59 protein-coding genes and 1 tRNA gene (1 of these 60 only partly in view) are annotated in these 54843 nt (G+C 69.7%); 28 read left to right on the top strand and 32 right to left on the bottom strand.

The features are described from left to right. Nucleotides 1–250: 250 nt before the first annotated feature. Nucleotides 251–1462, bottom strand: coding sequence for a tyrosine--tRNA ligase (gene tyrS, locus PCA_RS16345; protein WP_181303681.1), 1212 nt, complete (start codon nt 1460–1462; stop codon nt 251–253). A 186-nt stretch (nt 1463–1648) separates the two neighbouring features. Here tyrS and PCA_RS16350 point away from each other — a divergent pair, with 186 nt between their 5' ends. Both PCA_RS16350 and PCA_RS16355 read left to right on the top strand, forming a co-directional pair. Next, the gene (locus tag PCA_RS16350) at nt 1649–3091 is read left to right on the top strand and encodes a peptidoglycan DD-metalloendopeptidase family protein (RefSeq protein ID WP_181303682.1); all 1443 of its coding nucleotides are present in this window, start codon (nt 1649–1651) and stop codon (nt 3089–3091) included. A gap of 13 nt (nt 3092–3104) precedes the next feature. Next, nucleotides 3105–4223 carry an anhydro-N-acetylmuramic acid kinase gene (locus PCA_RS16355; protein ID WP_181303683.1) on the top strand — a complete coding sequence of 373 codons (1119 nt, stop codon included), beginning with the start codon at nt 3105–3107 and terminating at the stop codon, nt 4221–4223. A 6-nt stretch (nt 4224–4229) separates the two neighbouring features. Here the strand turns inward: PCA_RS16355 and PCA_RS16360 are convergent, their stop codons facing one another. The 3 genes from PCA_RS16360 to PCA_RS16370 form a co-directional block, all read right to left on the bottom strand. After that, nucleotides 4230–4529 (bottom strand): hypothetical protein, encoded by a 300-nt coding sequence (locus PCA_RS16360; RefSeq protein ID WP_181303684.1) that lies wholly within the window; start codon nt 4527–4529, stop codon nt 4230–4232. A 118-nt stretch (nt 4530–4647) separates the two neighbouring features. Beyond that, the gene (locus PCA_RS16365) at nt 4648–5901 is read right to left on the bottom strand and encodes an MFS transporter (protein WP_181303685.1); all 1254 of its coding nucleotides are present in this window, start codon (nt 5899–5901) and stop codon (nt 4648–4650) included. Further along, on the bottom strand, nt 5891–6658 hold the full coding sequence (locus tag PCA_RS16370) for an exodeoxyribonuclease III (RefSeq protein WP_181303686.1): 768 nt from the start codon (nt 6656–6658) through the stop codon (nt 5891–5893). The genes PCA_RS16365 and PCA_RS16370 overlap by 11 nt, the downstream gene beginning before the upstream one ends. A 38-nt stretch (nt 6659–6696) precedes the next feature. Here PCA_RS16370 and PCA_RS16375 point away from each other — a divergent pair, with 38 nt between their 5' ends. The 3 genes from PCA_RS16375 (at nt 6697) to PCA_RS16385 (ending at nt 8605) form a co-directional block, all read left to right on the top strand. Beyond that, on the top strand, nt 6697–7191 hold the full coding sequence (locus tag PCA_RS16375) for a GNAT family N-acetyltransferase (RefSeq protein WP_181303687.1): 495 nt from the start codon (nt 6697–6699) through the stop codon (nt 7189–7191). 11 nt (nt 7192–7202) lie between these two features. Further along, a complete protein-coding gene (pyrE, locus tag PCA_RS16380; protein WP_181303688.1) occupies nt 7203–7850 on the top strand; it encodes an orotate phosphoribosyltransferase in 648 nt (215 codons plus the stop codon). A 107-nt stretch (nt 7851–7957) separates the two neighbouring features. Further along, nucleotides 7958–8605 (top strand): DUF4124 domain-containing protein, encoded by a 648-nt coding sequence (locus PCA_RS16385; protein ID WP_181303689.1) that lies wholly within the window; start codon nt 7958–7960, stop codon nt 8603–8605. Nucleotides 8606–8650: 45 nt separating this feature from the next. Here PCA_RS16385 and PCA_RS16390 read toward each other — a convergent pair whose 3' ends face one another. The 3 genes from PCA_RS16390 to coaBC are packed head-to-tail and all read right to left on the bottom strand — an operon-like array spanning nt 8651 to nt 12712. Further along, nucleotides 8651–10987, bottom strand: coding sequence for a phosphomannomutase/phosphoglucomutase (locus PCA_RS16390; protein WP_181303690.1), 2337 nt, complete (start codon nt 10985–10987; stop codon nt 8651–8653). A 55-nt stretch (nt 10988–11042) separates the two neighbouring features. Further along, complete coding sequence (dut, locus tag PCA_RS16395; protein WP_181303740.1) at nt 11043–11498, bottom strand: dUTP diphosphatase; 456 nt, start codon at nt 11496–11498, stop codon at nt 11043–11045. Nucleotides 11499–11506: 8 nt separating this feature from the next. After that, on the bottom strand, nt 11507–12712 hold the full coding sequence (gene coaBC / locus PCA_RS16400; RefSeq protein ID WP_181303691.1) for a bifunctional phosphopantothenoylcysteine decarboxylase/phosphopantothenate--cysteine ligase CoaBC: 1206 nt from the start codon (nt 12710–12712) through the stop codon (nt 11507–11509). A gap of 99 nt (nt 12713–12811) precedes the next feature. Between coaBC and radC the strand changes: the two genes are divergently transcribed. From radC to PCA_RS16420, 4 genes are all read left to right on the top strand, one after another. Continuing rightward, a complete protein-coding gene (radC, locus tag PCA_RS16405) occupies nt 12812–13483 on the top strand; it encodes a DNA repair protein RadC (RefSeq protein WP_181303692.1) in 672 nt (223 codons plus the stop codon). A 539-nt stretch (nt 13484–14022) separates the two neighbouring features. Continuing rightward, nucleotides 14023–15735, top strand: a complete 1713-nt coding sequence (argS, locus tag PCA_RS16410; protein WP_181303693.1) for an arginine--tRNA ligase — start codon at nt 14023–14025, stop codon at nt 15733–15735. Beyond that, the gene (locus PCA_RS16415) at nt 15735–16439 is read left to right on the top strand and encodes an SPOR domain-containing protein (RefSeq protein ID WP_181303694.1); all 705 of its coding nucleotides are present in this window, start codon (nt 15735–15737) and stop codon (nt 16437–16439) included. Before argS ends, PCA_RS16415 begins: the two co-directional genes overlap by 1 nt. A gap of 25 nt (nt 16440–16464) precedes the next feature. Next, the gene (locus PCA_RS16420) at nt 16465–17217 is read left to right on the top strand and encodes an SDR family NAD(P)-dependent oxidoreductase (protein ID WP_181303695.1); all 753 of its coding nucleotides are present in this window, start codon (nt 16465–16467) and stop codon (nt 17215–17217) included. Between the two features lie 42 nt (nt 17218–17259). Here PCA_RS16420 and PCA_RS16425 read toward each other — a convergent pair whose 3' ends face one another. From PCA_RS16425 to speA, 4 genes are all read right to left on the bottom strand, one after another. After that, nucleotides 17260–18453 carry a patatin-like phospholipase family protein gene (locus PCA_RS16425; protein ID WP_181303696.1) on the bottom strand — a complete coding sequence of 398 codons (1194 nt, stop codon included), beginning with the start codon at nt 18451–18453 and terminating at the stop codon, nt 17260–17262. Nucleotides 18454–18457: 4 nt separating this feature from the next. Beyond that, nucleotides 18458–19201, bottom strand: coding sequence for an acetoacetate decarboxylase (locus tag PCA_RS16430; protein ID WP_181303697.1), 744 nt, complete (start codon nt 19199–19201; stop codon nt 18458–18460). Between the two features lie 76 nt (nt 19202–19277). Beyond that, the gene (locus PCA_RS16435; RefSeq protein WP_181303698.1) at nt 19278–20063 is read right to left on the bottom strand and encodes a 3-hydroxybutyrate dehydrogenase; all 786 of its coding nucleotides are present in this window, start codon (nt 20061–20063) and stop codon (nt 19278–19280) included. A 114-nt stretch (nt 20064–20177) separates the two neighbouring features. Next, the gene (speA, locus tag PCA_RS16440) at nt 20178–22064 is read right to left on the bottom strand and encodes an arginine decarboxylase (RefSeq protein WP_181303699.1); all 1887 of its coding nucleotides are present in this window, start codon (nt 22062–22064) and stop codon (nt 20178–20180) included. A 206-nt stretch (nt 22065–22270) separates the two neighbouring features. On the opposite strand from speA, the gene speE reads away from it, so the two are divergent. Beyond that, on the top strand, nt 22271–23125 hold the full coding sequence (gene speE, locus PCA_RS16445; RefSeq protein WP_181303700.1) for a polyamine aminopropyltransferase: 855 nt from the start codon (nt 22271–22273) through the stop codon (nt 23123–23125). Between the two features lie 45 nt (nt 23126–23170). On the opposite strand, the gene PCA_RS17725 is transcribed toward speE, so the two are convergent. Next, the gene (locus PCA_RS17725) at nt 23171–23365 is read right to left on the bottom strand and encodes an antitermination protein NusB (protein WP_181303701.1); all 195 of its coding nucleotides are present in this window, start codon (nt 23363–23365) and stop codon (nt 23171–23173) included. 163 nt (nt 23366–23528) lie between these two features. On the opposite strand from PCA_RS17725, the gene PCA_RS16455 reads away from it, so the two are divergent. From PCA_RS16455 to PCA_RS16470, 4 genes are all read left to right on the top strand, one after another. After that, nucleotides 23529–24566, top strand: a complete 1038-nt coding sequence (locus PCA_RS16455; protein ID WP_181303702.1) for a hypothetical protein — start codon at nt 23529–23531, stop codon at nt 24564–24566. 49 nt (nt 24567–24615) lie between these two features. After that, nucleotides 24616–25251: a ParA family protein gene (locus tag PCA_RS16460; RefSeq protein ID WP_181303703.1), complete on the top strand. Its 636-nt coding sequence runs from the start codon at nt 24616–24618 to the stop codon at nt 25249–25251. Nucleotides 25252–25288: 37 nt separating this feature from the next. Then, complete coding sequence (locus tag PCA_RS16465) at nt 25289–25762, top strand: histidine phosphatase family protein (protein ID WP_181303704.1); 474 nt, start codon at nt 25289–25291, stop codon at nt 25760–25762. Between the two features lie 107 nt (nt 25763–25869). Further along, a complete protein-coding gene (locus PCA_RS16470; protein WP_181303741.1) occupies nt 25870–27759 on the top strand; it encodes a phospholipase D family protein in 1890 nt (629 codons plus the stop codon). 18 nt (nt 27760–27777) lie between these two features. On the opposite strand, the gene hemF is transcribed toward PCA_RS16470, so the two are convergent. Continuing rightward, the gene (gene hemF / locus PCA_RS16475; RefSeq protein WP_181303705.1) at nt 27778–28680 is read right to left on the bottom strand and encodes an oxygen-dependent coproporphyrinogen oxidase; all 903 of its coding nucleotides are present in this window, start codon (nt 28678–28680) and stop codon (nt 27778–27780) included. A 184-nt stretch (nt 28681–28864) separates the two neighbouring features. Between hemF and PCA_RS16480 the strand changes: the two genes are divergently transcribed. From PCA_RS16480 to PCA_RS16490, 3 genes are all read left to right on the top strand, one after another. Further along, complete coding sequence (locus PCA_RS16480; RefSeq protein ID WP_219918896.1) at nt 28865–30049, top strand: beta-ketoacyl-ACP synthase; 1185 nt, start codon at nt 28865–28867, stop codon at nt 30047–30049. 157 nt (nt 30050–30206) lie between these two features. Beyond that, nucleotides 30207–30686, top strand: a complete 480-nt coding sequence (locus PCA_RS16485) for a beta-ketoacyl synthase chain length factor (RefSeq protein ID WP_255436926.1) — start codon at nt 30207–30209, stop codon at nt 30684–30686. After that, a complete protein-coding gene (locus tag PCA_RS16490; protein WP_181303742.1) occupies nt 30683–31474 on the top strand; it encodes a glycosyltransferase family 2 protein in 792 nt (263 codons plus the stop codon). The genes PCA_RS16485 and PCA_RS16490 overlap by 4 nt, the downstream gene beginning before the upstream one ends. A 10-nt stretch (nt 31475–31484) precedes the next feature. On the opposite strand, the gene PCA_RS16495 is transcribed toward PCA_RS16490, so the two are convergent. Together PCA_RS16495 and PCA_RS16500 are read right to left on the bottom strand one after the other, a co-directional pair. After that, nucleotides 31485–32438, bottom strand: a complete 954-nt coding sequence (locus tag PCA_RS16495; protein WP_181303708.1) for an acyltransferase — start codon at nt 32436–32438, stop codon at nt 31485–31487. Nucleotides 32439–32453: 15 nt separating this feature from the next. Further along, nucleotides 32454–32726 (bottom strand): phosphopantetheine-binding protein, encoded by a 273-nt coding sequence (locus PCA_RS16500; RefSeq protein WP_181303709.1) that lies wholly within the window; start codon nt 32724–32726, stop codon nt 32454–32456. Between the two features lie 89 nt (nt 32727–32815). On the opposite strand from PCA_RS16500, the gene PCA_RS16505 reads away from it, so the two are divergent. After that, a complete protein-coding gene (locus PCA_RS16505) occupies nt 32816–33808 on the top strand; it encodes a pteridine-dependent deoxygenase (protein ID WP_181303710.1) in 993 nt (330 codons plus the stop codon). Between the two features lie 13 nt (nt 33809–33821). Here the strand turns inward: PCA_RS16505 and glmU are convergent, their stop codons facing one another. The 14 genes from glmU to PCA_RS16575 form a co-directional block, all read right to left on the bottom strand. Beyond that, entirely contained in the window at nt 33822–35195 is a 1374-nt protein-coding gene (gene glmU, locus PCA_RS16510; protein WP_181303711.1) for a bifunctional UDP-N-acetylglucosamine diphosphorylase/glucosamine-1-phosphate N-acetyltransferase GlmU, read from the bottom strand. Nucleotides 35196–35294: 99 nt separating this feature from the next. Beyond that, the gene (locus tag PCA_RS16515; RefSeq protein WP_343204527.1) at nt 35295–35834 is read right to left on the bottom strand and encodes a hypothetical protein; all 540 of its coding nucleotides are present in this window, start codon (nt 35832–35834) and stop codon (nt 35295–35297) included. A gap of 216 nt (nt 35835–36050) precedes the next feature. Beyond that, nucleotides 36051–36473 carry a F0F1 ATP synthase subunit epsilon gene (locus PCA_RS16520; RefSeq protein WP_181303712.1) on the bottom strand — a complete coding sequence of 141 codons (423 nt, stop codon included), beginning with the start codon at nt 36471–36473 and terminating at the stop codon, nt 36051–36053. A gap of 101 nt (nt 36474–36574) precedes the next feature. Further along, the gene (atpD, locus tag PCA_RS16525) at nt 36575–38008 is read right to left on the bottom strand and encodes a F0F1 ATP synthase subunit beta (RefSeq protein ID WP_181303713.1); all 1434 of its coding nucleotides are present in this window, start codon (nt 38006–38008) and stop codon (nt 36575–36577) included. An 82-nt stretch (nt 38009–38090) separates the two neighbouring features. Then, nucleotides 38091–39008 (bottom strand): F0F1 ATP synthase subunit gamma, encoded by a 918-nt coding sequence (gene atpG / locus PCA_RS16530; protein WP_181303714.1) that lies wholly within the window; start codon nt 39006–39008, stop codon nt 38091–38093. A gap of 100 nt (nt 39009–39108) precedes the next feature. Continuing rightward, entirely contained in the window at nt 39109–40659 is a 1551-nt protein-coding gene (gene atpA, locus PCA_RS16535) for a F0F1 ATP synthase subunit alpha (protein ID WP_181303715.1), read from the bottom strand. A 209-nt stretch (nt 40660–40868) separates the two neighbouring features. Then, complete coding sequence (locus PCA_RS16540) at nt 40869–41402, bottom strand: F0F1 ATP synthase subunit delta (protein ID WP_181303716.1); 534 nt, start codon at nt 41400–41402, stop codon at nt 40869–40871. A gap of 3 nt (nt 41403–41405) precedes the next feature. After that, nucleotides 41406–41876, bottom strand: coding sequence for a F0F1 ATP synthase subunit B (locus PCA_RS16545; protein WP_181303717.1), 471 nt, complete (start codon nt 41874–41876; stop codon nt 41406–41408). Nucleotides 41877–41972: 96 nt separating this feature from the next. Then, on the bottom strand, nt 41973–42260 hold the full coding sequence (gene atpE, locus PCA_RS16550) for a F0F1 ATP synthase subunit C (RefSeq protein WP_181303718.1): 288 nt from the start codon (nt 42258–42260) through the stop codon (nt 41973–41975). Nucleotides 42261–42323: 63 nt separating this feature from the next. After that, nucleotides 42324–43139, bottom strand: coding sequence for a F0F1 ATP synthase subunit A (gene atpB, locus PCA_RS16555; RefSeq protein WP_181303719.1), 816 nt, complete (start codon nt 43137–43139; stop codon nt 42324–42326). A 3-nt stretch (nt 43140–43142) separates the two neighbouring features. Beyond that, nucleotides 43143–43508 carry a hypothetical protein gene (locus tag PCA_RS16560; protein ID WP_343204532.1) on the bottom strand — a complete coding sequence of 122 codons (366 nt, stop codon included), beginning with the start codon at nt 43506–43508 and terminating at the stop codon, nt 43143–43145. 260 nt (nt 43509–43768) lie between these two features. Then, the gene (locus tag PCA_RS16565; protein ID WP_181303720.1) at nt 43769–44155 is read right to left on the bottom strand and encodes a phasin family protein; all 387 of its coding nucleotides are present in this window, start codon (nt 44153–44155) and stop codon (nt 43769–43771) included. Between the two features lie 153 nt (nt 44156–44308). Then, the gene (queD, locus tag PCA_RS16570) at nt 44309–44671 is read right to left on the bottom strand and encodes a 6-carboxytetrahydropterin synthase QueD (protein ID WP_181303721.1); all 363 of its coding nucleotides are present in this window, start codon (nt 44669–44671) and stop codon (nt 44309–44311) included. Between the two features lie 56 nt (nt 44672–44727). Further along, nucleotides 44728–44804 (bottom strand) — tRNA-Met (locus tag PCA_RS16575). A 192-nt stretch (nt 44805–44996) separates the two neighbouring features. Between PCA_RS16575 and PCA_RS16580 the strand changes: the two genes are divergently transcribed. From PCA_RS16580 to PCA_RS16605, 6 genes are all read left to right on the top strand, one after another. Next, complete coding sequence (locus PCA_RS16580) at nt 44997–45557, top strand: RNA pyrophosphohydrolase (RefSeq protein ID WP_181303722.1); 561 nt, start codon at nt 44997–44999, stop codon at nt 45555–45557. A gap of 57 nt (nt 45558–45614) precedes the next feature. Continuing rightward, nucleotides 45615–45824, top strand: coding sequence for a (2Fe-2S)-binding protein (locus PCA_RS16585; protein WP_219918898.1), 210 nt, complete (start codon nt 45615–45617; stop codon nt 45822–45824). A gap of 110 nt (nt 45825–45934) precedes the next feature. Beyond that, nucleotides 45935–46405 carry a bacterioferritin gene (bfr, locus tag PCA_RS16590; RefSeq protein WP_181303724.1) on the top strand — a complete coding sequence of 157 codons (471 nt, stop codon included), beginning with the start codon at nt 45935–45937 and terminating at the stop codon, nt 46403–46405. Nucleotides 46406–46481: 76 nt separating this feature from the next. Continuing rightward, nucleotides 46482–46859, top strand: coding sequence for an iron-sulfur cluster insertion protein ErpA (gene erpA, locus PCA_RS16595; protein ID WP_181303725.1), 378 nt, complete (start codon nt 46482–46484; stop codon nt 46857–46859). Nucleotides 46860–46861: 2 nt separating this feature from the next. Next, nucleotides 46862–47833, top strand: a complete 972-nt coding sequence (gene nudC / locus PCA_RS16600) for an NAD(+) diphosphatase (protein ID WP_181303726.1) — start codon at nt 46862–46864, stop codon at nt 47831–47833. Between the two features lie 66 nt (nt 47834–47899). Continuing rightward, nucleotides 47900–48769 (top strand): beta-lactamase induction protein, encoded by an 870-nt coding sequence (locus PCA_RS16605; protein ID WP_181303727.1) that lies wholly within the window; start codon nt 47900–47902, stop codon nt 48767–48769. A 22-nt stretch (nt 48770–48791) separates the two neighbouring features. Here the strand turns inward: PCA_RS16605 and PCA_RS16610 are convergent, their stop codons facing one another. Both PCA_RS16610 and PCA_RS16615 read right to left on the bottom strand, forming a co-directional pair. Beyond that, on the bottom strand, nt 48792–50666 hold the full coding sequence (locus PCA_RS16610) for an MFS transporter (protein ID WP_181303728.1): 1875 nt from the start codon (nt 50664–50666) through the stop codon (nt 48792–48794). Nucleotides 50667–50763: 97 nt separating this feature from the next. Then, complete coding sequence (locus tag PCA_RS16615; protein ID WP_181303729.1) at nt 50764–51519, bottom strand: Bax inhibitor-1/YccA family protein; 756 nt, start codon at nt 51517–51519, stop codon at nt 50764–50766. Between the two features lie 123 nt (nt 51520–51642). Between PCA_RS16615 and PCA_RS16620 the strand changes: the two genes are divergently transcribed. Continuing rightward, nucleotides 51643–51855: a DUF2945 domain-containing protein gene (locus PCA_RS16620; RefSeq protein WP_181303730.1), complete on the top strand. Its 213-nt coding sequence runs from the start codon at nt 51643–51645 to the stop codon at nt 51853–51855. Continuing rightward, nucleotides 51852–52400, top strand: a complete 549-nt coding sequence (locus PCA_RS16625; RefSeq protein WP_181303731.1) for a DUF488 domain-containing protein — start codon at nt 51852–51854, stop codon at nt 52398–52400. Before PCA_RS16620 ends, PCA_RS16625 begins: the two co-directional genes overlap by 4 nt. Nucleotides 52401–52404: 4 nt before the next feature. On the opposite strand, the gene PCA_RS16630 is transcribed toward PCA_RS16625, so the two are convergent. Then, on the bottom strand, nt 52405–53388 hold the full coding sequence (locus PCA_RS16630; RefSeq protein ID WP_181303745.1) for a YafY family protein: 984 nt from the start codon (nt 53386–53388) through the stop codon (nt 52405–52407). A 157-nt stretch (nt 53389–53545) separates the two neighbouring features. On the opposite strand from PCA_RS16630, the gene PCA_RS16635 reads away from it, so the two are divergent. Next, the gene (locus tag PCA_RS16635) at nt 53546–54466 is read left to right on the top strand and encodes a hypothetical protein (protein WP_181303732.1); all 921 of its coding nucleotides are present in this window, start codon (nt 53546–53548) and stop codon (nt 54464–54466) included. Nucleotides 54467–54535: 69 nt separating this feature from the next. Next, on the top strand, nt 54536–54843 hold the 5' portion of the coding sequence (locus PCA_RS16640; RefSeq protein WP_181303733.1) for a DUF481 domain-containing protein. Its footprint extends 511 nt past the window's final position; 308 of the gene's 819 nt are visible here — the first part of the coding sequence; the start codon lies at nt 54536–54538; its stop codon lies beyond the right edge, outside the window.

Here is a 54843-nt window from a genome sequence, read left to right on the forward strand (position 1 = left end):
GCGGAGCTTTTCCGCTGTGGGACATTTCGTCCCGGTGAGCCGCCCATTCTACATCGTTTTCTCGGTCCGTCAACAGCGCGCGAAGATTTGTTTCGGCGGGTTGGCGTCCCGTGCTGCCGATGCAGCGGCGGGGCGGCGAATACTAGGGAGGCACCCCCACCTTGGCAAGTATTTTCTTCGAAGAATTTTCACTCTTTCGCGCAAGCCGCTGATCTGGCGCGAAACATTCCCCGAAGATCGCGTGCGTTGCTCAGCCGGCGGTCAACTTCACCCGGGCGAAGTTGCGCTTACCCACCTGCAGCACGCCTTCGAAGCCCGCGCAGAACACGCGCTGCGCGTCCTCCACGACTTCCGCGTCGATGCGCACCGCGCGTTCCTTGAGCTTGCGGTTCGCCTCGGAGTTGCTGGCGGTGAGTCCGGCCGCGGTGAGCAGCGCGGGCAGGCGGAAACCCTCGGCGGGCGCCGCGATCTCGCTGAGCGGCAGCAGCGAGGTGTCGCCCTCGCCGCGCACCACCGCGTGCCAGCCGGCGATGGCCTGCTCGGCGGCGGCGGCATCGTGGAACCGCGTCGCCAGCTCGCGCGCCAGGCGCAGCTTGGCGTCGCGCGGGTTCAGCGCGCCGCTTTCGATCTCGCGCTTCATGCGCGCGAGTTCGTCCATCGACACGTCGAAGCTGAGCAGTTCGAACCAGCGCCACATCAACGCGTCGTCGATCTTCATGGTCTTGGTGACGATGTCGATCGCCGGCTCGTCGATGCCGATGTAGTTGCCCAGCGACTTGGACATCTTGTTGACGCCGTCCAGGCCTTCCAGCAGCGGCATGGTGAGCACGATCTGCGGCTTCTGCCCGAAGTGCTCCTGCAGGCCGCGGCCCATCAGCAGGTTGAACTTCTGGTCGGTGCCGCCGAGCTCGACGTCGGCCTGCAGCGCCACCGAGTCGTAGCCCTGCACCAGCGGATAGAGGAATTCGTGGATGGCGATGGACTGCTGCGCCGCGTAGCGCTTGGCGAAGTCGTCGCGCTCCAGCATGCGCGCCACGGTGTGCTGGCCGGCGAGCTTGATCATCTCCGCCGCGCTCATCTTGCCGAACCACTCGGAGTTGAAGCGGACCTCGGTGCGTTCGCGATCCAGCACCTTGTAGACCTGCGCGGCGTAGGTCTCGGCGTTCTTCAGCACGTCCTCGCGGGTGAGCGGCTTGCGGGTGACGTTCTTGCCGGTGGGGTCGCCGATCATGCCGGTGAAGTCGCCGATCAGGAAGATCACCTGGTGCCCCAGATCCTGGAACTGGCGCATCTTGTTCAGCAGCACGGTGTGGCCGAGGTGCAGGTCCGGCGCGGTGGGGTCGAAGCCGGCCTTGACGCGCAGCGGGCGGCCGCCCTTCAGCCGTTCCAGCAGGTCCTCGCGCTTGATGATTTCGTCGGCGCCGCGCGCGATCGCGGCCAGCGCCTGCTCGGGTTCGTTCATGCATCCCTCGGGGGTCAGGTAGTTGTCATGACAGCCAATCACGGGATGGCAATCACGTTTCTGCGTTAATTGTGCGTTAACCGAAAACCCAACGCAAACCCTTGATGGGAAAGGCATTGACGCACTTGTTACATGACGATTATGGTACGCGGGTTTGTTATTTTGTACGACGAGGCTGGGCGCAGTATGGGTGAGGAAAACCGGGGGGGGCGCCGCGCGCGCAAGCAGGCCATTTGCCGCAAGGCGCAGCGCCAGCATGTGGGCTTCTACGCGCGTTGTGCACATTGGTCGTTCGACCGTTCGGAATCCACCACGCCGTTGCGCTGGCATCGCGAGCGCTGGGTGCTGGCCGGCACCGCGCTCATGGTGACCCTGCTTTCCGGCTTCATCATGCCGGCGTGGGCCACCGCGATGAAGCCGGCGGCCACGGTCGAAGCGCACACGCTGCTGCCGCTGGCGCTGCCGAAGCTGGCGCCCATCGTTCCGGCCGCATCCACGGTGGACGACTGGCAGGTGGTGCGGGTGCAGCCCGGCCAGACGCTGTCGGACATCTTCAGCGGCCGCGGGCTCAGCCTCACCGATCTGCAGAAGGTGATGGATGCCGCCGGCAACGCGAAGTCCGCGCTGCACAACATCCGTCCCGGCCAGGAGTTCGACTTCCTGCTCGGTCCCGGCGGCAGCCTGCGCGGCTTCCGCTTCGACCAGGACCAGGCGAACCGCGCGATCGTGCGCCTCGACGGCGCGCAGCCCACGCTCACCCTGCAGGCGCGCGACATGGACGTGCGCGAACAGGTCGCGCATGGCGTGATCCGCAGCAGCCTGTACGCCGCGGGCGACCAGGCCGGCCTCAGCGCCGCGATGGTCGGCAAGCTGGCCGACCTGTTCAAGTACGACATCGACTTCGTGCAGGACCTGCGCGAAGGCGACAGTTTCACCGTGATCTACGACGACCTCTACCGCGACGGCGCCCGTTTCGGCGAAGGCGACATCGTGGCCGCGGAGTTCGTGAACCAGGGCAAGCGCTACACCGCCTACCGCTTCAGGAAGGCCGACGGCGACTACGGCTGGTTCAGCGAGGACGGCCGCCCGATCCAGAAGGCGTTCCTGCGCATCCCGGTGGACTTCACCCGGATCTCCTCCACCTTCAGCTCCGCCCGCATGCACCCCATCCTCGGCCGCATGCGCGCGCACAAGGGCGTGGACTACGCCGCCCCGTCGGGCACGCCGATCCACGCCGCCGGCGACGGCGTGATCAAGTTCCGCGGCTGGGAACGCGGCTACGGCAACTTCGTGGTGATCCAGCACAACAAGGACATCAGCACCGCCTACGGCCACATGTCGCGCTTCGCCGGCAGCGAGCGCGTGGGCCAGCGCGTGAAGCAGGGCCAGATCATCGGCTACGTCGGCATGACCGGCCTCGCCACCGGCCCGCATCTGCACTACGAATTCCGCGTGGACGGCGTGCAGCGCAATCCGCAGACGGTGACCCTGCCCAGGCCCGAACCGCTGCCGGCGGCCCAGATGGCGCAGTTCAAGGCGACCGTGGTGAAGCCGCAACTCGCGCGGCTGGAACAGATCGACCAGCGCATCAAGCTGGCCCGCAACAACACGCCGCGCACCGACAACTGAGCCCCGTTCCCGCGTGAGTGAAACGCCCGCGCTGTATCTCGGCCTGATTTCCGGCACCAGCGCGGACGCCATCGACGCTGCCCTGGTGTCGTTCGAGCACGAACGACCGCGCCTGCTCGCCGCACGCGCGCATCCCTGGCCGGATGCGCTGCGCGAACGCATCCTTGCCGTGGCGCAAGGCGAAACCGCGCTGGACCTCGACGCATTCGGACGGCTGGACGTGGCGCTGGGCCATGGTTTCGCCGAGGCTGCGCTGACCCTGCTGCGCGACAGCGGCACGCCGGCCTCCGCCGTGCGCGCGATCGGCTCGCACGGCCAGACCGTGCGCCATCGCCCCACGGGCGAGCACCCGTTCACCCTGCAACTGGGCGATCCCGCCACGATCGCCGAACGCTGCGGCATCGACGTGGTGGCGGACTTCCGCCGCGCCGACATGGCCGCCGGCGGCCAAGGCGCCCCCCTGCTGCCGGCCGTGCACGCGATGCTGCTGGCGCGTCCCGGCCACGTTCGTGTGGTGCTCAACCTCGGCGGCATCGCCAACATCACCGCGCTGGGCGCCGACGGCAGCGTCGTCGGCTTCGACACCGGCCCCGCCAACGGCCTGATGGATGCGTGGTGCCTGCGCCAGCGGGGCGAAGCGTTCGACCGCGACGGCATGTTCGCGGCCAGCGGCAAGGTCGACCAGGCACTGCTCGATGCGCTGCTGGCCGATCCCTATTTCGCCTTGACGCCGCCCAAGAGCACCGGCCGCGAGCACTTCCACCTCGACTGGCTGGCCGCGCATCCGCGAATGGATTTGCTGGCACCGGCCGACGTGCAAGCCACGTTGCTGGAATTCACGGCGCGCAGCGTGGCCGAAGCGATCGAACGCCATGCGCCGGCAGCGGAAGACGTGCTGGCCTGCGGCGGCGGCGTGCACAACGCCGCGCTGATGTGCCGGCTCGCCGAACTGCTGGCGCCACGCTCGCTGGCAAGCACGGCGGCGTTCGGCGTCGATCCGGATTTCCTCGAGGCCACCGCGTTCGCATGGCTGGCCCGGCAGCGCCTGCTCGGCCTGCCCGGCAACCTGCCCGCGGTCACCGGCGCACGCGGACTGCGCCAGCTCGGTGCGATCCATCCCGCGCCGCGCTGAACCGGTTCACTCGAACAGACGCATCTCGCCCGCGGTCGGCGCCAGCTGGTCGCTGCGTGCGACCGACAGCGCCAGCGCCGTCTCGCGGAACACTGCCTGTTCGGCCGCGTTCCACGCCCCGGTCTGGGCGGCGAACTCGCCGGCATCGACCTGCGTCTCGGCCTGCGCGCCCAGTTCGGCCGCGCCCAAGCCGCGCCGCAGCGCATGCAGCAACACCTCGTTCACCGTCCACTGCTGGTGCTTCGCGAACGCCTGGATGCGCTCGGCCAGCAGATGATCGACATTGCGTATCGTGAAGTCGGGCATTCGTCGCTCCTTGCGCGGCGTACCCCCTGTGGCGCGATCATCGCCGGCACCGGAACGCCGTACAAGTCCCGTTCTGCCGATTCGTGGCCTGCGCCGCAGCCGCAGCGTGAACGGGCTCTCAGTGCGGGCGCGCCAGCTCGGCGCGGTCGATCGCGCGACGCAGCGCAAAGATCAGCAGCAGCCCGGGCAGCGCCGACAACACGGTGATCACGAAGAAATCCGACCAGCCCACCTTTGGCACCAGCCACGCCGCCAGCGGCCCGAGGAACACCCGGCCCACCGCCGCCAGCGAGGACAGCAGCGCGTACTGGGTGGCCGAATAGCGCACGTTGCACAGTGCCGTCACCAGCACCACGAAGGCGGTGCTGCCCAGGCCGCTGAAGAAATTCTCCGCGCCCACCACGGCCGCCAGCGCCAGCAGGTCGGGGCCGCTGTGCACCAGCCAGATGTAGCCCAGGTTCACCAGCGCCTGCAGCACGCCCAGCAGCAGCAGCGCCGGGAACAACCGCATCCGCGTCACCACCCAGCCGCCGGCCAGCGCGCCCAGCAGGCCGGCGGCGAGGCCGAAGGTCTTGTTGATCGCGCCGAGCTGGGTCAGCGTGAACTGCGGCACGCGCAGCAGGAAGGTGGTGGACAGCGACAGTGCGAACGCGTCGGACAGCTTGTACAGCACCATCAGCGCCAGCCACGCCAGCGCCAGCATGCCGTAGCGGTGGAAGAAATCGGCGAACGGCTCGATCACCGCCTCAGCGAAATTGCGCGCGGGGCGCTCGTCGGGCGCCTCCGGCGAGGTGGCGGTGACCGCCATCGCCGCCAGCATCAGCGCGCCCATCAGCCGGTACACCCAGGCCCAGCCCATGTGGTCGGCGAGGATCAGCGACAGCGCGCCGGACACCAGCATCGCGGCACGATAGCCGCCCTGCGCGGACGCGGTGCCCCAGCCGCGCTCGGCCGGCGGCAGCAGGTCGGTGCGGTGCGCGTCGTAGGCGGTGTCCTGCGTGGCCGAGGCGAACGCCAGCAACACGCCCAGGAACGCCAGCGTGGCGGCGCCGCCCTGCGGCGTGTAGAAGCTCATGCTGATCAGCGCGACGCCGCACAGCAGCTGCATCATGAAGATCCAGCCGCGACGGCGGCCCATGAACGGCAGCGGCAGGCGGTCCAGCAACGGCGCCCACAGGAACTTGAACACGTAGGCCTGGCCGATCAGTGTGATCCAGCCGATGTCGCGCAGGCTCATCCCCGCGGTGGTGAACCAGGCCTGCAGCGCGCTGCCCGACAGCGCCAGCGGCAGGCCGGAGGCGAAGCCCAGCAGGCCGATGCTGAGGATGCGCCAGGAGCGTCCCGGGGCGACGGCCGCGCCCTCAGTCGGCATAGTCGACGGTGTAGGGCGCGTGGTCGGAGAAGCGCTCGTCGCGGTAGATCGCGCAGCGCTTCAGGCGCCCGGCCAGCGCGGGCGTGACGAGTTGGTAGTCGATGCGCCAGCCGACGTCGTTCTCGCGGGCGCGGCCGCGGTTCGACCACCAGGTGTAGTCCTCGCCCTCGGGGTGCAGCGTGCGGTAGCTGTCCACCCAGCCGCCCTCGACCAGGCCGTTGAGCCAGGCGCGCTCCTCCGGCAGGCAGCCGGAGTTCTTCTGGTTGGATTTCCAGTTCTTGATGTCCTTCTCGCTGCGCACGATGTTCCAGTCGCCGCACAGCACGTAGTCGCGGCCGCTCCTGAGCCATTCGTCGAGGGTCGGCGCGAGCCAGTCCATCGCCTTGAACTTGAACTGCTGGCGCTCGTCGCCCGACGAACCCGACGGCACGTACAGCGACACCACGCTGAGCTTGCCGAAGCGCGCCTCGACGTAGCGGCCCTCGTTGTCGAAGGCGTCCCAGCCCAGCGCGGTGCGCACTTCGTCCGGCTCGCGCTTCGCGTAGATCGCCACGCCCGAATAGCCCTTCTTGCTGCTGGCGTCGCGGTAGAAGCAGTGGTGGCCGTCGGGGCGGAACATCGGATCGGCGAGCTGGTCTTCCTGCGCCTTGGTTTCCTGCAGGCAGACCACGTCGGCCCGCTGCTGGCGCAGCCACTCGAACACGCCCTTGGTCGCGGCCGAGCGGATGCCGTTGGCGTTCAAGCTGATGATGCGCATGCGCGACTCCCGGAACGATCGTGGGCATCATAGCAACCATGCCCGCAGCGCCCATCATCCGCGTTTCCCCGGTCACCGCAGCCCTGCGCGATGCCGTGCTGCGCGTCCGCGTGCGCCCGGAGCAGGACCGCTTCGTGAGCCCGCCCGCGCACACGCTGCCCGATGCCGAGCAATGCCCCGGCAGCGAGCCGATGGCGATACTGCTGGACGCCGCCGTGGTGGGCTACTACCGCATCGAACGCAGCGCGCGCAGCCTCGCCGGCCGCGACGAGGATGCCGATGCGCTGGGGCTGCGTTCGTTCCAGCTCGATGCCGCCTGCCAGGGACGCGGCCTCGGCGTGACTGTGATGGAGGCCTTGCTGGCCGACCTGACACAACGTCATCCGCAGGCGCGCCGCATCGTGCTCATGGTGAACAGCGCCAACGCCGCCGCGCTGGCGCTGTACCGGCGCGCGGGCTTTGCGGACAGCGGCACGCTGTACCATGGCGGCCGCTCCGGCCCGCAGCACCTGCTGTGGCGTGCCCTTCCCTGAAGAGAATCCCCATGCACGACTACCAGCGCGACTTCATCGAACTCACCCTGCAGCGCGAAGTGTTGCGCTTCGGCGAGTTCACGCTGAAGTCCGGGCGGCAGAGTCCGTACTTCTTCAACATGGGCCGCATCGATTCCGGCGCCGCGCTGGGCCGCCTCGGCCGCGCCTACGCCGCGGCGGTGGTGAACGCGGGTATCGACGTGGACATGCTGTTCGGCCCCGCCTACAAGGGCATCGCACTGGCCGCGGCCACCGCGATCGCGCTGGCCGACCAGCACGCCCGCGACCTGCCCTGGGCCTACAACCGCAAGGAGGCCAAGGACCACGGCGAAGGCGGCGTGCTGGTGGGTGCACCGCTCAAGGGCCGCGTGCTGATCGTGGACGACGTGATGACCGCCGGCACCGCGGTGCGCGAGTCGCTGGCGCTGATCCGCGCCCACGGCGCCGAACCGGCCGGCGTGCTGATCGCGCTGGACCGGCAGGAACGCGGCCAGGGCGAACTCTCCGCCGCGCAGGAAGTGGCGCGCGACTACGGCATCCCGGTGATCGCGATCACCAGCCTTGCCGACGTGCTGGCGTACGCGGGCGAACGCCCGGAGCTGGCGGCCGAGCACGCGCGCCTGCTGGCCTATCGGGAACGCTACGGCGTCGACGGCTGAACGCCCGGCCGCGATTGGGCGAAGCCGGTCACGCCCGGCGATGGCCGCCACCCTGGCCGCCGGCTGCAGCGCGGCTGCGGCGTCTATACTTCCGCGAGGGGGTACTCATGCGAAAGTCACTGTCCATCCTGCTCGTCGCCGCGCTGACCGCCAGCACGGCGGTCTGCGCCCAGCAACACGCGAACACCAGCGGCCTGCGCTACAAGTGGGTGGACGGCCAGGGCCACCTGCATTTCAGCGACGGCCTCACCCAGGACGCGCTCAAGTACGGCTACGACGTGGTCAACGACCAGGGCGTGGCCGTGCAGCACGTGCAGCGCCAGCTCAGCCCGGAGGAACGCGCCGCGGCGCAGAAACTCGCCGCGGAGCAGGCCGCCGCCCAGCGTGCCGCCCGGGACCGCGTCCGCGCCGACGAGCAGATGCTGGCCGCCTATCCCGACGAAGCCTCGTACAAGGCTTCGCTGCAGCAGACGCTGGCGGGCCTGGACCAGCAAATCCACACCAGCAAGGTCAACCTGCGCAGCCAGGAGCAGGCGCTGACCGATCTGCTGGGCCGCGCCGCCGAACTCGAACATGACAAGCAGCCGCTGCCGAAGTACCTGCAGGACGGCATCGCCAAGCAGCGCGGCGTGGTGAGCGAACTGCAGGCGGTGCTGCAGCGCCAGCAGGCGCAGCGCGACCAGGCCGCCCAGGCGCAGACGCAGCAGCTCGCGCATTACCGCGCCGTGCAAGCCGCGCAGCAGAACCAGCCCTGACAGCCGCGCCACGAAGGCCCGGCCATGCCAGGCCTTCGCATGCGATCAGAACGGCAGCTTCAGCGCCGGATCGACGGCGCGCAATTGCACGCGGAACGCCTGCTGGATGCGCTCCAGCGCCGCCGCGTTGTCGGCATCGAAGCGCAGCACCAGCACCGGCGTGGTGTTCGACGCGCGCACCAGGCCCCAGCCGTCCGGCCAGTCGGCGCGCACGCCGTCGATGGTGATCAGAGTGGCGTCGCCGAAGCTCGCCTGCGCGCGGAATTTCTCCATGAAGCGGTAGTGCTCGCCCTCGGCCAGCTCGATCTTCAGCTCCGGCGTGGAGACGCCCTTGGGCAGGGTGGCGAAGATCTCTTCCGGCGTGCGCTCCTCCAGGTCGCCGGCAAGGATCTCCATCAGCCGCGCGCCGGCGTAGATGCCGTCGTCGAAGCCGTACCAGCGCTCCTTGAAGAAGAAGTGCCCGCTCATCTCGCCGGCCAGCTCCGCGCCGGTCTCGCGCATCTTGCCCTTGATCAGCGAGTGGCCGGTGCGCCACATCAGCGGACTGCCGCCGGCCGCCAGGACCTGGCCCTTGAGGTGGCCGGTGCACTTCACGTCGTAGATGATGGTGGCGCCCGGCTGGCGCGCCAGCACGTCGCGCGCGAACAGCATCAGCAGGCGGTCCGGGTAGATGATCTCGCCCGCCTTCGTCACCACGCCGAGGCGGTCGCCGTCGCCGTCGAACGCCACGCCCAGATCGGCGCCGGTCTGCTTCACCGCGAGGATCAGGTCCTCGAGGTTGTGCGGGTCGGACGGGTCCGGATGGTGGTTCGGGAAGGTACCGTCCACCTCGCAGTACAGCGGCACCACGTCGCAGCCGATGCCCGAAAGCACCTGCGGCGCCACCGCGCCGGGAATGCCGTTGCCGCAGTCCACCACCACCTTCAGCCGGCGCTCGGCCTGCACGTCGGAGACGATGCGCTCCAGGTAGTCCGGCAGCACGTCGACCTGGCGCAGGCCACCTTCGCCGCCATGCTCCAGCGCGTTGCCGGCGATGCGCCGGTACAGGTCCTGGATCGCGTCCTCCGACAGCGTCTGGCCGCCGACCACGATCTTGAAGCCGTTGTAGTCGGGCGGGTTGTGGCTGCCGGTCACCGCCACGCCGCAGCCGGTGCCGTAGTGGTAGGTGGCGAAGTACACCACCGGCGTGGGCACGGCGCCGAGATCGATCACGTCGATCCCCGCGGCGCGCAGGCCGTCGGCCAGCGCGCCGGCCAGTTCCGGCCCGGACAGGCGGCCGTCGCGGCCCACCACGATCTCGGTGAGCGCCTGCTCGCGCATCAGCGTGCCGATGGACTGCCCCAGCAGGCGCGCCACCTCGGCGGTCAGCGTGCTGCCCACCACGCCGCGGATGTCGTAGGCGCGGAAGATCACGGGATCGACCGCGACCGTGGAGGTGAGCCGGGCCGCGGGTGCCGGCGGCGCGGCGGCGGGCCTGGCGGGCGGCGCGGCGGCGCGGGTGGCTTGCCGGGACGACTGGAACTCCTCGATATCGATATCCGGTTCGGCCGGGACGACATCGCGACGCCGCAGCCGCCACCACAGCAGGTACAGCCCGCCGCCGATGCCGGCCAGCGCGAGCAGCGCCGCCAGCGGCCACGAGCGCGGCAGCACGATGAACGCCACCGGCAGCGCCGCGGCGACGCTGAAGCCGCTGCCCGGCACCGCCCTGGCCTCGACCTCCGCCTCTGCTCCGGGGCTGCCGTTCGAAAGGATGCGCATGTCGCTGCGGGCGTCGCCCTGGCGCAGGTCCAGCCGGCCGGCGGCGGGCGATACCGCTTCGAATGCCTGCCGCACCGGGGCGAACGGCAGCTCCACCCACAGCCACGCCTGCGCCCGCTGCGGCGGTCCCAGCGGCAGCACCAGGCTCAGCCGCCGGTCGCCCGCGCCGTGCGACACGCTCTGCATCGGCGGCAAGCCGTCCTCCGCCTGCGCACCCATCAGCTGGGCCGCCTTGGCGTAGCCGAACTCGCGGAAATTCGCGTGCAGCACCTCGTCGAGGTTGCCGCTGTAGACGTCCAGTTGCAGGGCCTGCGGCAGCTGCGCGTGCAGCGCCGCCAGCAAGGCGGCGCGATCGCCCTGCAGCAGGGTCGGATCCAGCGCCGACGCGGCCTTCGCCACCGTGGCGTGCTGCGCGGCGACCACTTGCGCGAGCTGCTGCGCGGCCTGGTCCCGCGCCTGCTGCACGCGGGCCGCCGCGGCATTCTCGTCCGCGATCAGCCAGGTTTGCCAGGCGCAGAACGCACCCAGCAGCACCAGCAGCGTGCCGGCGGCCAGAGGCCCCAGGCGCCGCCAGTCGGGCTGCGCCCGCCATCGCGATCCGTTTGCGTCGTTCATCGCCATTCCCCTGCCCCCACAGGTGCCCATTCCACCCGGCCCGACCGCACGGCGGACCGGCTCACTTGATGCCCGTGGAACCGAACCCGCCGGCGCCACGCGCGCTGGGCGCGAACTCGTCCACCACGCGCAACCGCGCCTGCGCCACCGGCACCAGCAGCAACTGGGCGATGCGGTCGCCCACGCCCACGGTCACCGGCTCGCGGCCGCGGTTCCAGCAGGAAATCATCAGCGGACCCTGGTAGTCGGCGTCGATCACGCCGACCAGGTTGCCCATCACCAGCCCTTGCTTGTGGCCCAGGCCCGAGCGCGGAACGATCAGCGCGCACCAGCCCGGATCGCCGATGTGGATCGCGATGCCGCTGGGCACCAGTGCGCTGTCGCCCGGCGCCAGCGTCAGCGGGGCATCGAGCGCGGCCCGCAGGTCCATGCCGGCGCTGCCCGGGGTGGCGGGTTCCGGCAACGGGATGCTCGCGCCCAGGCGCGGATCGAGGATCTTCAGCTCCACGTCCAGCAACGCCGCGCTCATCCGCGCACCGCGCGGTAGCGTTCGGCCACGCAGGCGACGAGCTGGCGCGCCAGCTCGGTCTTGCCGGCCCGGGTCAGCGCCAGCATGCCGTCGGTCCAGTACACGTCCAGCGCGTTGTCGGCGGCCTCGAAGCCCAGCCCTTCGCCGACGCGGTTCGCGGCGATCATGTCCAGATGCTTGCGCTGCAGCTTGTCCAGCGCGTAGTGCGCCACGTCGTGCGTCTCCGCCGCGAAGCCGACCAGGAACGGATGCACCGGCTGCGCCGCGAGGCCGCCGAGGATGTCGGGGTTTTCGGCCAGCTTCAGCACGAGGTCGGCGCCGGCCTGCTTCTTGAGCTTGCGTTCGGCCACTTCGTCGGGCCGGTAATCGCCCACCGCGGCCGCGCCCACGTAGATCTGCGCGGCCACGCAGGCCTCGAACACCGCCGCCTGCATCTGCGCCGCGCTGCGCACGTCGATGCGGCGCGCCACGCCGGGCGGCGTGGCCAGGCTCACCGGACCGGCCACCAGGGTCACCCCCGCGCCGGCCTCGGCGGCGGCCTGCGCCACCGCGAAACCCATCTTGCCGGAGCTGCGGTTGCCGATGAAGCGCACCGGATCGATGTCCTCGAACGTGGGACCGGCGCTGACCACCACTTGCAGCCCGGCCAGCGCACCGCCGCCAAACGAGGCGGCCAGCGCATCGCGCAGTTCGTGCGGCTCCAGCATGCGGCCTGAACCCACGTCGCCGCAGGCCTGTTCGCCCGCCGCGGGACCCAGCACCTGCACCCCGCGCTGGCGCAGCAGCGCCATGTTCGCCTGCACCGCCGGGTGCGCCCACATCTGCTGGTTCATCGCCGGCGCCACCGCCAGCGGCGCGGCGCTGGCGAGGCACAGCGTGGTGAGCAGGTCGTCGGCGTGGCCATGGGCCAGCTTCGCGACGACGTCGGCGCTGGCTGGCGCAACCAGGATGCGCTCGGCCCAGCGCGCGAGTTCGATGTGGCCCATCGCCGCCTCGGCCGAGGCATCCCACAGGCTGCTGCGCACGGGTTGGCCGGACAGCGCCTGGAAGGTGGCTGCGCCTACGAAATGTTCGGCGCCCGCCGTCATCACCACACGCACTTCGGCGCCCTGCTCGCGCAGGCGGCGGACCAGTTCGCAGGATTTGTAGGCGGCAATGCCGCCGGACACTCCCAGCAAGATGCGGCGTTCGGCAAGACTCATGGTGTAGGCAGGGCCTGACGTGCGGGCAGACGGCTAGCTTACCGGATTCCTGCCGGGCTACTGCTGACTGCATCGCGGGGTCGCAGGCACGCTGCGGGCATGAGCATCCGCGACTGGCCCGAAGGCGAACGCCCCCGCGAGAAACTGCTGGCCCGCGGCAGCGGCAGCCTGTCCGACGCCGAGCTGCTGGCCGTGCTGCTGGGCAGCGGCGTGCGCGGCAAGGACGCGATCGCGCTGGCGCGCGAACTGCTGGTCGGCGCAGGCAGCCTGGCCGTCCTGTTGAGCCGCCCCGACCAGGCGGTGCGCACCGTCGGCCTGGGACCGGCCAAGCGTGCCCGCATCGCCGCCGCGCTGGAGCTGGCGCGGCGCAGCCTTGCCGAGCAGTTGCGGCAGCAGCCCGCGCTGGAGAATCCCCGCGACAGCGGCGACTACCTGCGCGCCCGGCTGCGCCACCTGCCCTACGAGGTGTTCGGCTGCCTGTACCTCGACAACCGCCATCGCGTGCTGGCGTTCGAGGAGCTGTTCCGCGGCACCGTGGACGGCGCCAGCGTGCATCCGCGCGAGGTGGTGCGCGCCTGCCTGCAGCACAACGCCTGCGCCGTGATCTTCGCCCACAACCACCCCAGCGGCGTCGCCGAACCCAGCGCGGCCGACCGCGCGATCACCCGCGAGTTGCGCGACGCCCTGCAACTGGTCGGGGTGCGGGTGCTGGACCATCTGGTGATAGGCAGCGACGAGCCGGTATCCATGGCGGCGCGCGGCCTGCTCTGAGGGCACCGGGAAAGCGCCCGCGGGCCGTTCCGGATGCCGGCATGGTGCGGGCCACGTGTCCGGGCGGCAGCTGCAGGCAAAAAAAACGGTGCGGGACGAGCCTGCACCGTGATTGCCGATTATGGGGAGCGGAGAGAGCGGCATCTCCGTGTGCCTTGGAGTGGGAGGGGAGTCGCCACCAGCACGCAGGCAGTGTGGCGGTGCCGCATGACAACGGGGTGACTACCGCGCGTCCCGGCGACTACGGCCAGGGGCGCCTTAGTTATGCACAAAAGCCCCCGATGGGCACTTGCAGGCCTCAGCGCAGGCGCGACTTCAAGCATGCGCTATATTTGTATGATTCATATGCACTTTTCCCCATGTAAGCCAGGTGACGCGGCGCTCGGCGGCCAGCCGGGGCCCATGGCCGTCGCTTTCCCCACAGACTTATCCACAAGTGGCGCCATGCACCGCAGCATGCCGCCACCGGATGGGGGTGGCGATGGCCCGCTGCGCGCGTCTGCTAGGATTACCGGTTCCATCCCGGAATCGCCGCGCCCGTGAAAGCCCAGCTGCACGAACTGGTCCTCGAGGCCATCCACGCCCTGCAAACCCAGGCCGTCCTGCCCGCCGACCTGGCGATTCCTGGCTTCGTGATCGAGCGCACGCGCAGCCGCGAACACGGCGATTTCGCCTGCAACGCGGCGATGCTGCTGGCCAAGCATGTCCTCAGCCCCGTCGAAGGGGCCGCGCGCGCCAAGCCGCGCGAACTGGCCGAGAAGCTGGTGGCCGCGCTCCCGCCCGGTGAATTGCTGACCCGGGTGGAGATCGCCGGCCCCGGCTTCATCAATTTCTTCCTCGCCGCCGATGCCAGCCAGTCGCAGGTGCGCCGCATCCTCGAACAGGGCGCGCGCTACGGCCGCAGCGCACTGGGCGCGGGGCGCACCGTGGGCGTGGAATTCGTCTCGGCCAACCCCACCGGCCCGCTGCACGTGGGCCACGGCCGCAACGCGGCGCTGGGCGACTGCGTGGCGCGCCTGCTGGACGCCAGCGGCTGGGACGTGAAGCGCGAGTTCTACTACAACGACGCCGGCGTGCAGATCGCCAACCTTGCCGTCTCCACGCAGGCGCGCGCGCGCGGCCTCGCGCCGGGCGACGCCGGCTGGCCGCAGGACGGCTACCGCGGCGACTACATCGCCGACGTGGCCAAGGCCTACCTGGCCGGCGACAGCGTGACCGTGGAAGGCCACACCGTCGCCGGCGCGAAGGACGTGGAGAACCTCGACGCGATCCGCGCCTTCGCCGTGGCCTACCTGCGCCACGAGCAGAACCTGGACCTGCAGGCCTTCGGCGTGGGCTTCGACGTGTACTTCCTCGAATCCTCGCTCTACACCGACGGCAAGGTGGAGGAAGCCGTGCGCGAGCTGGTCGCCCACGGCCACACCTACGAGGAAGGCGGCGCGCTGTGGCTGAAGACCACCGACTTCGGCGACGACAAGGATCGCGTCATGCGCAAGTCGGATGGCACGTACACCTATTTCGTGCCGGACGTGGCCTACCACCTCAGCAAGTGGCAGCGCGGCTACGGCAAGGCGATCACCGTGCTGGGCTCGGACCACCACGGCTCGCTGGCGCGCGTGAAGGCCGGCCTGCAGGCGCTGGACGCGGGCATCCCCAAGGGCTACCCCGACTACCTGCTGTACCAGATGGTCACCGTGATGCGCGGCGGCGAGGAGGTGAAGATCTCCAAGCGCGCCGGCAGCTACGTCACCCTGCGCGACCTGATCGACGAAGTGGGCCGCGACGCCACGCGCTACTTCCTGATCTCGCGCAAGGGCGACTCGCAGCTGGTGTTCGACATCGACCTCGCCCGTTCGCAGACCAACGACAACCCGGTCTATTACATCCAGTACGCGCATGCCCGCGTATGCTCGGTGCTGCGCCAGGCTGGCGAGAAGGGATTCACGTTCGACCAGGACAACGGGCTGGCGCAGCTCGCGCGGCTGGACAACGAGCACGAGCAGGCCCTGCTCACCGAGCTGTCGCGCTACCCCGAGGTGGTGGAGGCGGCGGCGACGAACCTGGAGCCGCACCTGCTCGCCATCTGGCTGCGCGAACTGGCCAACGCGTTCCACACCTACTACAACTCGCACCAGTTCCTGGTCGAGGACAAGGACTTGCGCGACGCCCGCCTCGCCCTCGTGGTGGCCACCCGGCAGGTGCTGCGCAACGGTCTCGATTTGCTGGGCCTGGGCGCCCCGGAGAGCATGTGATGGCAGCACGCAAAGGCAAGGGCCGGCAGGCGGTACGCAACAGCGGCGGCGGCATTCCCGGCTGGGTCTGGGCCATCGTCGGCGTGCTCATCGGCGCCGTGGCGGTGATGGTGCTGATGCGCCACTCGCTGATGCCGATGGCGCCGAAGACCGGGCCGCAGGCGAATCCCCAGGCCACCGCCGAAACGCCGAGCGAAACCGGCGCGGTGGCGCCGGGCAACGCCGAGAGCACGGCGAAGAAGCCGCAATTCGACTTCTACTCCGTGCTGTCGGAGAAGGAAGTGCGCATTCCGGACGCCGAGATCAGCGCGCAGGCGAAGGCCGAGCAGCAGAAGCAGCAGGCCGCGGCGGCCGCGAACGCCCAGCCCGCGCCGGCCGCCGTGCCGCCCACGGCGCCCGGCAATACCCCGGTAGCCACCCAGAACGTGGTCGCCGCGCCCCCCGCCGCGGTGCCCAAGCCGTCCGCCGGCAGCGGCTACCTGCTGCAGGTCGGCGCGTTCCCGAACGCGGCCGATGCGGAAACCGTGAAGGCCAAGCTCGCCATGCAGGGCTTCGTGGCGAACGTGCAGTCGGTGCAGGTGAACGGCCAGACCTTCCACCGCGTGCGGCTGGGGCCGTTCCCCACCGCCAGCGCGCTGGAGTCCACCAAGCAACGCCTCGCCGGCGCCGGCATCAATTCGATCGCGCTGAAAGAAGGCAAGTAAGCCCCCTCGTCGAGGCAAGACCATCATGACCGTCAAGACCGCCTGGATCACCGGCGCCACCGCCGGTTTCGGCGCCGCCACCGTGGACCGCTTCGTGGCCGGCGGCTGGCGGGTGATCGCCAGCGGCCGCCGCGCCGAACGCCTGCAGCAACTGGCGGACCGGCACGGCGCCGGCAAGCTGCACACGGCGGCGTTCGACGTCCGCGACGAAGACGCCATGCGCGCCGCGGTCACCGGCCTGCCGGCGGACTTCGCCGGCATCGACCTGCTGGTGAACAATGCCGGCCTGGCGCTGGGCACCGCGCCGGCGCAGCAGGCCGATCTCGCGCAGTGGAAGCAGATGATCGACACCAACGTGACCGCGCTGGCGACGATGACCCATCTGCTGCTGCCGGGGCTGATCGAACGCCGCGGCGCCATCGTCAACATCAGCTCGATCGCGGGCAGCTACCCCTACCGCGGCGGCAACGTCTACGGCGGCACCAAGGCCTTCGTCACCCAGTTCTCGCAGAACCTGCGCACGGACCTGCACGGCACCGGCGTGCGCGTCACCTCGATCGAGCCGGGCATGGCCGAAACCGAATTCACCCTGGTGCGCACCAGCGGCGACAAGGCGGCTTCCGAGAAGCTCTACGCCGGCGCCCACCCGATCGCCGCCGGCGACATCGCCGACACGATCTGGTGGATCGCCAACCTGCCGCCGCACCTGGACATCACGCGCCTGGAAATCATGCCGGTGAGCCAGTCGGCGGCCGGCCTGCAGGTGCACCGGGACTAGCCGGCCGCGCGCCGCGGCGACGGCCACGGCGCGGGCGAACGCTCAGACGCCTTCCCCACCCCGGTGCACGTCGTGGGTGACGAACGGGCGCGCCGGGCCCGGCGGTTCCAGCCACTGCGGGTGCGACAGCGTGTGGTGCATGTCCGCGAGGCCGCTGTGCCAGTGTTCCTGCATGCTGCCGATGCTGAACTCGAAATCCTTGTAATGGCCTTCGTACGGCTTGTCGCGGTAGATCAGGTGGATCAGGTTGGTGCGCGCGCAGGACGCGGCCGCCTCGGCGCGGCGGTAGGCGGGGTCGCCGCGGCGCGCGGCCGGCACCAGCGCCATCAGGTCGTGCAGCAGGCGCTGCTGTTCCTGCATCAGGCGCATGTACTCGGTGATCATGCGGGTGCGGCTGGAATACTGGATGTCCTTGCTGCGCTCGGCGACGCCGCCCATGTCGCGCGGCAGCGGTCCCTGCGCGCTCCACAGATCGACCTGGAAGATCAGCGCGTCGCTGCTGCTCCGTCCGGTCAGGACCTTGTACAGCGGCGTGTTGGAGACCATGCCGCCGTCCCAGTAGTACTCGCCGCCGATCTCCACGGCGGGAAAGCCGGGCGGCAGCGCACCGGAGGCCATGAAGTGCTCGGCGCGCAGCGGCCCCTGCGTATTGTCGAAATAGGCGAAGTTGCCGGTGCGCACGTTCACCGCGCCCACCGAGACGCGCATGGCGCGCGCATCGTTGATGCGGTCGAAATCCGCCAGCCGCTCCAGCGTCGCGCGCAGCGGCGCCGTCTCGTACCAGCTCGCCGTGACCGGGGCCGGATGCGACTGCAGGAAGGGCGGCGGCATGCGCGGCACGAAGAAACCCGCCTGCCCCTCGGTCAGCGCCCGCCACGCCGCCCATGCGCTGAAGCCGTTCTGCACGGGCACCGGCCAGTCCGAGCTGTCGAACGCGGGAAGGGCCGGGAGCGCCGGCAGCAGCGCCGACTGGCAGATCGTGCTCCAGAATTCCTGCAGGCGCTCGACGCGCTTCTCCGGCGGATTGCCGGCGATGATCGCCGCATTCAGCGCGCCGATCGAGATGCCGGCGATCCAGTTGGGGTGCACGCCAGCCTCGGCCATCGCCTGGTACACGCCTGCCTGGTAGGCGCCCAGCGCACCGCCGCCCTGCAGCACCAGCGCGACGATCGGGTAAGTCTGCCCGACCGCCTCGGCAAGCGTCGGCGCGGCCGTCCTGTTCTTTCCGCCAGCCATGCGCTCAACCCTCCGCCAGGTAATCGTGCACCACCGTGCCCAGTTCCAGCGTGAGGTCGGTGATGTAGTGCACGGCCGATTCCACCTTGAGCACCGGCAGGTCGGCCACCGGCGCCAGCGCGTGCGGGTGCAGCTCCAGCGAGGCCGGCCCGGTCCAGGCGCCCTTGAGCGCGACGTTGCTGGTGAAGTAGCGGACCAGCTCGCAGATGCGCGGCGTGCCGTCCACGTGCGGGATGATCTTCAGCAGGTAGTTCGGCGCGGCGAGGCCGGCGAGCACGGCGGCATGGTCCGCCGCGCGATGCTTGAAGCCCATGGTGGCCTTGGCCACGCGCACCTTGCCGTAATCCAGCGTGCCGACCAGGGTGTCGATCTCGGTTTCCAGCACCGGGCTGGCGAGTTTCTTCGGGAAGCCCCACAGCTCGCGGCCGCCGGCGATCGGCGGATGGTCGTCGAGGTACATCGAGTGCACGTAGCCGCCGCGCTCGCCGCGGAAGCTCACCGGGATCACCTGGCCGGATTCGGTGTAGTCGCCGAAGCCGGTGGAGTCCGGCATGCGGATGAATTCGTACCTGACCAGCGGCTCGGCGACTTCGAGCGGCTCGGGCACCACCGCGCGCAGTGCGTCGGGGTCGGTGCGGTAGGTGACGACCAGGAACTCGCGGTTGACGAAGCGGTACGGTCCCGGCGGGAAGGCCGGGCTGGTCAGCGGCATGGCGAAGGCGTTCGCCTTCACGTCGGCGATCTTCATGGGCGTTTCCTCGTGGCGCTGCGGCGGGCGTGCGCCGTCCGGCGCACGCAGCGGGTATGGCGCGGGAAAACGCGGCTTACTGCATGTACCAGCCGTGGCTCACCACGAAGCTCTGCCCGGTCAGCGCGGCCGACGGGAAGGTGGCGAGGTAGAGCGCGGTCTGCGCGATGTCGTCGACCGTGGTGAACACGCCGTCCACGGTGTCCTTCAGCATCACGTTCTTGATCACGTCGGCCTCGCTGATGCCCAGCTCCCTGGCCTGCTCGGGAATCTGCTTCTCCACCAGCGGCGTGCGCACGAAGCCGGGGCAGATCACGTGCGAGCGCACGTTGTGCTCGGCGCCTTCCTTCGCCAGCGTGCGCGCCAGGCCCAGCAGGCCGTGCTTGGCCGCCACGTAGGGCGCCTTGAGCTTGGACGCTTCGTGCGAATGCACCGAGCCCATGTAGATCACGATGCCGCCGCGGTTGCCCTGGTACATGTGGCGCAGCGCGGCGCGGGTGGTGAGGAAGCCGCCGTCGAGGTGGATCGCCAGCATCTTCTTCCAGTCGGCGTAGCTGAACTGGTCGATCGGGTTGATGATCTGCACGCCTGCGTTGGAGATCAGGATGTCCAGCGCGCCGAAGGTGGCGACCACCTTGTCGGTGCCCGCATCCACCGCGGCCTCGTCGGTGACGTCCATCGCGATGCCGATGGCCTTGCCGCCCGCGGCGTTGATCTCGGCCGCCGCCGCATCCGCCGCCTGCTGGTTGATGTCGCAGATCGCCACCTTGGCGCCCTGCTTCGCGTACAGCTCCGCGATCGCCTTGCCGATGCCGCTGGCCGCGCCGGTGATGAGGGCCACCTTGCCGTCGAGACTGCTCATGATGCTGCTCCTTGTGGGGGAAATCGCATTGTAGGGAACAGGTATGACTGCACTATCGGGCTTTAGTGCGACGCAAGATCCTTCTCTCCCGCACGCGGGAGGAAACGCGGCGGCTCAACCTTCCTCGGCGAGGTAGGTATAGGCGGTGAGGCCACCGTCCAGCGCGCGGTACAACTGCTCCGCCGCATCGCCCGCGATCCCCGCGGCGGCGATGCGCTCGCGGTAGCTGGCGCGCAGCACGGCGAGGTCGTAGCCCACGTAGTCCAGCATCAGGTCGGTGGTGTCGCCGCGGCGCTTGTGCGCAAAGACATGCGAGTCGCCGGCTACGCGCACGTTCACTGCATCGGTGTCGCCGAACAGGTTGTGGATGTCGCCGAGCGTCTCCTGGTAGGCGCCCACCATGAAGATGCCGAGGCGGTAGCTCTCGCCGTGCTTCAGCGCGTGCAGCGGCAGCGAGACGTCCACGCCCTCGGCGTCGACGTAGTGGTCGATGCGGCCGTCAGAGTCGCAGGTGAGGTCGACGATCGCGCCGCGCCGCGTGGGCTGCTCGTCCAGCCGCGCGATCGGCGCGATCGGGAAGATCTGCTCGATCGCCCAGATGTCGGGCACCGATTCGAACACCGAGAAGTTGACGAAGTACTTGTCCACCAGCTTCTCGTCCAGCTCGTCCAGCGCGGCGCGATGCGAGCGTTCGCCGGGCAGCAGGCGCGCGCGCACCGCGTTGGCGATGGCGTAGTACATCTCGTCCAGCCGCGCGCGGTCGGTCAGCGCGAGCTGGCCCAGCGCGTACAGCGCCTGGCCTTCGGCAAGGTGGTGCTGGGCCTCGTGGAACAGTTCCAGCGCGGGGCGCTGGTCGAGTTCGGCGTGCACCTCGCGCAGGCGGCGCAGCACGGCCGGCTCGTCGTCGCGCGGGGCGGAGATCGCGCCCTGCGGCACCTCCTCCACCTCGCTCACGTTGACCACCAGCACGGCGTGGTGCGCGGTCATCGCGCGGCCGGCCTCGGTGAGGATGTGCGGGGCCTTCAGGCCTTCCGCCTCCACCGCCTCGGCCAGCGACTGCACGATGGTGGCGGCGTACTGCTCGATCGAATAGTTGATCGAGTTGTGGCTGCGCGAGCGAGAGCCTTCGTAATCCACGCCCAGGCCGCCGCCCACGTCCACGATCTCCAGCGGCACGCCCATGCGGGTGAGCTCGACGAAATAGCGCGTGGCCTCGCGCATGCCGTTGGCGATGTCGCGCACGTTGGAGATCTGCGAGCCCATGTGGAAGTGCTGCAGCTTCAGCGCGTGCTTGAGCCCGGCCTTGTCCAGCCGCCCGATGAGGGTGAGCACCTGCGCGGGCGACAGGCCGAACTTGCCCTTGTCGCCGCCGGTGTTCTGCCACTTGCCGGCGCCGATGGAGGCGAGGCGCACGCGCACGCCGAGCAGCGGCTCCACGTCCAGCGCCTTCGCCTCGGCGAACACGTGGTCCAGCTCGGAGAGCTTCTCGATCACGATGTGCACGCGCAGGCCGAGCTTCTTGCCGATCAGCGCGAGGCGGATGTATTCGCGGTCCTTGTAGCCGTTGCAGACCACGATGGAGCCGGGCCGGGCCATCGCCAGCACCGCCATCAGTTCGGGCTTGGAGCCGGCCTCCAGGCCGAAGCCCTCGGTGCCCGCGGCCACCAGCTCGCCGGCCACGCCGCGCTGCTGGTTCACCTTGATCGGGTAGATGGCGGTGTAGCCGGCGCCGTAGCTCCACTCGGCGATGGCCTTGGCGAACGCGGCCTGCAGCCGGGCCAGGCGGTCGGCGAGGATGTCCGGGAAGCGCACCAGCAGCGGCAGGCGCAGGCCTTCGGCGCGGGCGCGCTCGACGATGGCCGGCAGCGACAGCGCCGGGCCGCGCGCGCCCTGCGGACGCACCGCGATCTCGCCGGCCTCGTTGACATCGACGTAGCCGTCGCCCCAGTGGGCAACGGCGTAGGTGTGGCGGGCGTCAGCGACGGTCCAGGGCTTCGACATGGGGGGTCTCCTTGCGGGAAGGCATGTCGTCGCAGCGGCGAGCCTTGACGCGGGGAAGCACGATGGGCCGGAAGCCTCGCACGCCGCGGGGCCGATCATGCCGGCCGGGGCGCATCGCGCACCGGAAAGGCCATTGTAACAGCCCATTCGCGACAGCTCGGCTACAATGACCGGCCTTGTCACGCGCCCATCCGCCAGGAACACCCATGTCGCAGCAGATCAGCTGGTTCACCGAGGCCCACCAGGCTTCCGGCTCCTCCATCGGCTTCCGTACCGAGCAACTGCTGCACGCGGAGAAGACGCCGTTCCAGACCATCGAGATCCACCAGACCACGGACTGGGGCAAGCTGATGGTGATCGACGGCTGCGTGATGCTCACCACCCGCGACAACTTCCTCTACCACGAGATGATGACCCACCCCGCGCTGTTCACCCATGCGCGCGCCAAGCGCGTGGTGATCATCGGCGGCGGCGACTGCGGCACGCTGCGCGAGGTGCTCAAGCACGAGGAAGTGGAGCACGCCGTGCAGGTGGAGATCGACGAGCGCGTGACCCGCCTCGCCGAGGAATACTTCCCCGAGCTGTGCGAGTCGAACGGCGACCCGCGCGCCGAGCTGCTGTTCATCGACGGCATCAAGTACATGGCCGAGGCCGAGCCGGAGTCGATCGACCTGGTGATCGTGGATTCCACCGATCCGGTGGGCCCCGCCGAAGGCCTGTTCAACGCCGCGTTCTACGCGAGCTGCTTCAAGGCGCTGCGCCACGGCGGCCTGCTGGTGCAGCAGAGCGAATCGCCGCTGGCGCACCTGGAGCTGATCAAGTCGATGCGCGCCGCGATGCGCACCGCCGGCTTCAACGCCGTGAAGACCCTGCCCTTCCCGCAACCCTGCTACCCCACCGGCTGGTGGAGCTGCACCATGGCGCGCAAGGGCGGCGACCTCAGCGGCTTCCGCGAGCGCGGCGCGCTCAGCAAGAACTTCGCTACCCGCTACTACAACGCCGAGATCCACAAGGGCGCGCTGGCCCAGCCGGAGTTCATGCGCGAGGCGCTGGGCGAATAAGGGGCGGAACCGGGCAACGCCGCGCGCCGAATCCCCGCCCCGGCTCTAGAACATCTTCGCCCGCTGCTTCGGCAGCAGCACCAGCGCCAGCGTCGCCAGCGGCCCGAACGGCACCGAGAGCAGGAACCACAGCAGCCCGCTGCGGTTCTTGCCTTGCGCCAGCCCCGCGTTGATCAGCGCCAGCGTGCCCCAGCCGGCGAACCAGGGCGCGCCCTCGGCGAAACTGGAAAAATGATTCACTGCATGTCCTCCGGCCCCTGTGCTGTGGAGCGCGCCGGGCGCGCGAACGGGCCTCATCCTAGCAACCGTGGCCGCCGCCGGCGCGCGCAGGCTCAGTCGGCGTTCAGAGCATCCTCAACGGGGCGCCGCTAAGCTGGCGCCTCCGTTATCGATGGAGCACCCCATGCGCGGATGGCATAGCCTCGCCCTTGCCGGCACCCTGGCGTTGATCGCCGCACCCGCGGCGCGCGCCGCCACGCCCATGGCCGAGCCCGCCGCCGGTAATGCCCGCGAGCAGGCGCTGCAGGCGTTCCAGCACGACCTGGTCAGCGTGCTGGCGTTGCGCGCCACCGCGCAGCCGCTGCTGGGCGCCGCGCTGCTTGCCCGCCCGCTGCCGCAGCAGCCCAGGACCGGCAGCTTCCACGCGCTGATCAGCCGCGCCGCCGCGGCCAGCGACGCCGGCCCCGCCGTGCAGTGGATGCGCCTGGCCGACTGCGACCCCAAGGGCGACGCCTGCCCGAACGCCGGCGCGCTGCGCAAGCTCACCGAGCTGGCGCCGGACAACGCCGCGGTGTGGCTGCTCAAGCTGGGCACGGACACCCGCAACATGAAGACCGAGGGCGCGCGCGCGGACCTGGCGAAAGCCGCGGACGCCAGGACCTACGACGACTACACCGGCAGCAGCCTGGCGGCGCTGGCCGAGGTGGTGGACGCGCTGCCGCCCCCGCCGGCCACGCAGGGCGCGGGCGGCCCGCTGGGCGTGCAGGCGCTGATCGTGCTCGGCAACGCCCGCATGCAGCCGCGGCCCGCGCTGCCGGTGGTGGCGCAGACCTGCGACAACGCGGGCGACGACGACGCGCTCAAGGCCGACTGCCGCAAGCTGGGCAAGCTGCTGGAACTGGGCTCCAGCCCGCTCGCGCAATCGCTGGGCCTGCACCTGCGCGAAGTGCTGGGCGACCCGGCGGAACAGGCCGGCGCGCACGAGCAGCGGCGCAACCTGATCTGGCAGGTGCAGAACTACTCGCAGCTGGCGCTGCGCGCCCAGGACGATCCCGCCCTGGCGCAGCGGCTGCTGGCCACCGCGAAACAGGGCGGCACCGAGATGAGCCAGATGATCGCGGTGCTGCGCGCCAGCGGCGTCTCCGTCACCGCGCCGGGTAGCTGGCAGCCGCCGGCCCCGGAGGCCGGGCAGGCCGCTCCCGCTCCGGCACACTCCCCATGACCGGGAACACCGGTTAGGCTTGGCCCACCTTCGCGGAACGGGGCGACCCATGCTTACGACGCTGGTGGCAAGCAGCAAGGGCGGTTGCGGCAAGAGCACGCTGGTGACGCAGCTGGCGTCGCACTGGGCACAGGCCGGCCAGAACACCGCCATCGTGGACGCCGACCGCCAGGGTTCCAGCTACCGCTGGGCCGGGCGGCGCCCCGACAACGTACCGGGCGTGCTGGGTCTGGAAGGCGGCCGCAAGGCGCTGCAGCGGGTGCCCCCGGACACCCGGCAGCTGCTGATCGACACCGCGGCCGGCTCCGGCGAGCGCGAGCTCGAGCCCTACATCGAGGAGGCCACGGTGCTGCTGGTGCCGGTGCTGCCGTCCAGCTTCGACCTCGACGCCACCACCCACTTCCTGGACGAGCTGCAGGCGATCAAGCGCATCCGCACCGGCAAGCTGCCGGTGGCGCTGGTGGCGAACCGCCTCAAGCCGTGGACCCGCGCCAGCCAGGAGGCGGTGGAGCGGCTGGCCGCCGAATCGCCGTTCCCGGTGGTCGCCCAGTTGCGCGACAGCCAGGCCTACGTGCTGCTCACCGCGCTGGGCAAGGGCATCTTCGATTACCAGTCCGAACAGGTGCGCAACCACCAGGAGGACTGGAAACCGCTGCTGCGCTGGATCAAGCGCCACGCCGCCTGAGCGCGCCGCGCCCACCTTTCACCGGAGTCTTCCATCCATGCACGAACTGATCCTGCTGCGCCACGCCGAGGCGGTGCCCGCCGAAGGCCACGGCAACGATCACCAGCGCCCGCTGAGCGAACACGGCCGGCGCGAGGCGCAAGACGCCGGCGCGTGGCTGGCCAAACACGGGGCGCGCCCGCTGCGCGCGCTGTGCTCGCCCGCCCGGCGCGCCGAGGAGACCGCGCAGCTGGCGCTGGCCGCGCTGGCCGACCCGCCGCCGCTGCAGCAGGCCGGCGAGATCTACGACGCCACGCCCGGCGAACTGCTGGCCCTGCTGGACCAGCACGCCGACGCCGGAACGGTGATGCTGGTGGGCCACAACCCCGGCATCGAACGGCTGGTGGCCCTGCTGGTGGAGGGCCGTTCCGACGAATTCCGCGGCATGCCGCCGGCGGGACTGGCGGTGCTGCACCTCAACGGCCCGCTGGAGCCCGCCAGCGCGCGGCTGGACGCGTTCTGGTCGCCCTGATCCGCCGATCCCGCGGCAACGGCGCGCGGGCGACGGAACGGAAGGCCCCGGAGGCTGTCCCAACGCGGCCCCTCCCGGGGCACGATGCCCCGCCCATGCCACCGTCCATGTCGCCCCGCTGGCTACTGCTCCCCATCCTGCTGCTCGTCGCGCTGCTGCAAGGCTGCACGCTGAGCCGCGCCCAGATCCGCGAGGCCGGCGCCATCGTCGCCGCCAGTCCCGGCCGCGAGGACACCTGCCACCAGGCCGACCACTGCGCCACGCCCTCGCCCCTGCTCGAAGCCGCGCAGCAGGCGATCGCCGAATCCACGCCCGCGCAGCCGGTCAACACCGTCGCCCTGCTCGACGACAGCGAGGCCGCGCTGGCGGCGCGCATCAGCCTGATCCGCGCGGCGCAGCACAGCATCGACGTGCAGACCTACATCTGGGACGAGGACGACATCGGCCAGCTGGTGCTCAACGAACTGGTGCAGGCCGCGCGGCGCGGGGTGCAAGTGCGCATCCTCGCCGACCAGCTGTTCTCGTTCGGCGACGTCGACCTGCTCGACCGCCTCGCCCGGGCCAGCCCCAACCTGCAGGTGAAGCTGTACAACCCCACCTTCCACAACGCGCAGACGCCGCCGCTGGAATTCGCCGCCGGCATCGCGTGCTGCTTCATGAAGTTCAACCAGCGCATGCACAACAAGCTGCTGCTGGTGGACGACGCCATCGGCATCACCGGCGGGCGCAACTACCAGAACCGCTATTTCAACTGGGACCCCGACTTCGACTACGTGGACCGCGACGTGATGGCCGGCGGCCCGGTGGGCCGGGAGATGGCCGAGAGCTTCGCGCTGTTCTGGAACCACAAGCGTTCCGTGCCGCTGATCCGCCTGCGCGACGTCAACCGGCGCATCCGCAGCGACACGGCGCCGCCCGGCTGGCCCGCGCCGCACTACACCGATCCGGCGCGGGTGGCGCGCGTGCAGGCCGATGCGGAGGATCCCGACTGGCTGGCCGCGTGGATCGGCGACGACACCCTGCGCGTGAGCCAGGTGAACTATTTCAGCGACCTGCCGGCCAAGACCGACGAACCGCACAAGCGCGACGCCCTCGAACTCACCGCCCGCCTGATGCGCATGCTCGCCGGGGCGAAGCAGGAAGTGGTGCTGCAGACGCCCTACCTGGTGCTGAGCACGCGCGCGCAGAACCTGTTCAAGCGCCTGCACAAGGCAGATCCGCCGCCCCGCATCATCGTTTCCACCAACTCGCTGGCGGCCACCGATGCGTTCGCGGTCTACGCACTCTCCTACAAGCACCGCCTGCGCTACCTCACCGAGTACGGCTTCCAGATCCACGAACTGAAACCGCACGCCGAAAGCGCCGAGGAAGACTGGGAAGAGGCCAACGAGGACCAGGACGCCGGCCCCACCGGCCAGCCCATCGTCCACGGCGGCAAGAAGCGCGGGCGTTTCCCCGGCAACGAGCGCCGCCCCGGCCTGTTCGGCAGCAGCGGCAAGCGCAACCGGCCCGCGCCGCTGCGCAGCAGCGGCCGCCGCTACAGCCTGCACGCCAAATCCATGGTGGTGGACGGCCGCTTCGCGATGGTCGGCTCGCACAACTTCGACCCGCGCTCGGACCACTACAACACCGAGGCCGGGGTGATCGTCTACGACCCGCGCTTCGCCGACGCGGTGCGCGACTCGATCCTCGAGGACACGCTGCCGCAGAACGCCTGGGTCATCGCCCGCACCGAGCCCACCATCCCCGTCCTGGGCGACATCAGCGAGGGCATCGCCGACGTCTCCTCGCGGCTGCCGCTGTTCGACCTGTGGCCGTTCCGCTACGCGACGAGCTACGAGATCAAGCCCGGCTGCGCTCCGCTGGCCCCCGACAACCCGAAATTCAAGGAATGCTACACGCCGGTGGGCGACTTCCCCGACGTGGCGGTTTCGCCGAAGCTGATCTACACGCGGCTGATCACCGCGTTCGGGGCGGGCGTGAAGGGCATCCTGTGAGCGGCACGGCCACGCGGCCTACACCCACTCCCGCGGCTTGAGGTATTCCGCCAGCCGCGCCTCGGCCGAGCCGGGTTCGGGCGCGTAGGCATACTCGAAACGCACCCGCGGCGGCAGGCTCATCAGGATCGATTCCGTGCGCCCGCCCGACTGCAGCCCGAACAGCGTGCCGCGGTCGTAGACCAGGTTGAACTCCACGTAGCGGCCGCGCCGGTACAGCTGGAATTCGCGCTCGCGCTCGCCATACGGCGTGTCGCGCCGCCGCGCCGCGACCGGCAGGTAGGCGTCGAGGAAACCCTGGCCCACGGCCCGGGTGAAATCGAGGCAGCGTTCGAAGCCGCCTTCGTTGAGGTCGTCGTAGAACAGGCCGCCCACGCCGCGGGTCTCGCCACGGTGCTTGAGATGGAAGTACTCGTCGCACCATTTCTTGTAGCGCGGGTAGACCTCCGCGCCGAACGGCGCGCACAGGTCGCGCGCCACCGTGTGCCAGTGCACCGCGTCCTCGTCGAAGGGGTAGTACGGGGTGAGGTCGAAACCGCCGCCGAACCACCACACCGGTTCCACGCCCTCCTTGCTGGCCTCGAAGTAGCGCACGTTGGCGTGCGTGGTCGGCACGTAGGGGTTCTTCGGGTGCAGCACCAGCGACACGCCGGTGGCGATGAAGCTGCCGCCGGCCAGGTCGGGGCGGTGCGCGGTGGCGCTGGGCGGCAACTGGTGGCCGGAGACGCGCGAGAAGTTCACGCCCGCCTGCTCGAACAGCGCGCCGTCGCGCAGCACGCGGGTACGCCCGCCGCCGCCCGCCGGGCGCGTCCACGCGTCCTCGACGAAACGCGCGCCGCCGTCCAGCCGCTCCAGCTCGGTGCAGATGCGGTCCTGCAGTTCGCGCAGGAAGGTTTCGGCCCGGTCGGCTTGCTCGCTCATCGGTGCTGCTCCGTCGTGATCGACGCGAGCTTAGCAAGAGTGGCCGCCGTCGCCGCTGCGGCGAGGAGCCGCGCGGGTCCGTCGCCGACCGCGAAGCGCCGCTGAACACCCCGCATCACTGCCGGAATACAGGCTAGGCAGCGCGAAAAACGCTCGCTAGGCTGCATCAACGATGAGGACACCCATGACTCCACTGGCGATCGGCGCCTGCACCGTCTCCTCCGCGCTGGGCTGCGGATTGGCGGCGCAGCACGACGCGCTGCGGCACGGCCGCGGCGGCCTGCGCCCCAACGATTTCGGCAGCGCGCCGCGGCTGGGCTGGATCGGCCGCGTGGACGGCGTGGAAGCCGTCGCCCTGCCCGCCGGGCTCGCCAACTGGGATTGCCGCAACAACCGCCTCGCCTGGCTGGGCCTGCAACAGGACGGCTTCCTCGACCGCGTGCACGCCGCACGCGCCCGCTACGGCGCACATCGCGTGGCGCTGCTGCTCGGCACCTCCACCGCCAGCATCGGCACCACCGAGGAGGCGTATCGCCGGCTCGACGCCGACGGCCGCTTCCCTGTCGACCTGCGCCGCCCCGCCCTGCACGCGCCCGACTCGCTGACTGCGTTCGCCGCGGCCGCGCTGGGGCTGGAAGGGCCATGCCTCACGATCTCCACCGCCTGCTCGTCCAGCGCCAAGGTGTTCGCCAGCGCGGCGCGCCTGCTCGCGCTGGGCCTGGCCGACGCCGCCGTGGTGGGCGGCGTGGACAGCCTCTGCGACAACGTGCTGTTCGGCTTCAACGCGCTGGAGCTGATCGCGCCCGCCGGCTGCCGGCCGTTCGACGCGAACCGCGACGGCATCTCGATCGGCGAGGCGGCCGGCTTCGCGCTGCTGGAGCGCTTGGACGCCGCGCCCGACGCCCCGCGCCTGCTCGGCTACGGCGAGGCCAGCGACGCCTGGCACATGTCCTCGCCGCATCCCGACGGCCATGGCGCCGAACTCGCGCTGGACGCGGCGCTGGCCCGCGCGGGGCTGGACGCGGCCCGGGTCGACTACGTGAACCTGCACGGCACCGCCAGCCGGCAGAACGACGCGATGGAGGCCGCGCTGGTGGGGCGCCGCTTTCCCGCGCACGCCCGCGCCAGCTCCACCAAGGGCTACACCGGCCACACCCTGGGCGCGGCGGGCATCGTGGAAGCGACGATCGCGCTGCAGGCGATCGAGCACGGCTTCGTGCCCGGCAACCTCGGCGCCGCCACGCCCGATCCGGCCTGCGGCCCGCAATTCGCGTGGGAAGGCGAATCGCGGCAGGTCGACGTGGCGCTGAGCAATTCCTTCGGTTTCGGCGGCAACAACGCCTGCCTGATCTTCGGACGCGCCGCATGAACGCGCTGCAGCTGCACGTCGAAGGCATCGGCCTGTGGTCGCCGTGGGCGGAGGCGAACACGCAGGCCAGCGTGGTCGGGTCGCGTCCGCTCATCGCCAGCGCCTGGCCGGCCACTTCCACCGCCAGCCGCACGCTTTCCGGTGCGCGGCGGCCGAGTTGTCGCCCACCCGCTTCCACCATTCCGTGCACAACGCGCCGGCCGGATACTGGACCATCGCCACCGGTTGCCGCGCGCCGTCCAGCGCGGTCTGCGCGGGCGCCCGCACGTTCGGCGCCGCGCTGCTGGAAGCGGCGACCCAGGCGCTGGCCGAGCGGCGCCCGGTGCTGCTGGCGTGCTACGACATCGCCGGACACGGCCCGCTGCTGGAGATGACCGCCTGCACCCACGCCTTCGGCTGCGCCCTGCTGCTGGCGCCGGAAGCCGGCGCGACCACGCTGGCCACGCTGCGGCTGCAGACCTCGACCAATCACGCTGCATCCACGCCGCTGCCGGCTACGCTCGTTGCCGAAGCGCAGGGCAATCCCGCGGGTGTCGCGCTGGAGCTGCTCGCGCCGCTGGCCGGGAACGGTGGCCGCTGCCGCCTCGCCATCGCCCCCGCACTGGATCTGCTGGTCGACGTGGAGCGCATCGCCTGAACGCTGCCCTGCCCCGCTGGTGCGTGCTGATCCCCTGCCTCAACGAGGAGCGGGCGATACGCGGCGTGGTCGAATCGGTACTCGCGCTGGGCGCGCCGGTGATCGTGGTCGACGACGGCTCGGACGACCGCACGCCCGCCATCCTCGCCACGCTGCCGGTGACGTTGCTGCGCCACACGCAGCGCCTCGGCAAGGGGCAGGCCTTGCGCGACGGCTTCCGCGAGGCGCTGCGCCAGGGTTACGAGGCGGTGCTGACCATGGACGGCGACGGCCAGCACCTGGCCGCCGACATCCCCCGCATCGTGGCCGCTGCGGCCGCCTGTCCCGGCCAGCTGGTGATAGGCGCGCGCCTGCTGGACAAGGCGCAGCAGCCCAAGGCGCGCCGCCGCGCGAATGCGTTCGCGGACTGGGGCATCTCCTGGGGTTGCGGCCAGCCGGTGGCGGACACGCAGAGCGGCCAGCGCTGGTATCCGCGCGCCGCGCTGGACCTGGCCGACCTGCCCGCCGAGGATTTCGTGTTCGAGGCGGCGATCCTGATCGCCGCGTCGCGCGAGCTGGGCATGGGCGTGGTCGCGGTGCCGATCGCCTCGCGCTACCCGGCCACCGCGCGGCACAGCCACCTGCTGCCGGTGCGCGACACCTTGCGCATCACCGCCTACACCATAGGCCGCGTGCTGCACTACGGCCGGGTGGCGCGCAGCTACCGGCGTTCGCACACCGCGCCGCGGGTGATCGACAGTGCGCCGGAAGGCAGCCCCGCGCTTGCGCCCATGCACGGCACGCGCTGAGCGCGGCGCCTCACTCCGCGTCGCGGCGGTGCGCTGCGTGCGCGCCGGTGTCGGCGGCGGGCGCCGGCTGCCAGAAATCGTGGAAGTTGAACCAGTTGTACGGCAATGCCCGCACGTAGTGCTCCAGCCGGGCGGCGTAGCGCGCCAGCAGCGCGTCCAGCGCCGGGCCGCGGCTGTCGCGCGGGATCGCCACCCGTTCGGCGAACGGTTCGAACACCAGCCGGTAGCGATTGCCGCCCAGGTACAGGCCGAAGCACAGCAGCACCGGCACCTGCAGCGCGTTCGCCAGCAGCCACGGCCCCACCGGCAGCGGCGCCGGCGCGCCGAGGAATTCCACCGTGCGCTGCGCCTCCTGCTCGCCGGCCCGATCGGCCAGCAAGGCCACCATCGCGCCCTGGCGGCAGGCCTCGGCCGCGGCCAGCACCACGCTGGCGCCACCTTGCGAGGCATCGATCACCGCCGCGCCCACGTCCGGCGCCAGCTCTTCCAGCAGCTCGGTCATGGCCGGCGTCTTGCCCTTGTCCAGCACCACGCGCAGCGTCGCGTCGGGGCGCCGCGCACTGAGCGCGCGCAGCGCCTCGAAGCTGCCCTGGTGCGAACCAACCAGCAGCACGCCACGCCCCTCGGCGATGCGGCGTTCCAGTTCCGGCAGCCCCTCGATCTCGATGCGGAAGCCGCGCTCGCCGTGGGCCAGCAGGTAGATCCGGTCCAGCGAGGTGGCGGCAAAGGCGTGAAACTGGCGCAGCATCTCCCCCACGCCGGGCGGGCGCCCGAACACGCGCGCGAGGTATTGCCGCGAGGCGCGCCGCTCGGTACCGCGGCGCAGGAAGAAGTACAGCGTCACCGGATACAGCAGCAGGCGGCCGAAGCGCCGGCCGCCGAGCAGCGCCAGCGTGCGGATCAGCCAGATGGCGAAGCGACCGCCGCCTTCGCGCTGCTGGCGCCAGTGCAAGGCCTCGCTCATGGCGTCACGGCGGGCTCAGCCGGGCGCGCGGTGCGCTTCGACGAAAGCGCTGAGCTCGCGCAGGCTGGCGAAGATGTGCTTGTTGTCGGGGTGGTCCGAGCGCAACTGGAAGCCGTAGTGCCTGGACACCGCCAGCGCGATCTCCAGCGCGTCGATGGAATCCAGCCCCAGCTCGCCGCCGAACAGCGGCGCGTCCGGGTCGAGCGTGGCCGGATCGACCGCTTCGAGGTTCAGGCTTTCCACGATCAGGGTGGCCAGCTCGTGCTGGGCGGCAGTCAATTCGGCCATGTGCGTGAAAGCTCGCGAAGCGTCGGTCTGGACAGGAATTTGCGGCCGCGGAGTGTAACATGGCGTCCTTGTCTTTCCCGGTTGCAAGTATGACTGAGGGTTGTGAAAGCAGGTGGGTCGAACCCGGCCCGGCGCGCGCCCCGCGCATCTCCTACCGCTTGAACGATGCCGCCGCCCTGCTGGCCGAACCTGGCACGCTGGCGGTGTTCGGCTTCGGCCATGCCGCCTCCGACCCGGACGATCCGCGCTGGCTGCGCGTGCCGCTGGAAGCGCTGGATGCGCCCGCGCCGCTGGAAGCCTGGCAGGTCGACGACGCGGTGCAGCACGGCCGCGATGGCGCGCTGCGCTGGTCGGCCGGCGGCGGCTGGCTGTTCGCCGCGGTCGAACTGGACGAACGCGAGCACGGCGGCCCCGCCGGCGCTGCCCGCGAGGCCTATGCGCAGTTGCGCGACTTCATACGCGGGCGCGCCGAACATCGCGTGCTGCGCATCTGGAACTACCAGGCCGCGATCAACGCGGGCCATGGCGACGCCGAGCGCTACAAGCTGTTCTGCGACGGCCGCGCCGAAGGCTGCGGCGACTGGTTCGCCGACGGCTACCCCGCCGCGACCGCGATCGGCCACCACGGCGATCCGCACCTGCTGCAGATCTACCTGCTGGCCGGCCCACATGCCGGCACCGCGGTGGAGAACCCGCGCCAGGTCAGCGCGTGGCGCTACCCGCGCCAGTACGGCCGCACCTCGCCCGGTTTCGCCCGCGCGATGACGCTGCCCGCGGGGGATGCGCTGGCGATTTCCGGCACCGCCGCCGTGGTGGGCCATGCGTCCGCGCACGAGGGCGACCTCGCCGCCCAGCTGCAGGAAATCCTGGTGAACCTGGAAGCGCTGCTGGCCAGCGCGGGCATGCCCGCCGGCTTCGACACCCACGCCCCGCTGAAGGCCTACGTGCGCCACCCCGCCGACGCACCGCGCGTGCGCGAGCTGCTGCAGCAGCGACTGCCCGGCGTGCCGGTGCTGCTGCTGCAGGGCGACGTCTGCCGCAGCGAGCTGCTGGTGGAACTGGACGGCTGGCGCTACGCCTGAGCCGGCGGCGCGATCACTTCGGCGCCTTGGTCGGCCGCTGCCAGCCCGCCAGCGTGAGCTGGCGGCCGCGCGCCACGGTGAGTTCGTTGGCGGGGGCGTCGCGGGTGATCACGGAACCGGCGCCGATGGTGGCCCGCTCGCCTATCGTCACCGGCGCCACCAGCGCGCTGTTGGAGCCGATGAAAGCGCCGTCCTCGATGTGCGTGACGAACTTGTTCACGCCGTCGTAGTTGCAGGTGATGGTGCCTGCGCCCACGTTGACGCCGCGGCCGATCACGGTGTCGCCGAGGTAGCTGAGGTGATTGGCCTTGCTGCCCTCGCCGATGTGGGTCTTCTTGGTCTCGACAAAGTTGCCCACGTGCACGCCGGCATCGAGTTCGGTGCCGGGGCGCAGCCGCGCGAACGGGCCGATGGTGCAGGGGCCGTGGGTGACCACGCCATCCAGGTCGCAGTGCGCCAGCACCACGGTGCCGGCGGCGAGCCGCACGTCCTTGAGCCGGGTGAACGGGCCCACGCGCACGTCGTCGCCGAAGCTCACCTCGCCTTCGAGGATCACGTCGATGTCCAGCTCCACGTCGCAGCCGGTGCAGACCTCGCCGCGCACGTCCAGCCGCGCGGGGTCGGCCACGCGCACGCCGGCGAGCTGCAGCGCGCGCACCGCACGCCGGCGATGCTCGGCCTCCAGTTGCGCGAGCTGCACGGCGTCGTTCGCGCCGGAGGCCTCCACCGGGTCGTCGCATTCCACGCTGAGCGCCGGACGCTTCTCGGCCGCGGCCATCGCGAAGATGTCGGTGAGGTAGTACTCGCCCTGCGCGTTGTTGCGGTCGAGCTTGCCGATCCAGCCGCGCAACGCCTGCGCCGGGGCGACCAGGATGCCGGTGTTGACCAGGTCGATCACACGCTGCTCGTCGCTGGCGTCCTTCTCCTCGACCACCGTGCGCACATGTCCGTTGCCGTCGCGCAGCACGCGGCCATAGCCGCGCGGGTCGGCGAGGCGGACCGCCAGCAGGCCGAAGCCGCCTTCCACCGCGGCCAGCTTCTGCAGGGTTTCGGCTCGGGTCAGCGGCACGTCGCCGTACAGCACCAGCACCTGGGCATCGTCGGCCACGCCGGGCAGCGCCTGCTCCACCGCGTGGCCGGTGCCGAGGCGCTCGGCCTGCAGCACCCAGTGCAGGTCCTCCTGATCCGCGAACGCCGCCCGCACCTGGTCGCCGCCGTGGCCGTAGACCACGTGCAGCGCATCGGGCTGCAGCGAGCGCGCGGTGTCCAGCACATGCGCCAGCAACGGGCGGCCGGCCAGCGGCATCAGCACCTTGGGGCGGGCGGACTTCATCCGGGTGCCGGCGCCGGCGGCGAGGACGATGACGTGCAGCGGGGCGTGGCTCATGCGTGTCTGCCTTGACCTGACATGGCGGGAAAGTCTATCAGTTCGTCCGGTCCGGTCCCGGACCCGGGCATGGCAGGAGGATGGCGGTGCAGCGCGAGCTCAGCGTTGCGCCGGCACGGACGACACCGTCGCCTTGCCGGCGCGGCATTCGAAGCGGAACGCGTACATCAGGCTGAACGGCCTGGTGGCGCTGTCCACCTCGTGGCTGTTGCCGTCCGCATCGGCGGCCCAGTGGTTGATGCGCAGCGGGTTGAACTGCCACTGCAGCACGGCCGTGCGCACGGCGGCGAAGAACGCCGGCCAGGGCGGCATGCCGGACATGTCGTCGGTGAGGATGCCGCGCACGTCGCCGACCTTGCCCGCCTCGTCCACGATCACCTTCACGTCCACCTCCTGCAGCGGCGCGCAGGCGGCAAGCTGCTCCGGCGGATAGACCGGCGCCACGCGACGGAACGGCGTCCCTCCCGTAGCGGTATCGCCCATGGCCAGCTGGTAATGCGCCATGTGGCCGTCGTCGAGCATGCGATAGCTGGTCGAACCCTCGTTCGGCGCCCTGGCGGGCGGCGCGGCGACCGTGGCGCAGCCCGCCAGCCCCAGCACAAGCAGGCCGGGCAGCAGCGTTCCCATGCGTGCCGTCACGATGCATCTCCTTGCGGCGGATGCAGGCGACGCTATCAGATTACAAGTGTAATTTGAAGCGACGCGGAAACGGATGCCGGATGCAGGAACGCCGGCACTGGGCCGGCGTTCTCTGAGGCGATGCCTGTCTCTGTCGAAGCGACCGCTTCATCCCGAGTGCGGCCATGGATGGCCGCCTCCTGGTTCCGCCCTGCGTTCAGGGACGAACGCAAAAGATCAATGCTTGAGGTTCTTGCGCAGCCGTTCCAGCGCCTGCAACTGGGCCATCGCCTGGGCCAGCTTGGCCTGGGCCTCGGAGACTTCCAGCGCGTCGGTACGGTTCGCCAGCGCGTCCTCCGCTTCCTTCTTCGCGCGCTGCGCGGCGGCTTCGTCCAGGTCGGCCGCGCGGATCGCGGTGTCGGTCAGCACGGTGACGACCTGCGGCTGCACCTCGAGGATGCCGCCGGACACGTAGAACTGCTGGCGCTCGCCGGTGACCGACACCACGTCGACGTGGCCCGGCTTCAGGCGGGTGATCAGCGGCGCGTGGCGCGGCGTGATGCCCAGCTCGCCCAGCTCGCCGGTGGCGATCACCATCGTCGCATCGCCGTGGAAGATCTCGGCTTCGGCGCTGACGATGTCGACTCGGATGGTGGTCATGGTTGCTTACTCGTCGCGTACGCGGAAAACGGAGTGGTGAAGAAAAGCAGGCCCGGATCGCAGTACTGTCGCCAGCTTGCCCGTGCCTTGGCGAAAGCCGCTTACGCGGCTTTCTTGGCCCCCATCTCCTCGCCCTTCTTGATCGCCTCGTCGATGCCGCCGACCATGTAGAACGCCTGCTCCGGCAGGTGGTCGACGTCGCCTTCCACGATCATCTTGAAGCCGCGGATGGTTTCCTTCAGCGACACGTACTTGCCGGGCGCGCCGGTGAACACCTCGGCCACGTGGAACGGCTGGCTGAAGAAGCGCTCGCACTTGCGGGCGCGCGCCACCACCTGCTTGTCCTCTTCGGACAGCTCGTCCATGCCGAGGATCGCGATGATGTCCTTCAGTTCCTTGTAGCGCTGCAGCATGCCCTGCACGCGGCGGGCCACGTCGTAGTGCTCCTGGCCGACGACCTGCGGGTCGAGCTGGCGGCTGGTGGAGTCCAGCGGGTCCACGGCCGGGTAGATGCCCAGCGAGGCGATCTGGCGCGACAGGGTCACGGTGGAGTCAAGGTGCGCGAACGTGGTGGCCGGCGACGGGTCGGTCAGGTCGTCCGCGGGCACGTACACGGCCTGGATCGAGGTGATCGAGCCGGTCTTGGTGGAGGTGATGCGCTCCTGCAGCACGCCCATCTCGTCGGCCAGCGTCGGCTGGTAACCCACGGCGGACGGCATGCGGCCGAGCAGCGCGGACACCTCGGTGCCGGCCAGGGTGTAGCGGTAGATGTTGTCCACGAAGAACAGCACGTCCTTGCCCTTGCCGGACGCGTCCTTCTGGTCGCGGAAGTACTCGGCCATGGTCAGGCCGGTCAGCGCGACGCGCAGGCGGTTGCCCGGCGGCTCGTTCATCTGGCCGTAGACCATCGCCACCTTGGACTCGGGCAGGTTGTCCAGCTTCACGACGCCGGCGTCCTGCATCTCGTGGTAGAAGTCGTTGCCTTCGCGGGTGCGCTCGCCCACGCCGGCGAACACCGACAGGCCCGCGTGCTGGGTCGCGATGTTGTTGATCAGCTCGAGCATGTTCACCGTCTTGCCCACGCCGGCGCCGCCGAACAGGCCGACCTTGCCGCCCTTGGCGAACGGGCAGACCAGATCGATCACCTTGATGCCGGTTTCCAGCAGCTCGTTGGCCAGCGCCTGGTCGGCATACGACGGAGCCTCGCGGTGGATCACCCAGTGATCCTCGGCCTGGATCGGGCCGACCTCGTCGATCGGGTTGCCGAGCACGTCCATGATGCGGCCCAGGGTGGCGTTGCCCACCGGCACCTTGATGCCTTCGCCGGTGTTGCGGGCGAGCAGGCCGCGCTTCAGGCCCTCGGTGGAGCCCAGCGCGATGGTGCGCACCACGCCGTCGCCCAGCACCTGCTGCACTTCCAGCGTGATGTCGGTGCCGTCGATCTTCAGCGCGTCGTACACCTGCGGCACCTGATCGCGCGCGAACTCCACGTCGATGACCGCGCCGATGATCTGAACAACTTTGCCCTGGCTCATGGATGTGCTCCGGATGGATCTTTGAGTGTTTGTTGCGGCGCCGCCATGCGTCGCCAGATTTCTTTCGAAGAGCCTGCTGCGGTCAGACCGCAGCGGCTCCGCCCACAATTTCGCTGATTTCCTGCGTGATCGCCGCCTGGCGGGTCTTGTTGTAGACCAGCGTCAGCGTGTCGATCACCTTGTTCGCGTTGTCCGACGCGCTCTTCATCGCGACCATGCGCGCGGCGTGCTCGCTGGCGAGGTTCTCCAGCACGCCCTGGTACACCACCGACTCGATGTAGCGGCCCAGCACGTGCTCAAGCACGGTCTGCGCATCGGGCTCGTAGATGTAGTCCCAGTCGTGGGCCTGCTCCAGCTTGATGCCGGCGTACGCGGACTCGCCCGCCGCCTGGTGCGCTTCCAGCTCGGCCGCCACCAGCGGCAGCGGCAGCAGCGCGTCGATGGTGGGCTTCTGCGTCATGGTGTTGACGAAGTCGTTGTAGGCCAGGAACACGCGGTCCAGCCCGTTCGCCGAATACGCGTCCAGCACCACCTTGATCACGCCGATCAGCTGCTCCAGCTTCGGCCGCTCGCCGAGGTGGGTGACGCTGCCGGCGAGGTTGATGCCCTTGATGCGACGGAAGAACTGCAGCGCCTTCTGGCCGATCGCCACCACGTCGACCTGCACGCCCTTGCCCTGCCATTCCTGGATCGCGGGCAGCAGGCGGCGGAACATGTTGGAGTTCAGGCCGCCGCACAGGCCGCGGTCGGTGGACACCACGATGTAGGCCACCCGCGCCACGTTGTCGCGCTCGACCAGGAACGGGTGCTTGAAGTCGGTGCTGGCCTGCGCCACGTGCGCGATCACCTTGCGCATGGAACGCGCATAGGGACGCGAGGCCTTCATCAGATCCTGCGCCTTGCGGATCTTCGAGGCCGAGACCATCTCGAGCGCGCGCGTCACCTTGCGCATGTTCTGCGTGCTCTTGATCTTGGTTTTGATTTCGCGTCCGCTTGCCATTCGTCTCGCTCGCTATGCTCGCCCGGGATTCGGGATGGGAGATTCGGGATACGCAAAAGCCGGGGTTCGCGGCTCTGCCAAATCCCGATTCCCGACTTCCTTACCAGCTACCCGTCTTCTTGTACTCGTCCAGCGAGGCCTTGAAGGTGGCTTCGATGTCGTTGTTCCAGTCGCCGGTGGCGACGATCTTCTTCATCAGCTCGCCGTGGTTCTGGTGCATGAAGGCGTGCAGGCCCTTCTCGAACGGGAGCACCTTGTTCACCGGCAGGTCGTCGAGGTAGCCCTTCTCCGCCGCGTACACCGACAGCGCCAGCTCGGCGATCGACAGCGGCGCGTACTGCGCCTGCTTCATCAGCTCGGTGACGCGCTGGCCGCGGTCCAGCTGGGCGCGCGTGGCCGGGTCGAGGTCGGAGGCGAACTGCGCGAACGCGGCCAGCTCGCGGTACTGCGCCAGCGCCAGCTTCACGCCGCCGGACAGCTTCTTCACGATCTTGGTCTGCGCCGAACCGCCCACGCGCGACACCGAGATGCCGGCGTTCACGGCCGGGCGGATGCCGGCGTTGAACAGGTCGGTCTCGAGGAAGATCTGGCCGTCGGTGATCGAGATCACGTTGGTCGGCACGAACGCGGACACGTCGCCGGCCTGGGTCTCGATGATCGGCAGCGCGGTCAGCGAACCGGTCTTGCCCTTCACTTCGCCGTTGGTGAATTTCTCGACGTACTCCTCGCTGACGCGCGAGGCGCGCTCGAGCAGGCGCGAGTGGAGATAGAACACGTCGCCCGGGTAGGCTTCGCGGCCCGGCGGGCGCTTCAGCAGCAGCGAGATCTGGCGATAGGCCACGGCCTGCTTGCTGAGGTCGTCGTAGACGATCAGCGCGTCCTGGCCGCGGTCGCGGAAGTACTCGCCCATGGCGCAGCCGGCGTACGGCGCGATGTACTGCAGCGCGGCCGATTCGGAAGCGGAGGCGACCACCACGATGGTGTTGGCCAGCGCGCCGTTCTCTTCCAGCTTGCGCACCACGTTCGCGATGGACGAGCGCTTCTGGCCGATCGCGACGTAGATCGAGAAGATGCCCGAATCCTTCTGGTTGATGATCGCGTCGATCGCCAGCGCGGTCTTGCCGGTCTGGCGGTCGCCGATGATCAGCTCGCGCTGGCCGCGGCCGATCGGGATCATCGAGTCGACCGACTTGTAGCCGGTCTGCACGGGCTGGTCGACCGACTTGCGCCACACCACGCCCGGCGCGACCTTCTCGATCGCCGAGCTGAGCTTCGCGTTGATCGGGCCCTTGCCGTCGATCGGGTTGCCCAGCGAGTCGACCACGCGGCCGAGCAGCTCGGGGCCGACCGGCACCTCGAGGATGCGGCCGGTGGTCTTGGCGACGTCGCCCTCGCGCAGGTGCTGGTATTCGCCCAGCACCACGGCGCCGACCGAGTCGCGCTCCAGGTTCAGCGCCAGCGCAATCGCGTTGCCCGGCAGTTCGATCATTTCGCCCTGCATCACGTCGGCCAGGCCGTGGATGCGCACGATGCCGTCGGACACGCTGATGATCGTGCCCTCGTTGCGGGCCTCCGCGCCGAGCTTGAACTGCTCGATGCGGTTCTTGATCAGTTCGCTGATCTCGGACGGATTCAGGGTGGTGCTGGACATGGGTCGATATCCTGAAATTTGAAAGCCTTTTAAGAGTCCGGCCATGGATGGCCGGTTTTTGCTCTTCGCGAAACGGACTTCGCGTGAAACTTTTGATCACCGGTCGCGGACGGCCGGTTTTTGCTCTTCTGCGAAGGGACTTCGCATGAAACCTTTGTCGTGCGGCCACGGGGCCGGTACAGCTTCGCGAAGCGGGCTTCGCGTGAAACTCAGTTCGTCAGGGCGGTGCCCAGGCGCTCGAGGCGCCCGCGAGCGGAGCCGTCGATCACTTCGCTGCCGGCGTCGATCACCACGCCGGCCAGCAGCGAGGCGTCGACCGAGGTCTGCAGTTCGATCTCGCGCTTGAAGCGGCGCTTCAGCGACGCCTTGAGCTGCTCGGCCTGCGCCGCGTCCAGCGCCATCGCGCTGGTCACCTTAACCAGCAGCTGCGACTCGGACTCGCGCCGGTACTGCTCGTACAGCGCGGCCACGTCCGGCAGCAGCGCCATGCGGCGATGCTCGGCCAGTTCGCCCAGGAACTGCGCGAACGGCGCATCGGCCGCCATGCCCTCGGGCAGGTGCAGCGCCACCAGCTGCTTCGGCAGCACGCGCGGATCGTTGCCCAGCGTCGCCACGCGCGGATCGGCCGCCACCTGGGCCGCGAAGCCCAGCGCCTGCGACCAGGCCGGCAGCGCGCCCGCCGCATGCGCCAGCTCGAAGGCGGCACGGGCGTACGGGCGGGCGAGTGTGATCGATTGCGCCATGGATCAGACCTCGGCGGCGAGCTGGTCGAGCAGCGCCTTGTGCGTGGAGGCGTCCACCTCGCGCTGCACGATCTTCGACGCGCCCTGCACGGCCAGCGCACCCACGCGCTCGCGCAACTGCTCGCGCGCCTGCTGCGCCATCGCGGCGATGTCGTCCTGCGCGTTGGCCTTCAGCCGGTTGATCTCGACGATCGCGTCGGCGCGGGCCTTGTCGAGGATGCCGTTGGCCTGCTGCTGCGCCTTGTCGATGATCTCGGAGGCCTGCTGGCGCGCCTTGCGGATCTCGTCCGCCACCTTGGTGTCGGCGCTCTTCAGCTCGGCGTGCGCGCGCTCGGCGGCGCTGAGGCCCTCGGCGATCTTGATCTGCCGTTCCTCGATGGCCTTGGTGATGTGCGGCCAGATGAACTGGACGCAAAACCAGATGAGGATGGCGAAAGCAATCATTTCGCCGATCAGGGTGCCGTTGGGAAGCATCGCTGCGTTACCTGTTACGTGGATTTACGGGTACGGGCGCCGAAGCTCCCGCACAAGGCAACGGCGCCGTCGGGACGGCGCCGTGAACCAGGACGATCAGTGACCCGTCGCGGCGGTCAAGTTCGCCAGCAGCGGGTTCGCCACGGCGAAGTACATGGCCAGCGCCACGCCGATCAGGAACGCCGCGTCGATCAGGCCGGCCAGCAGGAACATGCGGCCCTGCAGCAGCGGCACCAGCTCCGGCTGACGGGCGGCGGCTTCGAGGAACTTCGAACCCATGACGCCGATACCGATACAGGCGCCGAGCGCACCGAGGCCGATGATCAGGCCGAGCGCGATGGCGGTGAAGCCCTGGACTTGAGCAATGTGAGCGACTAGTTCCACGGTGATCTCCTCGAAAAAGCGGTTGTTGCGTTGAAGGGTTGAAGAACTGGAATAGAACCGGAATCAGTGATGGTCGTGCGCCATCGAGATGTACACGATCGTCAGCACCATGAAGATGAAGGCCTGGATCGAGATGATCAGGATGTGGAAGATGCCCCACACCGTGTAGCCGATGATGCCGGCGCCGTACAGCGCCCAACCGGCAAAGCCCGCGCCCGCACTGAACAGGCCGGCGATCAGCATGAACACCAGCTCGCCCGCGTACATGTTGCCGAACAGTCGCATCGCCAGGCTCACCGGCTTGGACACGAGCTCGACCAGGTTCAGCAGGAAATTCGGGAGCCACAGCAACGGGTGCTTGCCGAACGGCGCGGTGAACAGCTCGTGCATGTAGCCGTTGAAGCCCTTGGCCTTGAAGCTGTAGACGATGATCAGCAGGAACACCGTGATCGACATCGCGAACGTCATGCTGGTGTCGGCGGTGGGCACGGCGCGGAAGTGGCCGATGCCGAACTTCTCGGTGATCCACGGCAGCAGATCGACCGGCAGCAGGTCCATCGCGTTCATCAGGAACACCCAGACGAACACGGTCAGCGCCAGCGGGCCCAGGAAGCGGCGATCGCCGTGGAACACGTCCTTGACCTGGCCGTCGACGAATTCGAGGATGATCTCGACGAAGGCCTGCCCCTTGCCCGGCACCCCGGCCGTGGCCTTGCGCGCCTTCAGCCAGAACCACAGGCAGAACAGCACGCCCAGCGCCAGCGACACCGCGATGGAATCCAGGTGCACCGCCCAGAAGCCGCCCTTGCTCGCATGCGGAACGAGGTGCTGCAGATGGTGCTGGATGTATTCGGTAAGCCCGCCCGACTCGCTAGCCATGCCTCAACCCTTGAATCTGAATGCCGCCAGATAAACCGCGTAGGCAGCCACCAGCCCCGTCACGGCAGCCAGCGGCGGCAACTTGTATTTGAACAGGAGCAGCCCCAGCCCGCCGACGACCACTGCCCACTTGAGCAGCATGCCGAGCAGCAAGCGGACGAAAGCCGTCGCGCCACCGACCAGCCGACCGAAGACCTGCGCGGACATCAGCGCGGTACCCAGCGCCACCACACATCCCCCAGCCGCGGCCGAAACCGCCTCCCGATGCCCCTGCGGCAGAAACATCGCACCGACCACCGCCGCCGCCGCGAGTTGCAGCAGCACGATGCGCAGTGCGAGGCGTCGGCCGGCGTCGAGACTGTTGAACACGTGACCTCTCCGCACCGGTCCCCGCCGCGCAGCCGATACCAGCCGCAAAGCGCGATCCAATCCGTAAAAGTATATCAGCGGCCCGCTTGCAGCGACAAGCCGCGAGGCTGCGGCAACTTGTCCTCCGGAGGCGCCCCGAACCGACCGCCAGCACCCCTGGGCCAAGCAAAGAAAAGGGCCGGACTGGGGAAGTCCGGCCCTTGCTGCCATGCGGTGGGGGAAGCCGCCGACAGGGTGTCACCTGGGTGTCTCGCCGCTGATTACTTCGCGGCCTTCTTCACGGCCGGCGCAGCGGCGGCGGCGACGTCGTTGGCAGCCTGACGCTGCTCCTGCACCAGCGCCTGCAGCGATTCTGCAGCCTTCTGCGTCACGGCGATGATTTCCTGCGAAATCGCCACGGTGCGCTCGGCCTGCTCGCGGCTCAGGTTGGCGCCCTTCTCCCACAGGGTGCGCAGGGAGTCGGCGTCGCGGGTCTCCAGCGCCTCGGCCACGAACGCGGCCGAATCGTGCGCCTGCTGCTCCAGCGCCTTGAGCTGCAGCCCGGCGACCGTCTCCAGGCTCTTCAGGGCCACGGACTGCGCCTTGAACGCGCCGTCGGTGAGCTGCTTGGTGTAAGCGAAAAACTGGCTGTTGAACTGCTGAGTCATGAGCGTGCCCTCTTGGGGTATTCGGTTAGTGGGAGCGACTCTAGCAAGCCTTTTTGTGCAATGCAATATATTTTTTCTCGAACGGCCGGATCGCTTGGAAAATATTCATGTAAGACAATATATTGCATGTCATGACAGTATCGTCGCGGCGCATCAAAGACTGGCTCTGCTGCAGCTGGCGCCGGAGGTGCAGGTCTCGTGCACCACCACCTCGTCCAGGCCCGGCAGGCGCGACACCAGCCGCTGGAAGATCCAGCGTGCCAACACCTCGCTGGTCGGATTCTCCAGACCTTCGATGTCATTGAGGTAACGGTGGTCCAGTTGATCGAACAACGGCGCGAAAGCCGCCTTCACGTCCGCGAAGTCCATCACCCACCCGCTGTGCGCGTCGGGCTCGCCCGCCACGTGCACCTCCACGCGGAACGAATGCCCGTGCAGGCGCGCGCACTTGTGCCCGGCCGGCACGTTCGGCAGGCGGTGGGCCGCCTCGATCTGGAAAACCTTGAAGATGCGCATGCTGTTGCTCCGGCGGTCCGTCGACCGCGGATCGCACGGGCGCGGGATGGAGCGCATGGTGGCTATGGGTGGACTCGAACCACCGACCCCAGCATTATGAGTGCTGTGCTCTAACCGGCTGAGCTACATAGCCATGGGGGAAGCCGCCGCGCCGGATCGCGTTGATCGCGACAATGCCGGTTGCGGGGCGCGGCAGTTTAATGGGGCGCACGCCGCGGTTCAAGCTTTCGGCTTGCCGCGACCCGGCGTGCATGATTGAATCGGGCCATGCGCCTAGCGCGCGCCAGCCGCTGCCGGCGGCGCGACCGGGCCCGAGGATGACGAGATGATCGACATCGATGGCTACCGTCCGAACGTGGGCATCGTGCTGCTGAATGCAGACGGCCGCCTGTTCTGGGCGCGCCGCATCAACCGCGACGGCTGGCAGTTCCCGCAGGGCGGCATGCGCAGCGACGAGACGCCGCTGGAAGCGATGTACCGCGAGCTGGAAGAGGAAACCGGGCTGACCCCCGAGCACGTCGAGGTGGTGGCAGCCACCCGCGGCTGGCTGCGCTACAAGCTGCCGCAGCGCTACGTGCGCCACCACCAGCATCCCACCTGCATCGGCCAGAAGCAGGTGTGGTTCCTGCTCAAGCTGGTCAGCGACGAGGCCTCGCTGCGGCTGGACTCCGGCGAGAAGCCCGAATTCGACATCTGGCGCTGGGTGGATTTCTGGTATCCGGCCGCCCATGTGGTGAACTTCAAGCGGCAGGTCTACGAACGCGCGCTGCGCCACTTCGCGCCGCTGGTGGAAGGCATGTGCCGGATCGAACTGGGCCACGCGCCGCCGCGCGAGGGCGACGAGCCGCCGGCGGACGAGCACCGGCATGGCTGGCGCGTCGCCTGAACGGGCGGGCGTCGCCAATAGTTGACAATCATTCGCATTTGCGTTCTTATGCGCGGCATGTACATCTGCCTGTGCAACGCCGTCACCGACCACGACATCCGCCGCGAAGTCGCCGGCGGCGTGCGCACGTTCGCGGAACTGCAGGCGCGCACCGGCTGCTCGGACTGCTGCGGCTGCTGCGAGCCCGAGGCGCGCGCCTGCCTGCAGCAGGCGATCGAGCAGATCGAGGCCACGGCCACGCTGCCGGCCTTCGTCGCGGTCGCCTGAACCGGCGACCCGCCGCCGCGGCGCTGCGCGCGAACCATTGCCATTTGCGTTACGTGCGTTTCCGGGCGAACTTCGTATAGTCGTCGCATCCACGCGCACGGGAGACGGGCATGAAGGGCGACGCCAAGGTCATCGAGTTCCTCAACAAGGTGCTCTACAACGAGCTGACCGCGATCAACCAGTACTTCCTGCATTTCCGCATGTTCAAGGACTGGGGCTACACGGAGCTGGCCGAGCACGAGTACAAGGAGTCGATCGAGGAGATGAAGCACGCCGACCACCTGATCGAGCGCATCCTGTTCCTCGACGGCCTGCCGAACCTGCAGCACCTGGGCAAGTTGCGCATCGGCGAGAACGTGCCCGAGTGCATCCAGGGCGACCTCGACCTGGAACTGGCCGCCGCCAAGGACCTGCGCGCCGCGATCGCGCACTGCGAGGGCATCGCCGACTACGTCAGCCGCGACCTGTTCAAGGGCATCCTGCACGACGAGGAAGAGCACATCGACTGGCTGGAGACCCAGCAGGGCCTGATCCGGGACATCGGCACGGAACGCTACCTGCAAAGCAAGATGCAGAGCTGACCGCGATGGCGGTCATGCCATGGCAAGGCGCTCGAAGTATGCTTGTACCACCTGCCCGCGCCCCCATCTGAAGGCCATGGATACCGTCGTCCCTCTTCCCACCGTTCCCGACTACCGCAGCAGCGGCGCGCCGCTGCTGTTCACCGAGGCCGCCGCGCGCAAGGTGCACGAGCTGATCGAGGAAGAGGGCAATCCCGCGCTCAAGCTGCGCGTGTACATCTCCGGCGGCGGCTGCTCGGGCTTCCAGTACGGCTTCACCTTCGACGAGGCCCGGGCGGAGGACGACTTCGCGCTGGAACGCGAGGGCGTGACCCTGCTGTGCGATCCGCTGTCGCTGCAGTACCTCACCGGCGCCGAGATCGACTACAGCGAGAACCTCAGCGGCTCGCAGTTCGTGATACGCAACCCGAACGCGAAGACCACCTGCGGCTGCGGTTCCTCGTTCTCCGCCTGAACATGGGCTCGGCTACGCAGGGCAACACCTTCGCCGGCCTCAGCCTCATCCTCGACCGCATGGCCGAGCGCCGCGACGACGCGGCCTGGGTGGCCGCGCAGGCGGCGGCGCCCACGGCGCGCTTTCTGCTGCTGGACGCGGACACCCGCGCCTTCCTGCAGGCCGGGCACGATGCGTTGCGCTGGCTGGACGGCGGCGAACGCGAACGGCTGTGCGCGAATGCCCCCGCATGGCTGCTGGGCATCGCCGGGGGCCGTCCGCATTTCCTGGTCACGCTGGCGGACGACGCTGACGCCGGAACGCTGGAAACCCGGTTGCACGCGCGCCGCGCCAGCCTGCGCGAGGCCGGCCTGCTGCTGCCCGCCGACGAGGCCGGCCTGTTCGCCTACGCCAAGGGCCTGGCGCACTGGCAGCACGAGACGCGGCACTGCACGCACTGCGGCGCGCCGCTGGACATCGTCTCCGCCGGCCACCGCATGCATTGCACGAACGCCGCCTGCGGACGCATGCATTTCCCGCGCACCGACGCCGCGATCATCGTGATCGTGGAGCACGACGGCGCCTGCCTGCTCGGCCGCCAGGCCGGCTGGCCGCCCGGGCGCTACTCCACGCTGGCCGGCTTCATCGAGCCGGGCGAGGCGCTGGAGGATGCGGTGCGCCGCGAGGTGGCCGAGGAATCCGGCGTGATCGTGGGCGAGGTGACTTACCACTCCTCGCAGCCCTGGCCGATGCCGGCTTCGCTGATGGTGGGCTTCACCGCGGTGGCGGTCGATCCCGCGATCCGCCTGCGCGACCGCGAGCTGGAGGACGCGCGCTGGTTCACGCCGCGGCAGATCGTCGACGGCATCGCCGACGGCAGCCTGCTGCCGTCCACGCCGTTGTCCGTGTCCTACCGGCTGCTGCAGCACTGGCTGCGCGAGCGCGCCGGAATGGAGCTGGACGCCCTGCTCGCGGCGCGCGCCGAACACGCCTGAAGCATCGCCACGCCATGTGACGGCAAGGCGCCTCGCATACAATGCGGCGACTCTCCGGAGAAGTGCATGGCCATCCGTCTGCTCGTCGCCCTGATCGCCCTCGGCCTGCTGCACTGGCAGCCGCGTCTCGCGCACTGGCGCAACGACGCCGGCTTCCGCCGCTGGGTCGCCCAGTTGAGCGACACCACCGGCACCGGCCGCGTGGTGCTGGCGCTGCTGCTGCCGCTGGTGCTGTGCGCGCTGGCGATCTGGCTGCTGCATTTCCTGCCGCTGGCCGACCTGCTGCACCTGGCATTCGCGCTGGCGGTGCTGCTGTTCTGTTTCGGCCCGCACGCGTTCGAGGCGGATCTGGAGAAGATCCTGGCCGCGCCGGACGGCGCCAGCCGCGAAGCCGCCGCCCAGGCGCTGGGCGAGGACGGCGAGCACGTGGCGTGGCGGGCGCCCGAGGTGGGCGAGGCCACCGTGTACGCCGCGTTGCGCCGCCGCTTCGGCGTGCTGTTCTGGTTCTTCCTGCTGGGCCCGCTGGGCGCGTTGCTGTATCGGCTGGCCCGCGCCCTGGGCCACGACGACAGCCTGCGCCTGGACGACGAGGCACGCACCACCGCGCGCCATTTCGCGAACGTGCTGGACTGGCTGCCCGCGCAACTGATGGTGTTCACGCTGGCCCTGGTGGGCCACTGGGATGCGGTGATCGGCGCGTGGCGGCACTGGCACCAGCAGGCGCTGCCGAACGGCTGGTACCGCGAAGGGCCGGGTTTCCTGGGCGCCGCCGCCCGCGCCGACATCCAGGTGGACATCGAGGGCGGCGATGGTTACGCGGAGGAGCGCAGCGATCCGCTGGCGGAGCTGCGCCGGCTGCGCAGCGCGCTGCTGCGCGCCCTGCTGGCGTGGCTCACCGTGGTGGCGCTGATCGTGATCGGCGGCTGGATGAGCTGAGCTTCGCCCGGCACGACGTCCGTCACGCCATCTCTCCGCGCAGCTCGCGCACGCGCGCTTCCAGCGCCGCTGCGGTCGCCTGCTCCGGCGACACCGGCGCATCCACCACCAGTTCCACCCGCGCGCGGAAGCGCCGTGGCAGGCGCGCGCGATGCAGCGCTGAATCGCGCTTGCTCCACATGCTGCCCCACAAGCCGCGCAGCGCCATCGGCACCACCGGCACCGGGCGGCGCGCGAGGATCTTCTCCACGCCGGGCCGGAACGGCGCGATGGCGCCGTCGCGGGTCAGCGCCCCCTCGGGGAAGATGCACACCAGTTCGCCGTCGGCCAAGGCGGCGTCGATGGCGTCGTAGGCCTGCTGCAGCACGGCCGGATCTTCCTTGTGCCCGGCGATGGGAATGGCTTTCGCGGTCTTGAACAGGAACCTCAGCAGCGGGATGTTGAAGATCTTGTAATACATCACGAAGCGCGTGGGCCGGCGCAGGTGCGCCATCAGCAGCAGCGGGTCGACGTAGCTCACGTGGTTGCACACCAAGAGCGCCGGGCCTTCCTCCGGAATGTGCTGCAAGCCGTCGGCTCGCACGCGGTACAGCGTGCCGGTGAGCACCCAGGTGACGAAGCGCAGGATGAACTCCGGCACCAGGGTGAAGATGTAGGTCGCCACCAGCACGTTGAGCAGCGCGGCGACCAGGAAGATCTGCACCGCCTCCAGCCCCAGCGCGCCCAGCGCCAGGCCGAAACCCGCGGCGGTCACGATCAGCGCGGCATTCACGATGTTGTTGCCGGCGATGATGCGCGAGAGCTTTTCCCGCGGCGCGCGCGCCTGCACGAACGCGAACAGCGGCACCACGTAGAGCCCGGCGAAGGCGCCGATCAGGGTGAGGTCGAGCACCACGCGCCAGCTGCCCGGCGTGTGCAGGAAGCCCAGCCAGTCCAGCCCGCGCACGGACGCGAGGCCGTGCCGCGCGAAATACAGATCAACGCCGAACACCGTGAGCCCGAACGCGCCCAGCGGCACCAGGCCGATCTCCACGCGCCGCCCCGACAGCTTCTCGCAGGCCAGCGCGCCGATACCGCTGCCGATGGAGAACAGCGTCAGCACCAGGGTGTAGACCGTGTTGTCGCCGCCCAGCGTGGCGCGCGTGTAGATCGGCAGCTGTGCGATCAGCACGGTACCGAAGAACCAGAACCAGGAGATGCCCAGCACCGCGTTCCACACCGCGCGGTCGGCGTGCGTGATGCGCAGCACGCGCGCCGTCTCGCCGAACGGATTCCAGTTGAGCCGGAGTTCCGGCGCGGTGGCCGGCGCCGGCGGAATCGCACGACACGCCAGGTAGCCGGTCACCGCCACGGCTATGGTGACCGCCGCCGCCAGCCACGGACCCACCCCCGCCACGCCCATCACCACGTTGCCGGCGATCATGCCCAGCAGCATCGCCAGCTGCGTGCCCATTTCCACCAGCCCGTTGCCGCCCACCAGCTCGGCGGGCTTCAGCGCCTGCGGCAGGATCGCGTACTTGATCGGTCCGAACACCGTGGAATGCAGGCCCATCATGAACAGCACCACCAGCAGCAGGCTGACGTGGTGCGTGATGAAACCCACCGCGGCGATCGCCATCGCCGCGATCTCGAACAGCTTCACCCAGCGGATGATGCGCGTCTTCTCGAACTTCTCGGCGAGCTGCCCCGCGCTGGCGGAAAACAGGAAGAACGGCAGGATGAACAGCGCCGGCGCGAAGTTGGTGTAGACCGAGGCCGCGTGGTCATCCAGCCCCAGCTGGAACGCCACCAGCATCAGCAGCGCATTGCGGAAGGCGTTGTCGTTGAACGCCCCCAGCGCCTGCGTCCAGAAGAACGGCGCGAAACGGCGCTGGCCGAACAGGGCGAACTGGCTCATGCATATCCATGGCAGCGGAGTCGGCGCCCAGCTTAGCCGATGCTCCGGACATCGCAGCGAGCCACCCCGGGACGTGGGGCGGCTCGCTCGACGCGTGTCAGTTGCGTGACTGCAGCTTCGACAGCAGGCGCAGCATTTCCAGGTACAGCCACACCAGGGTGACCACCAGCGCGAACGCGCCGTACCACTCCATGTACTTCGGCGCGCCGGCATTCACGCCTTGCTCGATCATGTCGAAATCCAGCACCAGATTCAGCGCCGCGATCGCCACCACGACCAGGCTGAACAGGATGCCGACGCCGCTGCTGGCGGTGATGAAACCGAAGGAGTGCCCGAAGAAACCCATCACGAAGCTGGCGAGGTACACCAGCAGCACGCCGCCGGTGGCGGCGACCACGCCCGCGCGGAACTTGTCGGTGACGCGGATCACCCCGCTGCGGTAGGCCAGCAGCAGCACCGCCATCGTGCCGAAAGTCAGCGCCACCGCCTGGATCACGATGCCGGGATAGCGCATCTCGAAGATCGCCGACAGCGCGCCCACGAACACGCCTTCCGCCAGCGCGTACAGCGGCGCGGTGACCGGTGCCCAGGTCTGCTTGAACGCGGTGATCATGGCCAGCACGAAACCGACCAGCGCGCCGCCCAGCGCCAGCGGGGCCACCGCGCCCAAACTGTCCGGCCCGGCAAAGCGGCTCCAGCTGAACGCCGCGCCTATCACCACCAGCGCCAGCAGCAGGCCGGTCTTGTTGACCGTGCCGTTCAAGGTCATCGCACCGCCGTCGCGGCTGAACACCGCGCCGCTGGCCGCGTCGAGGAAGATGTTCTTGTTGAGTGCGGGATTGCCGCTTTGCATGTCGATACTCCAGTCGAATCCTGTCCATCCTAGCCGTTCGCGCCGCCATGTGCCGGCGGCGACCTCGCCTGCACGCCGCAGGTGCGAAGATGCGGGACACCTCGACTGAATGAGACCGCCAGCATGAGCCAGCAGTTCCACGTCGGCGACCATGTGCGCTGGAATTCCGAGGCCGGCTACGTCACCGGCCACATCGTGAAGGTGCACACGGCCGACACGCTGTACAAGGGCCACCCGCGGCGCTGCAGCCCGGACGACCCGCAATACGAGATCCGCAGCGACCGGACCGAGCACATCGCGATGCACAAGGGCGCGGCGCTGCAGAAGATCGCGTGAACGCCGCCGCGCCCGCCACGATCTGGACGATAGGCCATTCCACCCGCACGCTGGAGGAATTCCTCGCCCTGCTCGCGGCCTTCCGCATCGAGGCGATCGCGGACGTGCGCCGCTTCCCCGGTTCGCGGCGCCAGCCGCAATTCGCGCGCGATGCGCTGGCGCAGAGCCTGCCCGCGCACGACATCGCCTACCAGTGGATTCCCGAACTGGGCGGGCGCCGCCGCGCGCGGCCGGATTCGCCGAACACCGCCTGGCGCAACGCCGCGTTCCGCGGCTACGCCGACCACCTCGCCAGCGCGGAATTCGCCGCGGGCCTGGCGGCGCTGCTGGCGTTCGCCGCCCGCCAGCGCACCGCGGTGATGTGCGCCGAAGCGGTGTGGTGGCGCTGCCACCGCGCGATCATCGCCGACGTGCTGAAGCAGCGCGGCATCGAGGTGGTGCACATCCTCGACCGGCAGCACGGCACGTTGCACCCGTGGACCTCGGCCGCGCACGTCGAGAACGGCGAGCTGAGCTACGCGGCGCCGCAGCCGCCGCTGCTGTAGCGCCTCAGCGCGGCGGGTTCTGGTACGTGCCCTGGGCCAGCTGCAGCAGGATCTTCATCTCCTCGCGCAACGACAGCGGCGCGATCACCTCGGCGTCCGGGCCGTACTTGAGCACGTCCATCAGCAGCTCCCGGGAGTTGGAGTAGGGCAGCTGCAGCTCGTAGCGGCCGTCGCCCAGCCACTCGCCCTTCTGCTGCGAATGCCAGTGCTCGTCGGCCACCCAGCGCGCGGCGTGCGCGGAGAAGCGGATCGTGGCCCAGGCCTTGGGCTGGCCGGCGAAGATGCCGTAGCTGGAGGCCAGCGTCTGGTCCAGTTCCGCCTCCGGCACGTCGCGGGCGGGCGCGTCCAGCGCCTGCGCCTCGGCGATGCGGTCCACCGCGAAGCTGCGCAGCGCCTCGCGGTCGTGGTCCCACACGTCCAGGTACCAGTTGTCGCGGTAATGGGTGAGTCGCTGCGGCGACACGGTGCGGCGGCTGTCGGCGCCGGTGGTGCGCGCGCGGTAGCGGAAGCGCAACTGCTTCCGCTCCAGCACCGCGCCGGCCACGATGCGGAACGCCTGCTGGTCCAGCTTGCGTGCGCCCCAGGGGATCACCCGGATACGCTCGATCGGCAGCGCCTTGCCGCTGCCGCGGTCGGACAGCAGGTGCTCGATGCGCGACTTGAACGGCGCCAGCGCGCCGGACAGCACGCCCGGGCTGCTGCGGCCGATCAGTTCGTTCAGCGCCAGCAGCGCCGCCAGTTCGTCGGAGGTGAGCCACAGGCCCGGCAGTTCGAAACGTTCGCCCTCGACCTGCTCGTAGCGGAACGCGGCGTGCTCGCCGCCGGCGCTCTCGATCGGCGCGCCCAGCGCATCGCGCAGGAAGCCGATGTCGCGGTACAAGGTGGCGCGCGAGCATTCCAGCTCGTCCATCAGCCTGGGCAGCGGCACCGGGTAGTGCGCCGACTTCAGCAGGCGGTGCAGGGTGAGGATGCGTTCGTAGCGGTCCATGGCGGGCTCGGCGTTCGCGGTGGCGAGGCAGGACGGGGTTCCTAGCATGGGTACGGCCGGCGGCGCCCGCAAGCCCGGCGGGCCCTGGCCCGGACCCCGCACGGCCGGGTGGCTTAAGCTTGGGGAACCCCGACCTCCCCCGAACGGTAGCCCATCCATGCAGCCCATCCGCGAATCGCCCGACGCGGGCGTCGTCGGCGCCGTGCCGCCGCGCCGCCACCCGATCCGGGCCGTCGCCTTGCTGCAGGTGCTGGCCGCCGCCGGCTACGGCGTGTGGCTGTGGCTGGGCCTGGCGCTGCTGCTGGGGCTGGGCCAGTCCGGTCGCAGCGGCACCCTGGTGCCGCTGGCGCTGGGTGCCGTGCTGGTGGGCGCCGCCCCGCTGCTGGCCTGCCTGCGCGTGCCGGGGCTGACGCAGTGGCACGGCTGGCAGCCGCGCCCGGGCCATCGCCCCACGCGTTCCGCCCTGACCGCCCTGCTCACCTGGCTGCCGGTACTGGCGGTGGCCGGGCTGGCGCACGGCGACAACAGCTTCTGGGTGACCCGGCTGGCCGGGGCCACCTTGATGCTGTGCTGCCTGGTCAGCCTGTCGCAGGCCACCCACGACGACCGGGCGACCCTGCCGGCCCCGCTGCAACGCGCCACGGCCCTGCTGCCGGCCAGCCGCATCACCACCGCGACCTACACCGGCGGCCTCTGGATGTGGCTGAGCGTGCTGACGCAGCAGGGGGCGTTCCAGGACGGCCGCGGCGCGTATCTGTGGGCGCTCCTGCTGCTGGCGCTGGCGCTGGGCCTGGGGCTGCTGGAAAGCGGGATGTGGCAGTCCCTGCGCGGCGAACCCGAGGCGGCCACCGGCGAGGCCGCCAGCCGCCACCGGTTTCCCGCCCGCCTGCTCGCGGCGCTGCTGACCTATGCCCTGCCGTGTACCGCCCTGCTGCTGGGCGGCGCCACGGGCCACCTGGCGGCCGCCGCGGTGGCCGCCGCCAGCGCCCTGCTGGGCCAGATGCTGGAACGCCAGTTGTACGAATCCGCGCTGGCCGACGCCGCCGCGCAGCCCCCGGCAACGGCCCGTGTTCATTGAAAATTCAAGCCGTTCCGTTAAGGTGTCCTACTCGCATTACAATTGTTTAACGCAACGGAATCCCCACCGATGAACAAGACCCTGATCGCCGCCCTGCTGCTGGCAACGTGCGCCAGTTTCTCCGTGCAGGCGCAGGACGCGGACAGCAGCAACAACAAAAGCGCCGACAACGGCGGCTGGTCCGGCTCCGGCGAGTTCGGCTTCGCCTCCGCCACCGGCAACACCCGCTCGCAGAACGTGAACGCCAAGCTCGGCCTGAACCAGGAAAACGAGCAGTGGAAGAACAGCTTCTTCCTCGACGTGCTGCGCACCAAGGTGCAGCAGAAGGTGATCGACACGGCCGGCAACACGGTCAAGCAGTTCGACACCACCGCGAA

Origin of the sequence: Rhodanobacter sp. PCA2 (assembly GCF_013620825.1) — a bacterium.
Lineage (GTDB): Bacteria > Pseudomonadota > Gammaproteobacteria > Xanthomonadales > Rhodanobacteraceae > Rhodanobacter_A.

Coding starts and splice junctions, on each gene's coding strand:
- tyrS (WP_181303681.1), bottom strand. CDS start 1,462: ATGAACGAACCCGAGCAGGCGCTGGCCGCGATCGCGCGCGGCGCCGAC.
- PCA_RS16350 (WP_181303682.1), top strand. CDS start 1,649: ATGGGTGAGGAAAACCGGGGGGGGCGCCGCGCGCGCAAGCAGGCCATT.
- PCA_RS16360 (WP_181303684.1), bottom strand. CDS start 4,529: ATGCCCGACTTCACGATACGCAATGTCGATCATCTGCTGGCCGAGCGC.
- PCA_RS16365 (WP_181303685.1), bottom strand. CDS start 5,901: ATGCCGACTGAGGGCGCGGCCGTCGCCCCGGGACGCTCCTGGCGCATC.
- PCA_RS16370 (WP_181303686.1), bottom strand. CDS start 6,658: ATGCGCATCATCAGCTTGAACGCCAACGGCATCCGCTCGGCCGCGACC.
- PCA_RS16375 (WP_181303687.1), top strand. CDS start 6,697: ATGCCCGCAGCGCCCATCATCCGCGTTTCCCCGGTCACCGCAGCCCTG.
- pyrE (WP_181303688.1), top strand. CDS start 7,203: ATGCACGACTACCAGCGCGACTTCATCGAACTCACCCTGCAGCGCGAA.
- PCA_RS16385 (WP_181303689.1), top strand. CDS start 7,958: ATGCGAAAGTCACTGTCCATCCTGCTCGTCGCCGCGCTGACCGCCAGC.
- PCA_RS16390 (WP_181303690.1), bottom strand. CDS start 10,987: ATGGCGATGAACGACGCAAACGGATCGCGATGGCGGGCGCAGCCCGAC.
- coaBC (WP_181303691.1), bottom strand. CDS start 12,712: ATGAGTCTTGCCGAACGCCGCATCTTGCTGGGAGTGTCCGGCGGCATT.
- radC (WP_181303692.1), top strand. CDS start 12,812: ATGAGCATCCGCGACTGGCCCGAAGGCGAACGCCCCCGCGAGAAACTG.
- PCA_RS16415 (WP_181303694.1), top strand. CDS start 15,735: ATGGCAGCACGCAAAGGCAAGGGCCGGCAGGCGGTACGCAACAGCGGC.
- PCA_RS16420 (WP_181303695.1), top strand. CDS start 16,465: ATGACCGTCAAGACCGCCTGGATCACCGGCGCCACCGCCGGTTTCGGC.
- PCA_RS16425 (WP_181303696.1), bottom strand. CDS start 18,453: ATGGCTGGCGGAAAGAACAGGACGGCCGCGCCGACGCTTGCCGAGGCG.
- PCA_RS16430 (WP_181303697.1), bottom strand. CDS start 19,201: ATGAAGATCGCCGACGTGAAGGCGAACGCCTTCGCCATGCCGCTGACC.
- PCA_RS16435 (WP_181303698.1), bottom strand. CDS start 20,063: ATGAGCAGTCTCGACGGCAAGGTGGCCCTCATCACCGGCGCGGCCAGC.
- speA (WP_181303699.1), bottom strand. CDS start 22,064: ATGTCGAAGCCCTGGACCGTCGCTGACGCCCGCCACACCTACGCCGTT.
- speE (WP_181303700.1), top strand. CDS start 22,271: ATGTCGCAGCAGATCAGCTGGTTCACCGAGGCCCACCAGGCTTCCGGC.
- PCA_RS16455 (WP_181303702.1), top strand. CDS start 23,529: ATGCGCGGATGGCATAGCCTCGCCCTTGCCGGCACCCTGGCGTTGATC.
- PCA_RS16460 (WP_181303703.1), top strand. CDS start 24,616: ATGCTTACGACGCTGGTGGCAAGCAGCAAGGGCGGTTGCGGCAAGAGC.
- PCA_RS16465 (WP_181303704.1), top strand. CDS start 25,289: ATGCACGAACTGATCCTGCTGCGCCACGCCGAGGCGGTGCCCGCCGAA.
- PCA_RS16470 (WP_181303741.1), top strand. CDS start 25,870: ATGTCGCCCCGCTGGCTACTGCTCCCCATCCTGCTGCTCGTCGCGCTG.
- hemF (WP_181303705.1), bottom strand. CDS start 28,680: ATGAGCGAGCAAGCCGACCGGGCCGAAACCTTCCTGCGCGAACTGCAG.
- PCA_RS16480 (WP_219918896.1), top strand. CDS start 28,865: ATGACTCCACTGGCGATCGGCGCCTGCACCGTCTCCTCCGCGCTGGGC.
- PCA_RS16495 (WP_181303708.1), bottom strand. CDS start 32,438: ATGAGCGAGGCCTTGCACTGGCGCCAGCAGCGCGAAGGCGGCGGTCGC.
- PCA_RS16500 (WP_181303709.1), bottom strand. CDS start 32,726: ATGGCCGAATTGACTGCCGCCCAGCACGAGCTGGCCACCCTGATCGTG.
- PCA_RS16505 (WP_181303710.1), top strand. CDS start 32,816: ATGACTGAGGGTTGTGAAAGCAGGTGGGTCGAACCCGGCCCGGCGCGC.
- glmU (WP_181303711.1), bottom strand. CDS start 35,195: ATGAGCCACGCCCCGCTGCACGTCATCGTCCTCGCCGCCGGCGCCGGC.
- PCA_RS16520 (WP_181303712.1), bottom strand. CDS start 36,473: ATGACCACCATCCGAGTCGACATCGTCAGCGCCGAAGCCGAGATCTTC.
- atpD (WP_181303713.1), bottom strand. CDS start 38,008: ATGAGCCAGGGCAAAGTTGTTCAGATCATCGGCGCGGTCATCGACGTG.
- atpG (WP_181303714.1), bottom strand. CDS start 39,008: ATGGCAAGCGGACGCGAAATCAAAACCAAGATCAAGAGCACGCAGAAC.
- atpA (WP_181303715.1), bottom strand. CDS start 40,659: ATGTCCAGCACCACCCTGAATCCGTCCGAGATCAGCGAACTGATCAAG.
- PCA_RS16540 (WP_181303716.1), bottom strand. CDS start 41,402: ATGGCGCAATCGATCACACTCGCCCGCCCGTACGCCCGTGCCGCCTTC.
- PCA_RS16545 (WP_181303717.1), bottom strand. CDS start 41,876: ATGCTTCCCAACGGCACCCTGATCGGCGAAATGATTGCTTTCGCCATC.
- atpB (WP_181303719.1), bottom strand. CDS start 43,139: ATGGCTAGCGAGTCGGGCGGGCTTACCGAATACATCCAGCACCATCTG.
- PCA_RS16565 (WP_181303720.1), bottom strand. CDS start 44,155: ATGACTCAGCAGTTCAACAGCCAGTTTTTCGCTTACACCAAGCAGCTC.
- queD (WP_181303721.1), bottom strand. CDS start 44,671: ATGCGCATCTTCAAGGTTTTCCAGATCGAGGCGGCCCACCGCCTGCCG.
- PCA_RS16580 (WP_181303722.1), top strand. CDS start 44,997: ATGATCGACATCGATGGCTACCGTCCGAACGTGGGCATCGTGCTGCTG.
- PCA_RS16585 (WP_219918898.1), top strand. CDS start 45,615: ATGTACATCTGCCTGTGCAACGCCGTCACCGACCACGACATCCGCCGC.
- bfr (WP_181303724.1), top strand. CDS start 45,935: ATGAAGGGCGACGCCAAGGTCATCGAGTTCCTCAACAAGGTGCTCTAC.
- erpA (WP_181303725.1), top strand. CDS start 46,482: ATGGATACCGTCGTCCCTCTTCCCACCGTTCCCGACTACCGCAGCAGC.
- nudC (WP_181303726.1), top strand. CDS start 46,862: ATGGGCTCGGCTACGCAGGGCAACACCTTCGCCGGCCTCAGCCTCATC.
- PCA_RS16605 (WP_181303727.1), top strand. CDS start 47,900: ATGGCCATCCGTCTGCTCGTCGCCCTGATCGCCCTCGGCCTGCTGCAC.
- PCA_RS16610 (WP_181303728.1), bottom strand. CDS start 50,666: ATGAGCCAGTTCGCCCTGTTCGGCCAGCGCCGTTTCGCGCCGTTCTTC.
- PCA_RS16615 (WP_181303729.1), bottom strand. CDS start 51,519: ATGCAAAGCGGCAATCCCGCACTCAACAAGAACATCTTCCTCGACGCG.
- PCA_RS16620 (WP_181303730.1), top strand. CDS start 51,643: ATGAGCCAGCAGTTCCACGTCGGCGACCATGTGCGCTGGAATTCCGAG.
- PCA_RS16630 (WP_181303745.1), bottom strand. CDS start 53,388: ATGGACCGCTACGAACGCATCCTCACCCTGCACCGCCTGCTGAAGTCG.
- PCA_RS16635 (WP_181303732.1), top strand. CDS start 53,546: ATGCAGCCCATCCGCGAATCGCCCGACGCGGGCGTCGTCGGCGCCGTG.